Raw genomic sequence first — 54,226 nt, forward strand, 5'->3', positions numbered from 1 at the left:
CGCAAGCACGCAACCACGCCAAAACCAGCCCCAAAACACCCAAAATAAACCACAGCATCAAGCAGCATCAAACCGCCTATGCAAAAGGCTGCGGACGTGAAAATGGGGCACATAGAACCCTAAAACGGCCAACGAGCATTTCTCCCGAAAACCGCAATGCTCACGCAACTCAGTCTGCGGAAATTGCCGCCGTCCTATCAATCGAAGGCGGATGTTATGCAATTACCGTTCCTGTTGGCCTGTGTTGTCCTGACCGGTGGACACTGCCTCTCGGGGTCGCAGCCAGGCTCCGAGCCCAGGGAGCCGCCTGTTCTCTCCATCCAGTACCGATACGATCCCTGTACCGATGGTCGCGTCAGCGATGGCAGACCGCGAACCTGCGCCGAACTCAGGCGAGCCTTGCGGCAGGATCTATGGCGCGAATGGCCGGATGACGATCGCCGGCCGCGGCGGCCTCGTGTAAACCCATGCACCGACGGGCGCTTCAGCGATGGGCGCGCCCGGTCCTGCCCCGAGCTGCTGGACTGGCTGGATCGGCGATGAAGACGATCCTGTCCTTCTCATCCTGGCCGCTGGTGTTCTTTACCGGCCTGCTGGGCGCTCATTTCGCTTTTTCGAGCGAGCGGCCCATGCTTGCCTTCGCTCTCGTCTATGCCGGCGAGGTGCTGCTGCTTTTTCTGCTAGAGCGCTATATCCCCTATGAGCGGCGCTGGCTGCTTGCCGACGGCGAAACGGCAAACGATATTGCCCATACGCTTTTGACCAAGGGGCTGGTGCAGATCGTCGCGCTCTTGGCCGTTGTCTTTCCGATGCTCGCCGCGACCGTGCTGCAACCTCTCGCCGGCGCGCGATTTGATGCCTGGCCGGCTGCGATACCCATGCCCGTGCAGGTGGCCATGGCCGTCGTCATAGCTGAATTCGGCCTCTACTGGTCACACCGGATTGCTCATGAGCGGCTTTTCTTCTGGCGATTCCATGCCCTGCACCACAGCGTGACGCGCCTCTGGGTCATCAATACCGGGCGCTTTCATATTGCCGATTCGCTGTTCAAGGTCGCGCTCAGCCAGATCCCGCTTTATCTGATGGGCGCGCCGCTTGAAGTCTTCTGGTGGCTCGGCGCCGTCACGGCCTTCATGGGCATTCTCACCCATTGCAATGTCGACATGAGGACCGGCTTCTTCGACTATATCTTCAGCACGCCGCGCCTGCATCGCTGGCATCATTCCAAGGATATCCGCGAGGGCAACACGAATTACGGCGAAAACGTCGTGTTCTTCGATCTGCTGTTAGGCACCTACTTCAATCCCGACCGCCCGTCCTCCACCGATATCGGTATTCGCGGCCAGATCGCCAAAGGCTTCCTGCGGCAATTGGCACAGCCTTTCCGAAAGGATGGGATTCGCCAGATTATTGGGCGCGCGACAAAAGACGGCTGATGCGGTCTCACGCAATGCTGCCGTAATCCAGCCGACGTACCCCTGCCGCGGTCTCTCTTCAGTTGCAAAAGGACGTTCCTGATGTCTGCCATTCGCATCAAGCGGTTCCCGCTCGGCATTGCCGCCTTGACGGTCTTGCTGGTCCTCTCGGCCTGCGCCTCGCAAATCATGAAGAGCTATATCGGCGCGCCGATCAGCAGCGTCATGCTCGACTATGGGCCGCCTGACAATGTCTATGATCTGCGTCCCGGCGAGCGGGCCTATCAATGGCGCAAGCAGAAGACGCAGGTGGTGCCGGGCCAATCCACCGGCGAAGTGAAGGAAACACGGCGCGGCAGCCGCTACGAGGTCACGGAGACCCCCGGCTATGTCGAGAGAACGGAATGTTTCTACACCTTCTATACCCGAAGCTCCGGCTCGGACTGGTACGTGACCAGCTTCCGGCAGCCTTCGCTCGAATGCGAATAGGCTCAGGCGTCAATACCTCCAGTCGCAGGATTACAGGACATGAAGCGTAGTTCCATGATCGCAGTTGCCATCGCCAGTCTTTCCATTGCTCTGGCTGGATCCGCACGGGCCGAGGAAACGATAGGCCAGGGCGCAGGCCTCATTCGCGTCGTCGGCGAGGGGCAGATCCTTCGCAGCCCGGATATCGCCGTCGTCCGCCTGACGGTTTTGCGCCAGGCCGGTGAGGCGAGCCAGGCGGTTGCCGCCTCCACGGAGGCGACCCGCAAGCTCATTGCCGCGCTCGTGTCGCTGGGCATCGGGAGAGACGACATGCAGAGCGCGGATTTCCAGATCTCACCGCGCTTCGATTATACGGCGAAGCCCGATGGCACGGCGCCTTCCTCGACCATCTCGGGCTATGATGCCCGCAACACGCTGATGGTGCGCGTTCGCAAGGTTGCCGAGGTCGGCAATGTCCTCGATGTCGCCTTGAAGAACGGCGTCAACGAGGGCGGCTCGGTCGATTTTCTCGTGGAGGATGCTGCCGGTGCTGTCGATGAAGCGCGCAAGCATGCCGTGGCCGCCGCAGCGAAAAGCGCCAGCGCCGTGGCGCAGGCGTCGGGCCTCAAGCTCGGGCCGATCGTCGCCATCGAAGATCAGCCCGCGGCGACCATATTTCCCTATGCGTCTACGGAAGCAAGGCTGCGCGCCGCCAGTTCGGACGCCGGCGTGCCGATCGAAACCGGCAAGAATGTCATCACGGCGCGCGTCGCGGTGTCCTATCTGGTCGCACGGTAAGGGAGAACATCATGAGATATATATGCCTCGCCGCGGCGACCGTGGCCTTTGCCGCACTGCCTGCCATTTCGCAAGCCGAGACCATCTGCTCCGTCGTGGAGGACGTCGAAAGCGGCAAGGTCCTGTTGAAACAGGGGGATTGCGACCGCCGTCTGTCACCGGCATCGACCTTCAAGCTGGCCCTGAGCCTCATGGGCTACGATGCCCATGTTCTGGCTGACGAGTCAAAGCCGGTCTGGCCCTTCGTGAAGGGCTATTCGGATTGGCCGACGACATGGGAAGATAGCGCGACCCCGCGTCTTTGGATGGAAAAATCCATCGTCTGGTATTCGCAGCGTCTCACGGAGGCGCTCGGCCCCATCAAGTTTCAGGCCTATACGAAGCAGTTCAACTACGGCAACGCCGACGTGTCGGGCAATCCCGGCAAGCATGATGGCCTGACGCATGCCTGGCTTGGATCGTCGCTGAAGATCTCCCCCGTCGAGCAGCTCGCCTTTCTGCGAAAGCTGGTGCGGCGGGAGCTGGGAGTGAGCGAGCTGGCCTATGACATGACGACAAGGATAGCCGACTATGGGGTGCAGCAATCCGGCTGGCATGCCTATGGCAAGACTGGCGCCATGCCGTCGTCGCGGATCGGTATCCGTAGCGACCGGTTCAAGATGTATGGCTGGTTCGTCGGCTGGGCAGTCAGAGGCGATCGCAAAATCGTCTTTGCGCGTCTGATCGGCGAGGAACAGAAGATACCGGGCTCGGCCGGCAAACGGGCGCGCGATGCCATTCTTGCCGATCTCTTCAAAAAACCCGATGCGATATGAGTGACGCCGGCATTTCCGGAGCATGGACGTTTAAACGGACTTGCTCCTGAAACGCCCGGACACCTGGCGCATTCACATTCCATTGCCCTTGTCTCCGCCCCATCGCCAGCGCCATGGGGCGTCGCTTTTCCACCAGCTGACCAGGAACAGCAAGGCCGTCGAAATGAAGATCGCGAGCACGTAGCTCGCCGGATGGCCGTCCCGCCATGTTTCTCCCATGGCGAAGACTGCTCCGAGGACCAGGGCGTAGGCTGTCAGCGCCGCCCAGCCTTGCCAGCTGCAGGGCAGGCCTGCTCCATAGCCATAGGCCTTGACGCGAAACCAGGCGCTTTGTCTCCTCATGCGGGCACATCCTCCGCTCTATCCGTCTCCGGATTGACCTTTCTCCTCATTAGCATTGTCCTGCAGCTTTCGATCAGGGACAGAACGACCGGCACGAACACAAGCGTCAGCGCCGTCGACGACAGGAGGCCGCCGATGACGGCATGGGCCATCGAGGCACGCTCCTGCCCGCCTTCGCCAAAGCCGAGCGCCAGCGGCAACATGCCGATGATCATGGCCGACGTGGTCATGACGATCGGCCGGAAACGGATCGTGCCGGCATCGATCAGGCTCTGCCGCATGCTGGCGCCTTCCTGGCGGCGCTTGTTGGCGTGATCCACCAGCAGGATGGCATTTTTCGTCACCAGGCCCATCAGCATGATGAAGCCGATCACCGAGAAGATGTTGATCGTCGACCCGGTTAGCAGAAGGCCGCCCAGTACGCCGCTGATCGAAAGCGGCAGGCTGGTCATGATGGCGATCGGCTGCACGAAGGAACCGAATTGCGAAGCAAGGATGAGGTAGATGAAGATGACTGCGAGCACCAGTGCCTGAGCCGCATAGCCGAAGCTTTCCATCATGTCGTCCGCCTCGCCGCCGATGGTGATGCGGTAGCCTGCCGGCAGCTCCATCGAGCCGATGACGGTGTGGATGTCGCGGACAACCACACCGAGGGGTTGGCCGCTGAGATTGGCGGAGAGGCGAACCTCGCGATCCCCGTCGCGGCGGACGATCGTCTGTGGCGCGAGGGTTTCCGAGACATCGGCGACCTGCGCCAGCGGCACGGTTGTCGCCGGGCCCGTTGCGCCGACCCTTGTGACGGGGATGGGAATTTGCCTGAGATCCTCGATCGTGCGGCGGCCTGCTTCCGGCAAACGAATGGCGACATAGCGGGATTCGTCGCCGCCATGAGCCCAGCTTGTCAGCTTTTCGCCAGCCACCAGCGGCCGAAGATTGCGTTCGATCGTCGCGGTTGAAATTCCGAGATCGGCCGCCTGCTCGGCGCGAAGCCGGATCATCAGCATCGGCCGTTTCTTGTCGGCGGAGGATTCGAGCGCGATGAGCCCTGCGACCTTGCCGAGCTTTGCCTTCATATCTAGCGAGAGGCGCTCCAGCACGTTCAGGTCGCCGCCCAGGATCGATATCTGGATCGTTTTTGCCTCGGCGCCGGAGATCTCTCCGGGCTGCCCCACCTCGACCGTGGCGCCTGCAAGCGGGCTTAGGGCGTCGCGCAGCTTCGGCGCGATCGCGACGGACGTCATCGTTCTCTTGTCCGCCGACACCATGGAAGCGGCAATTCTTGCCTCATTGGTGTTGGCGCCGTCGCCGCTGTTGACGGTCGAATAGAGATCCAGAATATCCGGAAACTGCCGCAGGATGGTTTCGGCCTGCCTGATCTTGGAGGCGGTATATTCGACCGATGATCCCTCCGGCAAGGTGAGGCCGACCGCGACCATGCCCTGATCCGATTTCGGCACGAATTCCGTGCCGATGCGCGGGATGAGGCAAAGAGTTCCGGCAAAGAACCCGAGGACACAAAGGGAGGTCACGGCCCGGTGTGCAAGGCACCAGCCGACGATGCCGCCATAACGCTGTGCGATCCTTTCGAAGCCATGGTCGAAGCGATCGAGCATCGCCTGAAGGCGTCCTCTTTTACCTGACGAGGGACGATCCGCCCAGACGCTGGAAAGCATCGGGTCGAGCGTGAAGGAAACGAAGAGCGAAATCAGCACCGCGACGGAGACGGTGATGCCGAATTGCAGAAAGAACCGGCCGATCACCCCGCCCATGAAGGCGACGGGAAGGAAGACGGCGACGATAGAGAGCGTGGTAGCAAGCACCGCAAGGCCGATTTCCGATGTGCCGTCCAGCGCCGCCCGCTTGCGATCCTTGCCCATGGCAGCGTGGCGCGTGATATTTTCCCTGACGACGATGGCGTCGTCTATCAGAATGCCGATACAGATCGACAGCGCCAGCATGGTCATGAGATTGAGGCTGAAGCCCAGGACGGCCATGGCCGCGAAGGTGCCGATGACGGAGACCGGCAATGTGAGCGCCGTGATGATGGTCGAGCGCCAGGAGTTCAGAAACAGAAGGACGATGGCGATGGTCAGCGCGCCGCCCTCGATGATGGTCCTTTGCACGTCGCCGATCTGCCCGACAATCGTTCGCGAACTGTCCTGCGACACGACGATGCCGATATCCTTGAGCGCGTCGTCCTTCCTCAGTTGAGCCAGTTCCCGCTCGACGCCATTTGCAACGTCGACGGTGTTGGCGCCTTCGAGCTTGTTGATGTCGAGGCCGAGTGCAGGCTTGCCATTGAACCAGGCCCGGCTCTTCGGGTCGGCCCCGGCCTCCATCACATCAGCGACTTCCGAGAGCCGGATCGGGCGTCCGGCGCTGTCCTGGGTGATGACGATATCGGCGAAATCCCGGACGCTGCCCGGCTGCACGCTGACGGTCACGCTGCGCTCGCGTGTCGACGAGACGATGGAGCCTATAGCGCTATCACGCGTGGCCCGCTGTATGGCTTCGATGACCGTGGGCATCGGAATGCCGAAGGAAAGCAGCTTGGCCGGGTCGGGCTGGATTCGCACCTGATCTTCACTGCCGCCGACCAGTGTCACCTGGCCCACGCCGGGCACACGCCGCAGCCGGGGCACGATCGTCGTGTCGGCGATCTTCGTCATCCGGCTGAGGGAAAGATCCGAGGAAAAGGCGGCGAGCGACATGATCGGCGCGTCCTGCGGATTGAAGCGCATGACGAGGGGCCGATCCGCCCCCTCGGGAAGCACATCCTGCAGCCGCGATATGCGGTCGCGCACCTCATCCGCCGCCGCTCTCGATGGCGTTTCAAGCGAGAATTCAGCGATGACGAGGGAATTGCCAGTCGATGATTTCGAGGTGATCTTCTTGATACCGGCAATGGCGCCGATGCTTTCCTCGATGGGCCGGCTGACCTGTTGCTCGACAGCAAGCGCCGATGCGCCGTCGTAATTGGTGGAAATGACGACGGTCGGCAAATCGACGGAGGGCAGAAGGTCCACGGGCAGGCGCGACCAGGCGGTGATCCCCAGGACGACGATGGCGACCATGACCATGGTCGCAAAAACGGGCTGCTGAATGGAGATACGGGCAAGAAACATCGGTGATCCCTAGCGCTCGGCGATCTTCACGGAGGTGCCGTTGGCAGCGTCCCGGAGCGGAACGGTTATGACGTCATCACCTTCGCTCAGTCCGGTTCGAACCTCGAGGAGATCCTCGCCGACCTTCGCCGTGCCGAGCGTGACCGGCTGTCGGTGCACGACGCCGTCGACGATCTTCCGGACAAGGGTTTCACCGCCTTCTGTAGTGATTGCGGCGGCGGGCACGGCGAGAATGTTGTCATGGCTGTCGGTCTGCAACGAACCGTGGCCGAACATGCCGCCCCGAAGGCCGGGAACGACATGCTGGAGCCTCAGATAGACCTGCAGCGAGCGCGAATTGTCGAGGGTTGCGGGACTGATCCTGTCGAGCTGCACCGACAGAGTCTCGTCGGGCAATCCTTCGATCCTGATGGACGCCGTCTGTCCGATCGAAAGTCCGGCGCTCTCCTGCGGAGGAATGAGGGCCACGAGATCCAGCTGCGCGATATCGACGATCTCGAACAGCTCGGTATTGATCGATACGGCCTGGCCAGGATTGATCCTGCGCGAATTGACGATGCCATCGAAAGGTGCGGTGACGACCGCGTCGTTGAGGGCGCGCTGCGCTTCCGCCTGTTCGGCCTGCAGCGCCCGTAGCTCCGCTTTCAGCACCGCCACGTCGGTCTCAACCTCGGTCAGCTTGGCCTGCGCGACGCCTCCGGTGGCGACAAGGCTGCGCGTGCGCTCAAGATCCTTCTGCGCCCGCAGAAGCGTTGCCGCCTTGGCATCCGTCGTCGCGACCAGCCTGTTCAGCGAAAGCGTCAGGGCTTCGGTGTCGAAGCGCGCGATGACGTCGCCGGCGCGCACGGCCGTTCCCACGTCAGCCTCGACGGATGCCAGCGTCCCGGACAATCTTGCAGTCAGCGTCACGCGCCGGGCCGGCTGAATGAAGCCGTTGATGCTGATCTCCTGGCTGTAGGTCCGCCAGTGAACCCGCATCACCTCCATGGAGGTGACCTCGATCGTCTTGGCCGTCGGCGCCTGCGGGATCTGGGCCGCCCCGCTGATGTCACGGCTGGCCGGCGCGATCACGGCGCTTGCAACGCCCAGCGCAACCAGCGCCAGGATGATCGTTATTTTGGTGATGCGGCTTGTCATGGCATCCAACTCAGACTGTCGTCTCAAAAGTGAGAGCGGCGAATGCGGCTGGCTCGGGGTTTGATTAGCCGTCATTCGCCGCTCCCCGCCAGGCACGGCCTGCTTGAAAGCCGTGCCGACGTCTGCGGAACCTGCCGGATCAGAAGCGATAGTTCAGACCGGCCTTGATGACGTGGTCGCGAACATCGGTCTTCGACCTGCCGCTGGAGCTTGTCGTCGATACATCATTGGTCATGACGTAGTTGTATTCGACCTTGGCCGACAATCCGCCGCCGAAGCCCTGCTCGATGCCGCCACCGAAGAGGTAGCCCTGCTTCCAGCCGCTCGGGCCGGAGACGCCCCTTCCGCTTTCAAACTTCGTCATCGTCAGACCCGCCGTCCCATAGACCAGCGTGCGGTCGAAGGTCAGGCCGGCCTTTGCCTTGGCGGCACCGCGGAAGCGTTCTTCCAGCTTGCCGTGCGGCACGTTCACCTCGTTATTTCCGAGGTAGGAGCCTTCCAGTTCCGCACCGAGGATGCCAGGCCCCACCTGGAAATTGTAGCCGGCTTGCACGCCGGCGGTCAGGCCCTTGCCGCTGGCGAAGGGGTTCAGCTTCGGCGAGGCGATGCCGCCATGCGCGCCGAAATAGGCACCACCCCAGCTGAAGGCCGGCGGCTGGTCGTAGCCGGCGTCCGGAGCCTGATAGGTCGTGAGGTCGGCTGCGGATGCGCTGGTTGCAGCCGCAATGGCCAGAGCCGCGAACAGGAAAGATTTTGCGCTGAGAGACATTGATAACTCCATACGAAACCCATGCGCCATCCCTAGGCGCTCGCAAGGTCTCTATTTGCGTTGGAGAACCGGAAACCGGTTCCTGCTGGTCTCCAGCGCCGTCCGTCTTGGGAACGGATCGGTCTCAGGAGATGCGGATCATTTTGCCTGCGAGAATTGCGGGTACATTGCAGGATTCAAAAATATTGAAAAATTATTCAGTATTTTTATAGGGTTGAAGCGAAAAATTTAACTATCTGTTAAGGAAGATTGGGTGCGTCCAGCCGCTAACTCGGGAAAGACAGGCGAAAGCAGGCGCCACCCTGTGGACCGTCCAAGACGATGACATTGCCGCCATGCCGCTGCATGATTTCACTGACCAGATTGAGCCCGAGCCCGGCCCCATGCTCATGCGGATGAAGGCGATGGAAGGGTTCGAAGATCCTCTCGCGCTCTGCAACGGGTACACCCGGACCTTCGTCAGTCACCTCGATGATTGCGCGCCTGTCGATCCTGATCGTGATATTTCCCTTGCCGCCGCCATGCTCGATCGCATTCTGAACGATGTTGAAGACGACGCGGCGCAGCGCTCCGGCATCGCCTTGGACAATCAGGCGGTCGAGCCTTGTCTCGAGCGAAAGGTCATATCCCTGCGCGATGGCCAAGGGCGCCATGTCGGCGGCAACATCGCGGCATATGTCCACCAGATCGACGGGCGAGAAGTTCGCGCCGATGACATCCAGACGCTGCAGATCGAGCAGCTGTTCGGCAAGCGCGGAGATGCGGCCCGCATCGGACAGAAGCCGGTTGCGGATGGGCCCCTCGACGATTGTCTCGACGCGCGTCTGCAGAATGGCGACAGGGGTCCGCAATTCATGCGCCGCATCGAGAATGAAGCGCTGATGGCGCTCGTGCCCCTCATCGAGGCGTTGAAGCGCACCGTTGATCGCATTGACGAGCGGCATGACTTCGCGAGGGATTCCCGTTTTCGGCAGCCTGTAACCGCGCCGGTCGATATCGATGGCTTCGGCTTCCTTGGCGACGGTGGACAAGCGGGAAAATGCCCTGCTGACGATCCAGGGAATGACAATGATCGTGACGATGACCAGCAGCACAAGGATCGGCACCATCAGCAGGTTCGAGAGAAGCAGGATGGCGTATGTCATGCTGAAGACGTCGCCCTTGCCGATCACGGTAAAGTTTCCCGCGGGGCCGGATGTGTTGCGTATGACGGCCAGATAGGAGAAAGGGGGCTTGGTATCCCGGATATCGCCGAAGGTTATGCGATCCAGGTGTTCCGCCATCGCCGCGTAAACCGCAGGCACATTGCCGGTCTGAATGATTTCACCCTTTTCGCTGCGGGCGACGAACCAGAAGTCCGCCGAACTTTGGCGTAGCTTGGCGATCTCGTCCGTCTCGTTGAGAACGAGCTGGCCGTCGGCCTTGCGCTCGATTGCGCGTCCGGCAGCATCAGCAAACTCGGGATCTGAGAGAACGATGCCTTCGCCCGCCTGTATCAGGTAGGCGACGAACGCCACGCTGAACAGAAGGAGGATGCCGACCTGGAAAAGCAGAAGCTGCGCGATCAGCCGGCGCTTCAGCGATTTTGCCTTGGCACGTTTCATGCGATTGGCCTCAACAGATAGCCGACCCCGCGAATGCCATGGATCTCCACACCCGCCTGCGCATCCGCGAGTTTTTTGCGAAGCCGCGACACATGCGAATCGAGCGCATTCGACTGGATCTCGTCGTCAAAGGCATAGACGGCTTCCTCCAGCGCCGCGCGCAGGACTGTTCTGCCTTGCCGGCGGATCAGTGTTTCCAGCACGAGAAGCTCGCGCCTCGGCAAGTCCAGCAGTTTGCCTGATATCCGGGCCTCCCTGTTATCGAGGCTGAATTCAAGCTGGCCGAGCCGGGCGACCATCGGCGCCACATTGGCCGGCCGACGCATCAGGGCGCGGATGCGCGCCAGAAGTTCCTCGAGAGCAAAAGGCTTGCCAAGATAATCGTCCGCGCCAAGATCAAGGCCGTTGACGCGATCGGCGAGCGAGCCGCGGGCTGTCAGTACGATGACCGGCACTGTTGCGCCGATTGAACGCAGATGCCGGATGAGTTCCAGCCCGTCGCCGTCAGGCAGCTGCCGGTCGAGCACGATCATGTCATGGACATGTTCCGAGACGGCGCTTCTCGCAAATTCCAGTGTCGGCGCGTGATCGACGATGATGTCGTATTGATGCAGTGCGGTCGTCAGCGCATCCGCCATCTGTGGCTCATCCTCCACCAGCAAGAGGCGCATTCTTCTCTCCTTGAAACGGAATGGTTTTATAAGACATAGCGATCAACATTGCGGCATCATTGCGCGCAATGGCGTGCTTCTCGCATTGGCGGTGGTTTGTCCGGTCTATTTCCGGCTAGTCATTCTCGATGCATTCCAGCCAGGCGGCGCTGACGGCCGCCGCCAGGGACAAGAGGAATATTGCGAGAATGCAGGTCGTCTTGAAGGATGTGAGGCCGATGGCCACGCCGGTCAGCATATATTCGAGCGGCAGAAACAACAGAACGACGGAATAGGAAAGGCCCATCACATGGGGCCTGATATCGCGCGGCGCCTTCACCTGGAGGATCGCCACGAAAGCCGGCGAGAGCCAGCCGTTTGCCAATCCCGCGACAAGGCCGGCCAATATCATCGTCAGCGGCGAAATCTCGATCCACATCAGTCCCGTCGCAAGTGCCAGTCCCAGGAAAGCCCTCGAAACGGTGGAGGATGGCGTGGGCCTGTCCTGGCGGGATGCCAGGTGCAGGTTCATCATGATCGTGCCCGTGGCCGACGCCGCAATGAAGATGCCGAGCCATGCCACGGACTCGCCCTGCAGCCGCAAGGCCGCCGGCACGAGGAAAATCTGCAGCGTCATGAAAAAGCCGAGTGCCGCACTCGCGCAAAGCGCCAGCGGCAGCGAAATGGGCGCGCCGCGAAACCGTCTTCCCGCAACGATGATGTCAAGCAAGTGCGGCGCTGCCCGCAGCCGAAATTTCGGCAGGCTGAACGACAGAAGCATCATGGCGGCAAAATTGCAGATGGTGATCCACCATGCGGCATCTTTCGAACCTATGGCGGCGATGATGAAGGCGCTGGCTGCCGAGGCCGTGAGCAGCACGAGGCCGTCAATCATATCGTCGATGGAATTGGCATCGGTCTTCGACAGTCCCGAAAGCCGGGCAATTTCCGGAACCTTGACTTCGGTCGCCACCGTCGCCGGCCCATCGAGAATGGAGCTTAGAAGGCCGAGAAACAGGAGAGTGCCGGGGTTGAGAAAATCGGCGGTATAGAGCGCGGCAATCAGCAGCGACGTCAGCGCGCCGATTTTTGCGGAAATGAGCGCTGTATGGCGGATGCCGAGCATCTCCGCCACATAGCCGCCGAACGCCATGCCGATCAGAAGCACGCCGCCGTTGATGAACGCCATCAGCGCCATGCAGACCACGCTGCCGGTGAGATCATACATGATCCAGGGATAGAGCACCGTCGCGAAGGCATGGCTGAAATTCAGGGCCACGTTGCTCAATTGAAGCCCGACAAAAGGCCATCGCGCGTTGCGTTGAAGTCGTTGAAGCACGGTTCTGTTCCGATGATCGTTAGACCATCAGAGTCGGCCCATCGCCTTGCGGCAACATTACGGGAAGCGAAATTTATGCGGCAACCGACAATTGCTTCATCGAGGCTGGGGATAGGTGCTGCCGGCCTGTTTCGCCGGCAATATCCGCCGGCGATCCGATGTCAGATCGATGGTCAGTCGCGCGCCGCCCGTGGGGCTGGTATCGGCCGTGACATTGCCCCCGTGCAATTCCACGATCTGTCTCACCAGGTGAAGGCCGAGGCCTGTCCCGCTGGAGCGCGGTTTCAGCCTGTAGAAGGGCTCGAAGATCCGATCACGCTCGGCGGGCGGCACGCCTGGACCATCATCGCAGACGTCAATCAGTCCGGGCGCGATGCGAATGCTGATCGTTCCCTTGCCGCCGCCGTGATCGATGGCGTTCTGGATAAGGCTGGCCAGCGCACGCTCCAGCGCCGCCTCGTCGCCATGAATGGCGTCGTCCGGCCCTTCATGGATAAGATCCAGTTGGTAGCCGGCTGGAAAGGCAAGTGGCGCCATATCGCTCACCGCCCGCTTGCCGAGCGCCAGCAGCGAGATGGGCCTGAACTCGGCCATATCACGCTGAAGGCGCTCGATGTCGAGCAGCTGCTCGGTCAGCGTCGTCAGCCGCGCCACGTCGGCAATCAACTGTACGCGTTCCGGGGTCGGCGGCAGCGCGGCGATGCGGGTGCCGAGTATGGCGATCGGAGTTCTGAGCTCATGCGCGGCATCTGCCAGGAAGCGCTGATGCCGCTCGTAGCCGTCGTCGAGCCGGCGAAGGGCTTCGTTGACGGCGCTGATCAGCGAGGCAATCTCGGGCGGCGTGCCCGCGGTTTCCAGCCGTACGCCGCGTTGGCCGATATCGATCAGGGCGGCCTGTTTTTCCGCCTTCGCGATGCCGGCCACTGCGCCGCGCACGACGAGAGGTGTGGCGACCAGGATGCCGAAAACGATGACGATCATGATCGGCAGGCCGACCTTGAGAAAGACAAGCAGAAGCCCGAGCGCGACGATGGCTGGCGGCGCCTTGCTTTCGGTTCCCGTCAGGATCTGCATCTCGCCTGCCGGCGTATAGACAGTCCGCATGCGCGCCTCGGGTCGATCCATGGCGGCGGCGTCGACCGTCGATCCGAAGCGGGCCTGGCCGATGCCGGGCAGCGCTTCACTGATGCGGGTAAAGATCGCCGGGATCGGGCCTTCGGAGATCTTCGTTCCTCGTGCATCGCGGATGATGAACCAGAGGCCTGGCTCGGTTCCCCTGAGCGCTGTCAGCTCCGCCGTAGCACGCAGCTGCAATGCACCGGCTGCGTCCCGCTGGATGGCGTGCTGAAGAGCTTCGATGGTTCGATCGGTCGAGCGAAAGGCGAAGAGATCGCCCTTCAGGAACAGGGCTCCGAGAACGAAAAGAAGGATCAGGCTCTGGAGGATCAGCAGCCGCCGGATCAATTGCCATGTCAGCGAACGGCCAGCCGCCTCCTTCATGCCTGCTCCATCAGCATATAGCCGACCCCGCGCACGCCGTTGATGGTGACGCCGGCATCCGCCTCGGCAAGCTTGCGCCGCAGCCTCGAAATATGGCTGTCGAGTGTGTTGGACTGGACCTCGTCGCTCATGCCGAAGACCGATTCCATCAGGATTTCGCGCGGTACCATCCGACCGGCGCGCCGCATCAGTGCTTCCAGGACAAGGAGTTCGCGCCTTGGCAGATCGAAGCGCATGCCCTCCACCCTGGCTTCGCGGTGGTCCAGGTCGAGGACGACACGGCCGAGCCTGACGGCCATCGGGCTGATATGGTCGGGCCGCCGCAGCACGGCGCGCAGCCGCGCCAGAAGCTCCTCGAAGGCGAAAGGCTTTGCCAGATAATCATCGGCGCCACCATCGAGGCCGGCAACACGCTCGGCAAGCCGGCCGCGGGCAGTGAGCACGATCACCGGTATGTTCGACTTGTGCTGTCTGATCTTGGGAATGAGGGAAAGGCCGTCGCCGTCCGGAAGGCCGCGGTCGAGGATGATGGCATCGTAGGAGCCCTCCAGGATCATTTCCATGGCCATGCTCATGTCGTCGGCATGATCGGTAATCATGTCGTACCGCCGCAGCGCAGATTGCAGGGCCAGCGCCATTTCCGGCTCGTCCTCGACCACAAGGAGCCGCATCCTTCGTCCTTTCGCCATTCGTCTTGGAATTTTTGCCGAGGCGACATTGCGACAACATGACGTTTAGAAGCAATGCAGGCGTCAGACGAACCATCGAGATCCCTGGGAAGACAATCAACCAACAAGGGACGAATCGATATCATGAGAGACAGCTTCTTCTTCCTGCGCCATTGGGCGGCAGCTCCTCTTCGCACTGCAGCCATCGCACCGTCGAGCCGGGCGCTGGCGAAAATCATGACACGCGATATTTCGGTGGCGACGGGGCCGGTTATCGAGCTTGGACCGGGCACGGGAGTCTTCACCAAGGCACTGCGCGACTGCGGCGTGGCGGAGCACAACCTGACCCTGGTCGAGCTCAATCCGGATTTTGCAGTCTTGTTGAAGCGCCGCTTTCCGGCCGCACGCGTGTTGCAGATGAGCGCCGCCGATATGGCGGCATCAGCGGCATTGCGCGAGGGCAGTGCCGGAGCCGTGTTGAGCGGCCTCGGCCTGCTCTCCATGCCGACGCGCCAGGTGGTGAAGATCATGCAAGGCGCATTTCGCTGCCTCGGGCCGGCCGGCGCATTCTACCAGTTCACCTATGGCCCACGCTGCCCCGTGTCGGATGACGTTCTGAATTTCCTCGGGCTGCAGACGGAAAGGGTGGGAGGAACCCTCTTCAACCTGCCGCCGGCTTCGGTCTATCGGATCACACGCTCGCCGATCTGGCCGAACGAGAGACTCGATCGGCAGATGGCAGGCGGTGCGCCTCGCCATCTCGACGCCTTTGACGATTGACCGGGCGATCCGGAAGGCTGCGAAACCTATTCGCAGCGAAGGCCGGTGGCGCGGTCGAAAAGATGCAGCGCATTGGCGTCGAAACCGAGCTTCAGCACCTGCCCTTCGGCAATTGCGGTTCGCGGCGGCAGGCAGGCCATCAGCCGCTGCGAACCGGCTTGCGCCGTCACGATCAGCTCCGGACCCGTCAATTCCGCCACTTCGCAAATGGCTTCGAGCTTGCCTTGTTCGTCAAGCCGCAGCGTTTCCGGCCTGATGCCGACCACCAGCTCCTGCCCCTGCTTGATCTCCGCTTTCGTCGGCGGCATGGGCAGGGTGATCGTGGTTCCGTCGATGCAGAGGGAACCTTGATGGGCGGTTGCGTTCAGGAGGTTCATCGGTGGCGCGCCGACGAAGGTGGCGACATAGAGTGTTGCCGGGTGATTGTAGATCTCGTCCGGCGTGCCGAGCTGTTCGATCCTGCCGTCTCGCATCACGGCGATGCGGGTTGCAAGCGTCATTGCCTCGATCTGGTCGTGCGTCACGTAGACGACGGTGGTCTTCAGCATCTGGTGCAGGCGCTTCAGCTCGGTGCGCATCTCCATGCGCAGCTTGGCGTCGAGGTTGGAAAGCGGCTCGTCGAACAGGAAGACCTCAGGCTTGCGCACCAGCGCCCGGCCGATCGCCACGCGCTGACGCTGGCCGCCGGAAAGCTGGCTTGGCTTGCGCTCCAGTAACGCCTCGATCTGCAGGAGCTTCGCCGCCTCGCGCACCGCCTTGTCGCGCTCGGCGGCAGGCACTTTGCGCATTTCCAGGCCGAAGCCGATGTTGCGATGGACCGAGAGGTTCGGATAGAGCGCGTAGGACTGGAACACCATGGCGATGTCGCGGTCCTTCGGATGGACGCCGAGCACGGAGCGATCGCCGATGCGGATATCCCCGCTGGTTGCCTCGGCAAGCCCGGCGATGATGTTCAGAAGCGTGGACTTGCCGCAGCCTGACGAGCCGAGCAGCACCAGGAACTCGCCGCTCTCAAGCGAAATGTCGATGCCTTTCAGCGTCTCCAGCTCGCCATAGCTTTTGCGGATATTCTGGATTTCGAGCGCGCTCATCGAACGGCCTCCTCGGATGCTTTGGCCGGGCCGTAGCTGCGCGGCAGAGTGGAAATGGCGCGGGAGGCAACTTCGGTTCCTGCCGAAAGGCAGGCCGCAAGCGGCTCGCCGCGGGCAAGGGCGGCCAGGAAGCCCGCATTGAAGACGTCGCCGGCGCCGATCGTATCGACGACCGTGACGCGTGGTGCCGCGGCCGAAACCGACGTGCCGTCGGCGTCGATGGCGATCGCCCCGTCCGGGCCGCGCTTGACGACGAAGATGGCGCCCTCAGGCATGTGCGATCGAAGAGCGATTGCGGCCTCGACTGGATCGTCCATGCCGGCAAGCGTCGTCGTTTCGACCTCATTCATCAAGGCAACGCCGCAACGGGAGAGCCAGTGCCGCGTTGCATCGCAATTCTTCTCCGTCCAGCCGTCGAGCGGCCAGCCCGTGTCGAGTGCAACGGTGATCCGGTGCTTGTCTGCCCAGTCGAAAAGGGCATCGTAATCCCGGGTGAGATCTTCGGTGAGGAAGGCGCCGCACAGCAATATATAGCCGCCGCTGAGCCGATGGCCGTCGAGCACCGCATGCACGTCAGCCAGATTGAACCGTGGCAGGTGGCCGCGCGTGGTGAAGAAGGTGCGCTCGCCGTCTGGATGGGTAATGCCGACCGAGAGCGTTGTGCCCTCAGGACGTACCGGCCAATTGCTGCTGCGTGCGCCAAAAGCTTCGCTCAGCCAACGGCCGAACTGGTCGTTGCCGACATTGGCTGATATCTCGTAATCGACTCCGAGGCCTTCCCAGGCAAGTGCGCTATTGCCCGCCTGGCCCCCGACGCGCAGCTCGTCATGATCGACGATGATCTCGGTGCCGGCCTTCGGCCAAGGTGCGGCCGGCCCGAGGATCAGGTCGATATTGACGTTGCCGATGACTGCAAGCGGCTTCATTCACTCGCTCCGGGTGATCTTGGTGGTGCGCACCGGCGTGCCGGCATCCTCCACCCGTTCGTCGGCAAAGGCGATCATCAGCAATTGTGCCACAGGCAGCATCTGGAAGATGGCGGCAAGGCCGGTTTCCGGTTTGAAGTGCAGCGTCACGCAGCCCGACACCGCCTCTTCCTGCGAACCATCGAAGATCACCACAGGTGCGCCGGTTTCGGCAGCGGAAACGGCCATGGCGGTCACCAGGCTGGCTGTCGCATCATTGCCGCGAAACAGCACTACGCCGATCGAAGGGCCGAGCATTTCCATCGGTCCATGCCGCAGCTGGCCGCCTTCGAGCGAGAAGCAGGGACGGCGCGACAGTTCGGTGAGGCCAAGCGCCAGCGCCTCGGCAACGCCCTGCAGGCGGCGGCCCGAGGTGACGACCGTCGCGACATTGGCGAGGGCTGCAAGGGCCGGCTCGATAGCGGGCGTCTCAGGAGCCTGCAATACCACCAAAGCGCGCGCGGGATCCTGCCCGAGTGCGGCGAAAATCGCCAGATGCAGCGCGAAGCTTACGGTGAGGCTGCGTGTTGCGGCAAAGGCAAGCTCGGTGCCGCCGGCGCCGACGAGAGAAGGCGCGGTTCGTGCAAGGAAAGAGCCGCCCTCCAGCGTCAGGCCGAAAGTGTCGGCCGTGCCGCCGGTCTCGTTGAACCAGCGCACGACCTCGGCGCTTTCGCCGGATTGCGATGTCACGAAGATCGTCCGTCCCCCAAGCGGCAGCGGCTGGCCGAGCTGTTCGGAGAGCGGCAGCGCAACCGCATCGATACCGGCGGCGCGATAGAGAGGCTCGACCGCACGGTTGACGGCGTGGGAGCCGCCCATGCCGAGCAAGAGCAGCCGGCCGGTGCGCTTCAGCGAGGCGGCGGCCCTGGCGGCCATATCGGTTGCCGCTTCGAAGGAGGCTAGCGCGTCGGCATGTTGGCGGCCCATTTCGCGATCGATGGCGGCAAGGCCTTCGGGGCGGGTTTTCTCTTTGGTCATGTTCATCCCTTGACGCCGCCATTGGTCAGCCCGGAGATCAGGGCGCGTTGCATGACAAGGCCGATCAGCACCGGGGGCAGGGCGGCCAACACGCCGGCAGTCGCGATCAGTCCGTAATCCGAGACACGGCCGCCGGCGAGATCCGCAATGGCGACGGTGAGGGTCTTGGCGCGCTGGTCGGAGGTGAAGAGCAGCGCATAGAAGAATTCATCCCAGGCAAGTAGGAAGGCGAATAGCGCCGAGGTCGCCACCACGGGCATGGCAAGCGGCAGCGTGATGATCCTCAGAGTCTGGAACAGCCCGGCGCCGTCGATCATCGCGGCCGCCTCGATCTCCTTCGGAATGGAATCGAAGCCGGATTTCATCAGCCAGGTCGTAAACGGCGCCAGGATCGTCAGATAGACGAGCGCCAGGCCGAAGACGTTGTTGAGCAGGCCGAGATAGGCAAGGCCCATATAGAGCGGCACGGCGAGCGCCACGGGCGGCAGCATGTAGGTGGCGATCACCATGGAGAGCGACCAGCCGACAGACGGCGTGCGAGACACGGCCCAGCCGGCCGGGATGGCGAGTGCGATCGCGGCGATGGTGGCCATGCCTGCCACTTCGATGCTGTTGCGCAGCGACGAGGTGAAGGCGGCACCCTCACTGTTTTCCAGCGTCGACAAGAGCACCTTGTAGCGCGAGAAATCCGCCGTCTGCGGCCACCAGCGCAAGGGCTTGGCGGCAAGGTCGGCAGCCGGCGAAATGCTCATGATGAAAAGCCAGGCGATCGGCGCCAGGATAACGACTGCGAGCAGGATGGCGCAGACATAGATGAAGCAGGTAAAGAGCGGGCTCTTGCGTTCCATCAGGTGGCACTCCCTGCGGTTTTGCGGACAAGGGCGGCATAGGCGGCGGCCAGCACCGTGACCAGCAGCGTGACGATCAGGGCAAGCGACGCGCCGGACCCCGCTCGCTGGAAGGAGAATGCCTCCTGATAAACGAGGATCGACAGCGTGCGTGTGCTGTTTGCCGGGCCGCCGCGCGTCATGACCCAGATGATGTCGAAGACCTTGAAGGCCTCGATGGTGCGGAGCACTAGCGCCACCATCAACGGTCCGACAAGATAGGGAAGGATGACGAAACGGAAGCGCTTCAAAGGACCGGCGCCGTCCACAAGCGAGGCGGCAACGATATCGCGCGGCACGGCCTGCAGTGCTGCAAGCGCAATCAGCGCCACCAGCGGGAAGTTCTTCCAGCAGTCCGCAACGATGAGCGCTGTCAGCGCCGTGCCAGGTTCGCCGAGCCAGGAGCGGTAGGCGTCCAGCAGGCCGAGCTGGGTCAGCGCTGCGTTGAGAGCGCCATATTCCGGATTATAGATCAGCCGCCAGAGCGTGGCATTGACGACTGTCGGCAGCGCCCAGGGCAGGATCATCAGCGCGCGCAGCACGCCGCGCCCCTTGAAGTCCTGGTTCAACAGCAGCGCGGCGAGCACGCCGAGCACCATTTCGGCGGCAACGGAGATGATCGCGAACCAGGCAGTGGTGATCAGGGTGCGCTGGAAATTGAAATTCGCCAGCATCTTCGCGTAATTGTCGATGCCGACGAAATTACCGCCGGTTCCGACAAGCTTTGCATCGGTGAAAGAAAGGCCGATGGTATCGATGAGCGGCCAGCCGATGACGGCGATCATCATCACCAGCAGCGGCAACATCAAAAACCAGGCGCGAGTTGTCATGGAGGTGCCGGACATGACGGGCCCCTTCTTTCATTCTTCATGGAGGATGAGAGGCGGGCGGCGCAATGCGCCGCCCGGTTAGACTATCAGAGATCGCTGTTGTCAGCAGCAGACTTCAGCGCGTCTTCCGGAGAAGACTGGCCGAGCAGCGATTCCTGGATCGCCTGCTGAAGTGCCGTGGACAGTTCCTGATATTTGGGCGTGTTCGGACGCGGATACATGGCGGCGAGGCCGACCTTTGCGGCCGCGATCAGTTCTTCCTGGCCCTTGGTCACGGCCGGGTCGCTATAGGACGATGCCCAGATCGGCAGGCTGAGCTTGGCATACTGGTTCTGCGTCGCCTGCGAGGTCATGAACGTGATGTACTTCCAGGCCTCATCCGGATGCTTGCTGGCCGTGGTGATGCCGAGACCCATAGAGCCATTGACGGCCGAAGCCTCGCTCTTGCCGGCAACGCCCGGAGCCGGCACGACGCCGACCTTGCCGGCAACCTTGCTGTCCTTCGGGTCGTTGGCCATGTTGTACATGTAGGTCCAGTTCAGCGCGAAGGCGGCATCGCCGTTTTCGAAGACCTTGCGGACGTCCTCTTCGAGGAATTCCTTGGAGTTCGGATTGGTGAGGCCGGACTTGTAGCTGTTGACCATGTATTTCAGCGCATCGAGGCCGCCGCCATTCTGAAAGTCCGGCTTGCCGTCCTTCAGGAAGTCGCCCTTATAGGCGCTGACGAGCGTGGTGTAGTCGCAGATTGCGGCTTCCGCCTGCGACCAGCTCCAGGCGATCGGCGTTGCCAGCAGGCCCTTGTCCTTGATTGTCTTGGCCTGTTCGTTCAGCTCGTCCCAGGTCTTCGGCGGCGTCTTGATGCCGGCCTTTTCCAGGATTTCCTTGTTGTAGAACAGATACTTGGTGTCGAGGATCCACGGCATGCCATAGTACTTGCCGTCATACTGGACCGTCGTCCAGGCGCCTGGCAGGACGTTCTTCTTCGTGTCGTCGGAGATGCGCGAGGAAACGTCGACCAGAACCTTGTTGGTCGCGTATTCGGCAGGCCAGATCACGTCGAAGAGCACGACGTCGTAGCCGCCGCCGGAGCCCTGCGCCAGCACGGTCTTGTCGTGCAGGCCTTCGTAAGGCACGAATTCGAGATTGACCTTGATGTCCGGATTGGCCTTGGAGAAGGCATCCGTCATGGCGCGCACGTCGGCTTCGCTATAGGCGGCCTGCGCCATGAAGAGGGCATTGATCGTCGTTTCGGCAAAGGCATGCGAGGCGAAAGATACGCCAATCAGCGCTGCGCCGAGCAATGTCTTGTTCAATGATTTCAACATTCCATCCTCCAGTTTTTGACAGTCACGCGATGTTCCCGAGGGCGGCTGAAGCGTCGCCTTCGGTTGTCGGGCAGGCAATTGGCCGGGCATCTGCCGAACATGGATCGGCATGTCTTCGGAGCCCTGGAGCTCCCTGCGTGTTCCCTGATGAAACTCTGTGGTTTCTTTTAAGTCAATTGTCTTGACTAATTTGTTCTTCAATATTCTATTGGTGTCAAGAGGCAAAAACAGATGAACGATATTCGCCCGATCCGGGCTACGAGCGGAACGAACCACGAAGGCACCAGTGCCCATAACCGGCGGGTGATTATCGATGCCCTGCGACTGAACGGTGCGCTGTCGCGCGCCGATCTGGCGCGCGCGACCCGCCTGACGAAGCAGACGGTCTCCAACATCATGGAGGAGCTGGAAAACGACGGGCTGGTGACTTCGCGGGAAACCGTGCGGCGCGGCCGGGGCCAACCCTCGACGCCCTATGGCTTGGTGCCGGAAGGCGCCTTCGCGATCGGCCTGCAGATCGACCGTCACATCACACGGGCCATCGCTGTCGATCTGGTCGGCAATGTGTTGATCCGCAAGGAGGCAAACCTGCCGGCCGGTGGACCGGTCACCGGCACGCCCGTGGTGTTGCAGCTCGTGCAGGAAATCCGCACCGAGCTCAAGCTGCTTGCGGCACAGGCGGAGAAGCGCCTTGTCGGGCTTGGGGTCGCCATGCCGGGGCCGTTCGGCACCGACCAGGATGAGGCCGAAAATCCCTGGATGATGGGTCCCTGGCAGCGTTTCCCGCTTCTCGAAACGCTGTCGGCCGGCACCGGCCTCAACGTCACCCTGCAAAACGACGCCGCTGCCTGCGCCACCGCCGAGCGCATGGTCGGCGCCGCGCATGGGCTCGATCATGCCGTCTGCCTCTATGTCGGCTACGGTATCGGCGCGGGGCTGATCCTCGGCGGCGAGCTCTATAGCGGCGCCCGCGGCAATGCCGGTGAAATCGGCATGGCGCTATTGTCGGTCAGCGGCCGGCGAACCGTGGAGCATAACGCCTCCCTGGCTTCGCTTTACGAGCATCTGGGCGTCGATCCGATGACGCCTGATATCTATTCGCTGATAGACAAGCGTGCCGCCGCGGGTGATCCGGAGATTCTGGCCTGGATCGAAAAGGCGGCCATCGACCTGCGCTGGAGCGTGCATCTCATCGAAACCGTCTTCGATCCGCAGACTGTGATCCTGTGTGGCGGCGCGCCTGCAGCGCTTGCGACGCGGTTGATCGACGCCATGCAGCCGCTGTTGCCGTCCAATGCCGATCGCGCGGACCGGCCTTTGCCGCGCCTGCAGCTCGGCATGACAGATCCCTGGGCCGTTGCGCGCGGCGCAGCGGTCGAGCCGATCGGCCATGCCTTCGATCCGCGTTTCTCGGCGATCCTGAAGTCCTGACGTTTAGGGATGGCGCGGGCTTGCGCCGAGGCGAGCCAGCACCTTGTTCGGAATGCCGTAGCGCTGGATGATCTCGCGGCCATTGCGCAGGCCGCAGATCTCGCGATGAATGAACATGGCCCAGACGGCTTGTGCTGCGGTATCGACCAGCCGTTCGTGCTCGACGCCGTGCTTGCCCTTGGCTTCGGCCTCTTGCAGGGCAGCAAGCGCCGCCTCGACCTTCAGGCCGTTTTGGCCGAGCGTGCTGGCACGCTCCGACATCAGCTCATATTCGAGAATCCCGAGGCCGGTCGCCATCATGTTGGTGGGATTCAAACTGCCGGGCAGGCGAACTGTCATCTCAAGCTCCGCATGCTGATGATCTGTCCTCAGCCGATTCTGCACAATTCCAGCGTCATTTCCAGATCACGGCTGCGGCATTTTGATCGTCAGGACACGCAATGCGGGCCATTGAATTTCCTGTCGTCAGGACGCTTTTCGGGTGGCTCATGCCGGGTATTTGGGGTCCTATGCCAAGACCGCAAAGAGATAGCCTAGCCCTTGTGGTGTGATTCGGTGAAAGGATATCTGCATGACCAAAGCTTCACGAGACGCCGGTAAGCAGTATGTCTGCCGGATCATCGCCTCGCCCGTCGGAGAGCTGAAGCTTGTCGGCAGCGATGACGGGCTTGCCGCGATCCTATGGGACAATGATCGGCCCAACCGTGTGCCTCTGCTAATCGTTGCGGAGGATGAAAACCATCCCGTCCTGCTGGAGACGGAGCGGCAGCTCCGGGAGTATTTCGCCGGCGAACGAACATCTTTCGATCTCCCGCTCGACTTCTCCGGAACGGAGTTTCAGCGGAAAGTCTGGCATGCATTGCTGGCCATTCCCTTCGGCGAGACGCGTACCTACAGCCAGATCGCAGCGGAGATCGGGGCCGCCAAAGCGATCCGGGCGGTGGGCGCTGCCAATGGCCGCAACCCGATCTCGATCATCGCCCCTTGCCATCGGGTCATCGGCTCGGCGGGTGATCTCAGAGGATTTGCCGGCGGTCTCGAGCGCAAGGTCTACCTGCTGCGCCTCGAAGGGACCGAGACGAAAGCCTTCGACTTCGCTGCTTGAGCGAATGCCGCGGGATTGCCGGCAGCTCTAATGCAAACAGCCCATCCGGAAAGCCGGATGGGCTGTTTCGATTTTATCCATTTGGGCGCGGCTGGCGATGGCGCCGCCAGCCGCCGTATCGTCTTAGCCTTCGAGCCACTTCACCTGTTCGGGCGTCAGCTTGATATCGAGCGCCGACAGGCTGTCTTCCAGCTCGGCGATCGTGCGCGGTCCGATCAGCGGTATCACCGGGAACGGCTGGGCGATGACATAGGCAAGCGCGATGTGGATCGGGTTGCGGCCGAGTTTCTGCGCCAGTTCGATCGCCCTGTCGCGGCGGCCGAAATTGCGATCGGAATACCAGACGCGAACCAGTTCCTCGTCGTCTCGCTTGTCGCGGCCGGCACGGTCGGTGAAGAAGCCGCGACCCTGGCTCGACCAGGCGAAGTTCGGGAGCTGCTTGGCATTCAGCCAGGCTTTCCACTCATCGTCGGAAGCTGCGATGCATCCGGCCCAGATCGGATCGAGCATTTCAGCGAGCGAGAAGTTGTTGGAAAGCGCCGCCGGAGCTGCCTTGCCGTTCTTCTCGGCATAGGCAATTGCCCCGTCGAATCGGGCACGCGTCCAGTTCGAGCCGCCGAAGATGCCGCGAATACGGCCAGCCTTGACCTCCGCATCCATGGCATCCACGAACTCGCCGACCGGAATGTCGGTATTGTCGCGATGCATGAAGTAGATATCGACATAGTCGGTCTTCAGCCGGTTGAGCGACTGGTCGAGCTGTTTGCCGATCATGTCCGGGTAGCACAACGGCGAATGCACGCCCTTGCCGATCAGTACGATCTCTTCGCGCGGAACGTTCCGGCTGGTGTGCCAATCGCCGAAGATGCTCTCCGTCTTGCCGCCGCTATAGACATAGGCGGTGTCGAAGGCGTTGCCGCCGGCTTCATAAAAGGCGTCGAGCGTCAGGGATGCCGAGGCGAAGTTCGGGAAGAATTCGAAGCCGAGCATGACGAGCGATGCCGGCTTGGCGACGCCCGGAATGCTGCGCTTGGGAATGCTGTTGCCCTTGACGACGGTCGCACCGGCAATGTTCTTCGTCCTGTGGGTTGCCTTCTCGACCTCGTATTCGAGACCGATGGAGGCGCGCCATTGATCGAGAACCCGGAGATTGCCGATCGAATCCGCCCAGCCGATGCCCGGATAGGCAAATTCCTGTTTGCCTGCACGAATGGCATCGCCAGCGGCATCGACTTCGAAGGAATAGAGCCAGCGCTCCTCCTTGACTTCGATGGTCTGGCTCTCGCCGCCCTTGATGAGCTCGATCTTGCCGACGCCGCCCTTGTGGCCGGAAGCGAACCAGAAATCCGTGACTTCGAGGCGCCCTTCCGAGCCGATGATGCGCAGCGTGTTGTCCTGGTTCGCCATGATCGAGCAGGAGACTTCGGCAATGACGTTGTTCGGGAATTTCAGCACCGCCGATGCCCATTCGTCGACGCCCGTCTGGCCGAGATGGCCGACGCCGGAGACCTTGTCGGGATCGAGGAACGGCTTGCCGTCCCGAGCGCCGGCGATGAGGCGGGCCATCGACACCGGATAGCCGCCGACATCGAGAATGCCGCCGCCGGCCGTTTCGTTGGCAAACAGCCGGTGTTCCGGCTTGACGGTGCCCATGTTGAAACCGAAGGACGAGCGGATGATGCGCAGTTCACCGATCGCTCCGCTCTTCACCAGTTCGATCAGCTTGGCGGTCTGCGGATGCACGCGGTACATGAAGGCCTCGCCGGCAAAGACGCCGGCCTTCCTGGCTTCGTAGTAGATGGCCTCGGCATCGAAAGCCGAGAGCGCGATCGGCTTCTCGACAAGCACATGCTTGCCGGCGCGGATTGCCTTGATCGCCCATTCGGCATGGCCGGTGTGCGGTGTGGCGATGTAGACGGCGTCGATGTCCTTGTCGGCGAGCAGCGCTTCATAGCCATTGACGATGCGCGCGCCGGGGAAGCCGTCGCCGAGACCAGGCTTGTCCGGATTGCGGCTGGCGATGGCGACCAGCTTGCCGCTGCGGGAATGGGCGACACCCTCGGCAAAAGTCTGGGCGATCCTGCCGGGGCCAATAATGCCCCAGCGGATGGGTGTATCTGTACTCATGGAACGATCCTTTCGTAAATCTGCATGCTGTCTTGGGAGGGGTCGGAGCGCGCCACGTCGATCGCTGAAGCGCTCCAAGCCTTTGTTTTGGGCAATTCCGGACGGAAAACTGCTGCGCACTTTTCCTGGAATTGCTTTGAGGGCAGCGCCTACCGCAATCGGTTTCCAGCGCTGTCGAAGAGGAATGTCTTGGCCGCGGAAAGCGCGACGGTGAGCGTGTCCCGATTGCTGGTATTGCGGGACTCTTCGCGTTCGATGACGATCTGCTCGCCGCCGGCGATATTGGCGTAGATGTAGCTGGTATTGCCGAGATGCTCGGCCACATCGACATCGACGGTGAGATCGGCATCGCCTCGTCCGGCGTCGAGAAAATGCTCGGGGCGAATGCCGAGGGTCACATGTGCGCCGGTTTCGACGCCGACTGCCGTGATCGGCAGCGACAGGCGGACATTGCGCTGATCGCGAAGGACCACGCCGACGCGGCCGGGCTGGACGTCGGTGACCTCGGCCCGCATGAAATTCATCTTCGGCGAGCCGACGAATCCGGCTACGAACTGGTTGGCCGGATCATCGTAGAGGTCGAGCGGCGCGCCCACCTGCTCGATATTGCCGCTGCGCAGCACCACGATTTTGTCGGCAAGCGTCATCGCCTCCGTCTGGTCGTGGGTGACGTAGATCATCGTCGTGCCGAGCTTCTTGTGAAGGCGGGAGATTTCGACGCGCATCTGTACGCGCAGCTCGGCATCGAGGTTGGACAGCGGCTCGTCGAACAGGAAGATCTGCGGCTCGCGTACGATGGCGCGGCCGATGGCGACGCGCTGGCGCTGGCCGCCGGAAAGCTGCTTCGGACGGCGCTGCATCAGCTCGGTGATCTGCAGGATCTCGGCCGCCTGCTTGACGCGGCGGTCGGTATCAGCCTTCGGGTTGCCGTTCATGCGCAGGCCGAAATTGAGGTTCTGCTCGACGGTCAGATGCGGATAAAGGGCATAAGACTGGAAGACCATGGCGATGCCGCGATCGGCCGGCTCCATGTCGTTGACGACGCGGCCGCCGATCTTGAGTTCGCCGCCGGAAATATCCTCCAGCCCGGCGATCATGCGCAGCAGCGTGGACTTGCCGCATCCGGACGGTCCGACGAAGACGACGAACTCGCCATCCTTCACATCCAGATTGGCGCCGTGGATGATTTCCAGTGAACCGTAGCGTTTGACGATATTGGTAAGGGACAGTTCAGCCATACGGGTCTCCCGGAATTATTTGATTGCGCCGGCGGCGATGCCGGCGATGAAGTGGCGCTGCAGGAGAACGAAGATGATGAGGATCGGCGCCGTCAACATCACCGCGCCGGCCATGATGCCGCCCCAGGAGACCCTGGTGAGGCCGATAAGCGTTCCGAGCGCCACGGGCGCGGTCATCATTCCCGGCCGGGAATTGATGAGCAGCGGCCAGAGGTAGTTGTTCCAGGAGGCCAGGAACAGGATGATGGCGAGCGCCGCCATCGTCGGCCTTGCGAGTGGCAGGGCGATGCGCAGGAAGATCTGCCATTCCTTGACACCCTCGACGCGCGCCGCGTCAAACAGCTCGCCGGGCATCATCGAGAAGGCTTGGCGCATGAACAGCACGCCGAGCGAATTAAAGAGCGGTGGCACGATCAGCGCCACCCATGTGTTCGCAAGCCCGAAATCGCGCGCCACCATGATGAATTGCGGGATGATGACGACGGAATAGGGGAGCGTGATCGTCCCGAGGATGATGCCCACGACAACGGATTGGCCGAGGAAACGGTAGCGTGCGAGCGCCCATCCCGCCATCGACGTCAGCATCACAGACAGGACCGTATAGACGATGGCAACGACGATGGAGATCGTCATGGCGCCGATGAAGTTGGTGTCGGCCTGCAGGTTGCGGAAGTTGTCCATGAACCCTGTCGACGGCGTCAGGATGATGCCCGGGCTGAAAATGCCGTAATCAGGCATGGTCGAGAAGACGAACATCATCCACAGCGGAAACAGCCAGATGATGGCGAGCGGCGCCAGCAGGCCGTGCAGGGCGAGCGAGCGGATCAGATTGGATTTGGACTTTGATTTCATTTCGCTTCGCGCCCCACCCAGAGATTGAGAAGAGAGATGACCACGGCGAGCGCCGCCATCGTGTAGGCAACCGCCGAGGCGTAGCCGAAGTTGGTTGACTGAAAGGCCTGGCGATAGAGCAACAGGCCGAGCGTTTCCGTCCCGCCGCCGGGGCCACCTCTGTTGGTGATCAGATATGGTTCGGTGAAGAGCTGCATGGTGCCGATAACGGACAGGACGACGCAGAAGAGAATGATCGGCTTCAGGAGCGGCAGGGTGATGTGGATGAACTGCTGGAAGCGGCTGACACGGTCGAGCGTTGCGGCCTCATAGACATCCTCGGGGATCGATTGCAGCCCGGACAGGATGATGATGGCGTTGTATCCGGCCCAGCGCCAGGTGACGGCGATGATGATGAGGACCATGGCCGCATGGGAATCGGCAAACCACGATACCGGCGAAATGCCGACACCGCCGAGCAGCTTGTTGACGATGCCGAAATCGACGTTGAACATCAGGCGGAAGACGGCTGCATAGGCAACTTCGCCGACCACGACGGGTGCGAAGAAAGCGAAGCGGAAAACGCCACGCGCCTTGAGCAGTGGTGAATTCAGCAGCACCGCCATGACCGTGGCGAGCGTGATCATGACGGGGACCTGGACGATCAGGATGATCAGCGTGTTTTGAAGTGCGTTATAGAAGGCCGGGTCGCCGAACAGGCGCCCCCAATTGAGCGACAGATTGTAGACCCACGGATTAACCCGCGTGTTCTGGAACGAAATCAGGAACGAATCGATGATCGGCCAAACCCAGAAAGCGGCGAACACCAGAAGATAGGGTGCAAGGAACGCATAGGCGCTCCGGTTTCGCAACCGCATGAAAGCCTCCTCCTTTAAGCGCAGTGAAATGACGCGTGACATCGCATCCGCGCCGCCCCAGAGCGTGACGCCGAAAAGTGTAGGCGGTTTTCGGACGACATCACGCTCTGTTTCTTTGATTCTAGGGCGGCGGGGATGCCGGGCGCGGCTTGGGATGCGCGCCCGGCAGTGTCACTCATTTCGCGAGCGGCAGGCCTGTCGCCGAGGCGATCTGCTGGGCCGCGTCGTCGAGCGCCGCCTTGCCGTCCGGATAGCCGCCGGCAAGGTATTTCGTCTGGACGGCCTTTATGACCTCATCGGCGTCACTGAAATACTGGGTGCCGGGGCTCGGGTGGATTCTCGGCAGGGTGGCGAGAATATCGGCCCAGACCTTTTGGCCACCCCAGTAGGGCTGCGGTTCGTTGACGAAGGGATCCTTCACCGCCGACAGCAGCGACGGCACGAGGCCGAAGGATTTCAGCATGGTCACCTGGCCCTCATTGGTGCCAAGCGTGTATTCGAGGAATTTCCAGGCGGCTTCCTTGTGCTTCGAGCTGCTGGCGATTGCAAGCGACGAACCACCGAGATTGGCAGCATGCGGGCCGTCGGCCGTCATGCTTGGCATCGGATAGACGCCCCATTTGCCGGCAAGATCCGGCGAGGTCGAGCGCACGGTGCCTTCATACCAGCCGCCATAGAGCTGCGATGCCACCTTGCTTGCAGTGTTCGCCTGAATTTTTTCATTCCAGTTCGCCGCGGTCATCAGGCCCGCGTCCTTGATTTCCTTCACCTTGTCCAGCGCCTTGACGCAGGCGGGCTGGTTGACGGTGATGCTCTGGCTGTCACTCGAAAAATAGCCGCAGCCCTGTTCGTTGGCGAGCATGCGGAACCATTCCGTATCGCCGTTGAGATCGGCCTGCGTCATGACGACACCGGGATTGGCGGCAGAGATCTTCTTGCCGGCGGCGATGAAATCGTCCCATGTCTTGATCGTTGCCGGATCGACGCCGGCCTTTTCATAGATGTCCCGGCGGTAGAACATGGTGACGGGGCCGGAATCCCACGGCATTGCATAGGCGGCGTCGCCCACTTCGAGCTCGGCGCGCTTGAAATCCGGGAACTGCTTCTTGAGTTCGTCATTATAGCCGAGCTTCGTCAGGTCGCTCAGGCAGTCCGGAAAGCGGTTCCAGAAGATCGAAGCTTTGTGGTTTTCGATCGACATGACGTCGGGCAGGCCATCGCCGCCGGCAGCGCAGGCGGCCAGCATCTTGTCGAAGACCTGCGGGTTGCCGATGTCCTGAACATCGACCTTGATATCGGGATATTTCTTATTGAATCCTTCGACCGTGGATTTCAGCGCCGACGCGGCGATGTTCCAGCTCCAGACTGTGATGGTGGTTTGCTCTGCAAAGGCAGAACCGGAAGCGAGCAAGGCGGCAAGCGCCGTCGCCCCAGCAAGTTTTAAACGCATTGAAAATCCTCCCTTTTCAATTGCTGTCCGCAAGCGAACGCGTTTAAACTATCTGTCGGCACGCTTCTGTCTCCTAAAAAGGGAACATCGACTTGGCGAAAAGTAAGGTGGGTCAACGGGCGGTTTATCAGCCGGGTGCAAGCAGCGTCGAAGGGCTGCCAAATGTCCTGCAGATGTTCCATAACCACCCGTTGCCGATGGCAAAACCGCATTGGCACGCGCAGGTGGAGGTGAATTACATCGTGCGCGGAACCGTGCACTACCGCATAGGCGATCACGAGCTTACTTTGAGCGCGGGCGAGATCTGTCTTTTCTGGGGCGGTCAGCCGCATCTGCTGGACGATCTGTCGGAGGATGCGATCTATGCGGGCGCGCATCTGCCGCTGGTGCATTTTTTTCGCCTGCGCCTGCCGCTTGACATCTCGGGCCGCCTCATTCGCGGGCAGACCCTCATCAGCTCGGCGACCGATGCCGCCGACGACGAGAATTTCGCGCGCTGGCATCGTTACGTCATGTCCGAAGACGGCGCCAAGGCGGAACATGCGGTGGCAGAACTTCTCCTGCGCCTGGAGCGCATCGCCTTCGAACCCTACCGCATGGTGCCGGAGAAGCAGCAAAACCCGGCAAACGAGCAAGCCCATCCGCAATCCTCGCGCAGCCTGGCGAGAATGTGCGATTTCATCGCCGAGAATTTCCTGCATGACATCGATACGGTCGATATCGCCAAGGCGGCGCACCTTCATCCCAAATACGCAATGAACCTCTTCAAGAAATCGACCGGCATGACGCTGGCCAAATATGTGAACCTGCTGCGCCTTTCGCGCGCCCAGGCGATGCTGATGCGCGATGGCGCCAATGTGCTGCAGGTCGCCATGGATAGCGGCTTCGGTTCGATCAGCGCCTTCAACAAATCCTTCCGCCACATTGCCGGCATGACGCCTTCCGATTTCCGCCGCGACATGCGCGTTCTCTCCGCGATGAATGTCGAAGCCATCAAGCTTCCGATGCACCGGCCATCGCCGCAGTTCCATCGCTAGTTCCCCTTGCGGTCGCGGGCGATCTCGCGCATTGCTCTTGGCCGGTTGAGGAAGGGGAGAATCTCATGCGGCAGTTTTCGGCTTGTATCGAGTGGTTGTTCGCGCGCGACGGCGATGGCTTCGCCGATCGTATTCGTCTGGCGCATCAGGCGGGCTTGAGCGCAGTCGAGTTCTGGCACTGGACGAACAAGGATCTCGACGCGATCGCCGCCGCGGTCGCCGAGACCGGCATCGCGGTCTCAGGCATGGTGGCCGAGCCGATGATCGCGCTGACGAATCCGGCAAACAAGGAGGCTTGGCTCAAGGGCTTGCGGGAGTCGATTGCTGTCGCGCAGCGCCTCGGCGCCAGGGTTCTCATCGCGCAGGCAGGTGACGATCTACCGGAGTTTTCGCGCGTCGAGCAGCGCGCGGCTCTTGTCGCGGCCCTCAGCGCGGGTGCGGATGTCCTCAAGGGTTCGGGTGTTCGGCTCGGACTGGAGCCTCTGAACACCAGGATCGACCATGTCGGCTATTATCTGTCCTCGACGGAGGAAGGCCTCGATATTGTCGACGCGGTCGGCCGTGCGGAAATCGGCATCGTCTATGACATCTATCATTCGGCCGTCATGGACGAGAAGACCGAAGATGTCATAGGCGGCCGTATCGACCGCGTCGTGCATGTCCATGTCGCCGATCACCCGGGCCGTGGCGATCCCGGCACCGGTCACATCGATCTTCTCAACCGGCTGAACTGGCTGTTTGCCCAGGGCTATGATGGCAGGGTGGGGCTGGAATACAGGCCGCAGACAGGCGATGCCGAAGCCGTTCGCGCGGTGGTAAAATCATTGGGCGGCTGAAGCAGCCGTCTATGCCGGCTCCATCATGCCGAAGACGGCGACAAGCCCGATGACGACGAAACCGATGGTGATTTCGGCGATACTTCCGATGCGAAGCGCCTGCAGGGCGCGGCTCGGGTTGCGGCTCATCCAGGGAACGAAGATATAGCGATTGACGATCGCCAGCAGCGACATGCCCGCGACCAGCGCGATCTTGATGGCAAGCAGCGTCTGGTAGGGCGAGGACCAATCCGTCGGCAGGCGTTTGAGGATCAAAATGGTGTTGACGATGCCGGAGAGGATGACCAGCGCCACCGCCCAGTGTCCGGCAGTCGAGAAGCGGCGCAGCGCCAGTTGCGCCTCTGCCCTGCATTCCGGCCGGCTCAGTAGCCGGAGAATGGGGATCAGCGGCACGAGCGCCCCAAGCCAGCCGCCGCCAGTCAGCACATGGAGGACATCGTTGGCGCGGTGCGCCTGACGCAGCCAGCCATCCAGCATCGACGCATGGCCGGTCAATGAGAGGGTGGCAAGGCCGAGGCCTGACGCCAAGGCCAGTCCAAGCCGGCGCGGGCCTTCCGGTAGCAGGAAGGCGCAGAGCATCAAGACGGCGACGACCGCCTGTGCCTGCCAGGCTTGCCCGACTGTCGTATCGAACAGGACATCATGCAGAGTGCCGAGATCGGCGGCGTCGCTCCAGCCGTTGCCGATGATGGCCGTTGCCGCGGCCAGGGATATCAGCATCGTCAGGGCCGCGACCACCGCGATCAGAAAAAACGGGATTGAGGACATGCGCCAGACTGTGTTTGCGAGCTCCCTCGGCACCAGAAAGGAAAGATAGGCGCAGGCGCCCCAGAGAAGCATCAGCGATGCGTCGTGAAGAAAGCGGCAGAGTTCGAGCGCTGTCGTCGGATCCATCAGGGCTTCACGATAAAGTTACAAGTGCCATGGGAGTGACGTTCCGGGTTGATGCTAGGTTGGCTTTTGCTGGGCAATCTTAGGGACACCACGTCAAGGGCGCTGGAAAGCCAGCCTGCCATGATCCGGATGATGGAAGATTCTTCCGTCATGTTGTCAAGCGCGATAGGATTGCGGATACGCCCTGTCAACTTTCTCCATGCATAAAGGCGCCGTTCGGGACGCTTTGCCGCAAGGCAATCCGGTATCGCAGGCTTCGGTCGGTCACGATATCGCTCAGCAGCGCGGATTCCTGTCTTTCGGCACAGAATCGTCGCTTTTGAGTCCTTTTTGCAGAGTTTGTTAAGGCGTTCCGAGGTGTACGCTCGAAAGGGAGTTTCATGTCGGCAGCTAGAATACGCGAAAAAATGGCTCATGGTTTCGGCCATCGCCGGCGTCGCGAGTGGCTCGATAATCTTGATATGCCCACCTATGTCATCGGCGATGTGCATGGTCGCTACGATCTGCTGAGCGCGCTCGAGCGCAAGATCGTTGCCGATGCTGCGGGCTTGCCCGGCCAAAAGCTGATCATCATGCTGGGGGATTACATCGACCGCGGCCCGGCCTCGGCACAGGTCATCGGCCGGCTGATGGCACCACCGCCGAAAGGTTTCGATCGCATCTGCCTGACCGGCAATCACGAAATGGAAATGCTCGCCTATATCGATGGCGAGATATCGCTCGATGATTGGGTGGGGCTCGGAGGCGATGCCACTCTTGCCTCCTATGGCGCGGATATCCTGGCGCTGCGGGAGCAATATCCGAGTCAAAAGAAGCTCGATACCTTCCTGCGGACCTGGCTTCCGGACGATCACATCAATTTCCTGCGGCGCTTGCCGATCATGTTGGATACGCCGCAGGCCCTGTTCGTCCATGCCGGTATCGACCCCGACAGGTCGCTTGCCGATCAGCAGGATCATGATCTGGTCTTCATCCGCTCGCATTTCTACGACAGCGCACAGCCGCTGCCGAAGCTGATCGTGCATGGTCACACACCGATCAGCAAGGCCGAGGCCAGCGGGCTCCGGCTCAATCTCGACACCGGGGCCTACCGCACCGGCCGGTTGACTGCGGCCCGGCTATGGCAGGGCCGCATCAGCATTACGTCGACTTGATTTGCAGGCTTGGAGCATTTCCAGGAAAACTGCGCAGCGGTTTTCCGTCCCGAATGCGTAAAAACAAAGTGCTCTAGAGATTGCCGATGCAGAGGTACTTCATTTCCAGATAGTCATCGGCGCCGTGCCGAGAACCTTCGCGGCCGAGGCCGGATTGCTTGATGCCGCCGAACGGTGCCGTCTCGGACGACATCAGGCCGGTGTTGATCCCAACCATGCCGTATTCCAGCGCTTCCGCCACGCGCCAGACCTTCTTTAGGTCGCCGGCGAAGAAATAGGCGGCAAGACCGAATTCGGTGTCGTTCGCCTGCTGAACGACGTCTTCGACCGTCTCGAAACGGAAGAGCGGCGCCACCGGGCCGAAGGTCTCTTCGCGGGCGACCTTCATGGTCCTGTCGACACCGGTCAGAATGGTCGGTGCGAAGAATGTGCCGGCGCCTTCGATGCGCTTGCCGCCAGCCACGATGCGGGCACCCTTTGAAACGGCATCCCGAACATGATCCTCGGCCTTGGCGACGCCCTGCTCGTCGATCAGTGGCCCGACTGATACCCCCGGCTTGAAGCCGTCGCCGACCGAGAGTTCGGCGACCTTGGCAGCGAGCTTGGCGGCAAAGGCATCATAGACATTCGACTGCACATAAATGCGGTTGGCGCAAACGCAGGTCTGGCCGGCATTGCGATATTTCGAAGCCATCGCGCCTTCGACGGCGGCATCGAGGTCGGCATCTTCGAAGACGATGAAGGGTGCGTTGCCGCCGAGCTCGAGGCTGACCTTCTTGATCTGGTCCGAGCACTGGCGCATCAGGATGCGGCCGACTTCGGTCGAGCCGGTGAAGCTGATCTTGCGCACCTTCGGATTGCCGCAGAGCTCGCGGCCGATCGCTGGGCCATCGATGCCGACGATGATGTTGAGAACGCCGGCGGGAACGCCCGCCTCTTCGGCAAGAACCGCAAGTGCGATCGCCGTCAACGGCGTCTGCTCGGCGGGTTTGGAGACGACGGTGCAGCCGACGGCAAGAGCCGGCGCGATCTTGCGGGCGATCATGGCTGCCGGGAAATTCCAGGGCGTGATCGTACCGACGACGCCGACCGGCTGCTTGATGACGACCATGCGCTTGTCGTTGGATGGCGCGGGAATGGTCTCGCCATAGATGCGCTTGGCCTCTTCCGCATACCATTCGACATAGGACGCGGCGTAGAGGATCTCACCCTTGGCTTCCGGCAGCGGCTTGCCCATTTCGGCCGTCAGGATTGCTCCCAACTCGTCGGCATTGGCGACCATGAGATCGAACCATTTGCGCAGGATGACGGCGCGTTCCTTGGCCGGGCGGGCGGCCCAGGTGACCTGGGCTATATAGGCAGCATCGATGGCCGCGGTGGTCTCGGCGGCACCCATGTCGGGGAGCGAGGCAAGTACTTCGCCGGTCGCGGGATTGATCACGTCGAATGTCTTCGTTGCTCCACCCGCCGTCCAGACGCCGTTGATATAGCCGGCGGCGCGCAGGAAGCGCGAGGAGAAGGGGACATGCTTGGTCATTGCTGTTGTAAAGGACATTATATGCACTCCGACAGGTTCTCGCCCGGCAGGCCGCACGGGCGATCGTAGAGGAAACGGGGAAGGACAGCCGTTAGTGTGAGGCACTCGCCTCGATCATCGCGGCTTCGAGAATATCGAGCGCCTCGCTGAACACGCCGTCCTGGATGGTGATCGGCGACAGGAAGCGGATGACATTGCCGTGGACGCCGCAGGTCAGCAGGATCAGCCCCTTGTCGAGCGCGATCAGCCGCACCTTGTTGGCGAAATCGGCGCTCGGCAGCTTCGTTGTCACATCGTTGAACTCCACGGCGTTCATGAAGCCGGGGCCGCGAATGTCGACGATCTCAGGCACCTTGTCGCGCAGCGATTCCAGCCGCTGCTTCAGGCGCGATCCGAGCTGATTGGCACGGTCGCAGAGGCCCTCGTCGGTGATGACGTCGAGCACGGCATGGGCGGCTGCAATGCCAAGCGGATTGCCGCCATAGGTGCCGCCCAGGCCGCCCGGTGCCGGCGCGTCCATGATTTCGGCGCGGCCGGTGACGGCGGCCAGCGGGAAGCCGCCGGCAAGGCTCTTTGCCATGGTGACGAGATCGGCTGCCACGTCATGATGATCCATTGCGAACATCTTGCCGGTGCGGGCAAAACCAGTCTGGACCTCGTCGGCAATGAGGAGAATGCCATGCTGGTCGCAAATCTCGCGCAGCGCCTTCATGAAGGCTGCAGGCGCCGGATAGAAGCCGCCTTCGCCTTGCACGGGTTCGAGGATGATGGCGGCGACGCGCTGCGGATCGACATCGGCGGCAAACAGCTTCTTCAGCGTCGCCAGCGACTGTTCGACGGTCACGCCATGCAGCGGCACCGGGAAGGGCGCATGGAAGACATCGCCCGGCATCGGGCCGAAGCCGATCTTGTAGGGCGCGACCTTGCCTGTTAGGGCCATGCCCATGAAGGTGCGGCCGTGGAAGCCGCCGCCAAAGGCGATGATAGCGGAGCGGCCGGTGGCGGCGCGGGCGATCTTGACGGCATTCTCGACCGCTTCGGCGCCCGTCGTCACGAAGATCGTCTTCTTGGCGAAATCGCCGGGAACGATGGCATTCAGCCGCTCAGCCAGATGCACATAGCTCTCATAGGGCACGACCTGATGGCAGGTGTGGGTGAAGCGGTCGAGCTGCTCCTTGACGGCGGCGATGACGCGGGGATGGCGATGGCCCGTATTCACCACGGCGATGCCGGAGGCGAAATCGATGTAGCGGTTGCCTTCCTTGTCCCAGATCTCGGCGTTTTCGGCGCGGTCGGCGTAGATTTGCGTCGTCATGCCGACGCCGCGGGAAATGGCGGCGTTCTTCCGATCAGTCAGGGTCATCGCTGTGGCTCCAGGGAGGGCGGTTTAAATTAGCTTGCAGAACTTCTGCAAGTTCTGTAGAAAATTCCTACATTTTTCCTGCAAGATTTCAAGCGAGATTTTGTGGCGGTGACAAGAATACGCCGAGGGCTCAACTCCAGCGCAGCAGGTCTTTAAAGGCCTGCCAAGGATGCTGTAGCGGGCGCTTCATCCATGCTAAGCAGAGCAAAAGACTTGGTATCAGGGATTATTGGCAAATGAGCAGCATCGAGCCCGTGCGCTACAAAGTGGCGGAAGCGGCGCGTCTTGCCGGCGTGTCGGCCTCCACGCTGCGTCTATGGGAAAGCCAGGGTCTGGTCGTGCCCTTTCGTTCCGAAACCGGGCATCGCCAGTACAGCGCCGAGGATGTGGCGCGGCTGAAGCGCATTTCCTGGTTCCGTGCCGAGCGCGGCCTCAACCCGGCGGCTATCCGCGAGGCACTGGAAACCGAGGATGCCGTGGCACTCGGCGCCGACAATGGCGAGCAGGTGGCGCCCTCCGGCATTGGCCGCAAGCTGCGGGCGCTGCGCCATGCCGCCGGCCGGACGCTGGATCAGGTTGCCGCCGATATGGGCATGACCTCATCGACGCTATCGACACTGGAGCGGACCTCGCAGGGCGTCAGCTTCAAGACCCTCCACGATCTCGCGGATTACTACGGCACAACCGTCTCGCGGCTGTCGGGCGAGGAACGCGAGGATGTTCCGTCGCTGATCCGGTCGGGCGAATGGCGGGCCTGGCCGGCAACGACGCCGGGCGTCACCGTGCAGTTGCTCGCCGAGGGAAGGACGATGATGGACTGCCATCGCTTCGTGCTGGCGCCGGGCGCGACCAGCGAGGGCGCCTATCGCCATGACGGCGAGGAGTTCATCCACGTCCTCGCCGGCCGTCTGGAGCTGGTGCTCGACAGCGACCAGTTCTTCGATCTTCTGCCGGGCGATTCGCTTTATTTCGAGAGCCGCCGCTATCACTCCTGGCGCAATCATCATGACGGCGAAACCATATTGCTCTGGATCAATACGCCGCCGACATTTTGAACGGCAGCGGTATCGTCATCCCCCTGTCTTTTCTATAGAACTGACGAAAATCGAATTCAGACGACAGAGCCCGGAGAATCCCATGGCTGCCACCATCCGTTACCACGAAGGCGATATTTCCGCCGCCGATGCCGCCCGCTATACCGGCGCCATAGCCATCGATACGGAAACGCTTGGCCTCGTTCCGCGGCGTGACCGGCTTTGCCTTGTGCAGCTTTCGCCGGGCGATGGCACGGCCGACGTCATCCGCATCGCCGCCGGCCAGAAACAGGCGCCCAATCTCGTCACCATGCTTGCCGATCCGGCCCGCCAGAAGATCTTTCACTATGGCCGCTTCGACATTGCCGTCCTGTTCCATACCTTCGGCGTCACCACCACACCCGTCTTCTGCACCAAGATCGCCTCGCGCCTCTGCCGCACCTATACCGACCGCCACGGTCTGAAGGACAATCTCAAGGAAATGCTCGACGTCGATATTTCCAAGGCGCAGCAGTCGTCAGACTGGGCGGCGGAAAAGCTGTCGCCGGCGCAGCTCGAATATGCCGCCTCCGACGTGCTCTATCTCCATGCGCTGCGCGAAAAGCTGACACAGCGCCTGCTGCGCGACGGCCGCATGGATTATGCGGATGACTGCTTCGCCTTCCTTCCGACCCGCGCCAAGCTCGACCTTCTCGGCTGGGAAGAAGCGGATATTTTCGCCCATAGCTGAGAGCTTCGCCCTGCGGGTGAAATTCACGGGGCCGGTGCCGCAAAAGTGGCATCGTCCTCCTTAATTTAGTGATCTTTTAAGGAATAGGCTGCTATTTTGCAGCTGATTTCCAGCCCGGCGCATCTGCGCTTGCCATCTCGGTCATCGGGCAATTGAAAATCCACCGGCCGCATGAGCGGACCCTGACTGAACCTGCCCCCGCTTCCATCGTCGTCTTGCCAGACAAAGGAGCATGTCATGTTGCTTCCCGTTGGTGCCGTGTCTGTTGTGGGTGTGCCCGTCGAAAAGCCCGTAGTCGCGACGGCGGAGACCGCCGGGCTCCAGACGGCAGCAACGCCGGTTGCTGTTCTGTCGAGTGCGGTCAATACCAGCGTCGAAGGCAAGTTGAACCTGCTGCTGGCCGCAGCGCGTGAACGCATGTTTGATAGCCTGCTTTCCGCCATCGATGCCGCCAGCGCGGTGCTGAACGTTTCCCGCGAACCGGGTGAAAGCAACGCCGCTTTCGCCCAGCGTGTCGCCGTTGCAATTCGCAGCCTCTCGCCGCAACAGCTCGTCGTCGCGCAGCAAAAGCTGGACGCGCAGCTGAGCACAAGGGTGCCGCTGCCGCTGCTGGCCGAGGTGTTGCAGGAGCCCGAGAGCCCGCAGGCGGTGCAACTGGCTCTCAATCTGGAGCGGTCAGCGGCTGCCGAGCCCGATGCCGTGCTGAAGGCGGTCGTCAATTCCTACGGTCAGAATGCCGGCGAGGCAAAGCCGGTGCCGGCCCAGACGCAGGCGCCCGGGGCCGCACCATTGCAGAAGGTAGCTGCCCTGGTCGCTCAGGCGATCAGCCCGGCGCTCCCGTCGGAGGAGCCGCTGGCGCCTTTGGCCACCCAATCCACGGCACAGCCGTCGCCCGCACCACAGGAAGCGTCTCAGCCGGATACTGTGGCCCAATCGGTGCCCACCGCCGCCCAGACAGTCCCGCTGCAGGCACCCGCGCAAAATGGAGCCGTTCCGCCGCAGCAAGCGACGTCAGCAAGCCCGAACACCGGTACCGCCACGATTTCGCCCTTGCAGCTCGCCTCCCTGGTCGAAGATCTGGCCGCGGGACCGCTGCTGGCGGCGATCGTCGCCGAGGCCACGCTTCCGACCGAAGTCGAACTGATCAGATCGCCGCTTGCGCCGCCACCGCCGCCGCGCGACATCCAGCAGATCCAGGCCGATCTCAAGCAGGGACTGCAGGTCGTCATCAGCCCGTCAGTGATTGCCACCAATCCCGACCTCATGCAGATCATCAGCAATCCCGGAGCTTCGGTCGAAAAAACCATAGCGCAGGCGCTGACCGGCAACGGGGCAGGGCAGGCATCGCAGCCGCAACCTCCCGTCGATGACAATGGCAGGAGCCGGCTTGTTGCGGCGAGTGCGATACCGGTCGCGTTGGCTGAAGAGCCTGAATTGCCCGTTTCCGCTGCGGCACTTGCCGGCAAATCGCAGCCGCCGGCGCCTTCTTCGGCCGGCATGGCCATGTACGATACGGCGGAGCAGGCGGGGATGCCGGTTCAGGTGCCGGTGGTTGGCGTTCCCTTCGTCGTCGCCAACTACCTGCCGGCAACCACTCCTGCCAAAACAAGCGAATCGAAACGGGTCGATCGCGTGGATCCCATTGCGGATGAAGAAGGGGAACGTGCCGACGACGGCGAAACGCCGCAAGATCAGGATGACGCGGATTCAGAGCAGCGGGATACGCAGCCGCAGACGGCTGCAGGGACTCCCGATGATGCGGAATCAGACCTCGATGCTTCCCGCCAGGGCGCCACTGTCACACCGGAATTGCCTGCCTTGCCGCAACCTTCGCTCGCCGATCGCCAGCGCGACCACGCTTTCGATTTCTATCGCCGCATGGTGGCCTGGGAATAGCCGGGATCGTATCGCAGCCAAAGAAAAACCCGCCGGATCGCTCCGGCGGGTCTTTTGTTTCCAGGCTTCTACCGAGGATTATTCGGCGTTGCGGTTCTTCAGAGCCGCACCCAGGATGTCGCCGAGCGAAGCGCCCGAGTCGGACGAACCGAACTGAGCAACAGCTTCCTTCTCTTCTGCGATTTCCAGAGCCTTGATCGACAGCATGATCTTGCGGTCCTTCTTGGAGAAGTTGGTGACGCGAGCGTCGACAACCTGACCAACCGAGAAACGCTCCGGACGCTGTTCGTCACGGTCACGCGACAGATCGGCGCGGCGGATGAACGAGGTGATGTCTTCGTGGCTGACGAGCTTCACTTCGATGCCGCCTTCGTTGACTGCGATGATTTCGCAGGAAACGACTGCATTCTTGCGCAGGTCGCCGGAAGCTGCTGCTTCGCCGACTGCGTCCTTGCCGAGCTGCTTGATGCCGAGCGAGATGCGTTCCTTGTCGACGTCGACGTCGAGAACGACAGCCTTGACGACATCACCCTTGTTGAACTCCTCGATGACCTGTTCGCCCGGACGGTTCCAGTCGAGGTCGGAGAGGTGCACCATGCCGTCCACATCGCCGTCGAGGCCGATGAACAGGCCGAATTCGGTCTTGTTCTTGACTTCGCCTTCGACTTCGGTGCCGGCCGGATGGTTGCGGGCGAACGCAGCCCACGGATTTTCGAGCGTCTGCTTCAGGCCAAGCGAAATACGGCGCTTGGTCGGATCGACTTCGAGAACGACCACTTCGACTTCCTGGCTCGTGGACAGGATCTTGCCGGGGTGAACGTTCTTCTTGGTCCAGGACATTTCCGAGATGTGGATCAGGCCTTCGATGCCCGGCTCCAGCTCGACGAACGCACCGTAGTCGGTGATGTTCGTGACGGTACCGGAAATCTTCTTGCCTTCCGGATACTTGGCCTGGATGCCATCCCACGGATCGCTCTCGAGCTGCTTCATGCCGAGCGAGATACGGTGGGTTTCCTGGTTGATGCGGATGATCTGTACCTTGACCTGCTGGCCAATGGACAGGATTTCCGACGGATGGTTCACACGGCGCCATGCCATGTCGGTGACGTGCAGCAGGCCGTCGATGCCGCCGAGGTCAACGAACGCACCGTAATCGGTGATGTTCTTGACGACGCCGTCAACAACCTGGCCTTCTTCGAGGTTCTGAACGATTTCAGAACGCTGCTCGGCACGGGACTCTTCGAGAACCGTACGACGCGATACGACGATGTTGCCGCGGCGCTTGTCCATCTTGAGGATTTCGAAGGGCTGCGGGTTGTGCATCAGCGGGGTCACGTCGCGGATCGGACGGATGTCGACCTGCGAACGCGGCAGGAAGGCGATAGCGCCGTCGAGATCGACGGTGAAGCCACCCTTGACCTGGTTGAAGATGACGCCTTCGACGCGTTCACCAGCTTCGAACTTGACTTCGAGCTTGATCCAGCTTTCTTCGCGGCGAGCCTTTTCGCGCGAGAGAACGGCTTCGCCAAGCGCGTTTTCGATACGCTCGACGTAGACTTCGACTTCATCGCCGACCTTGAGCGTGCCGTCCTTGGCGCGCGCACCGAATTCCTTCAGCGCGATGCGGCCTTCGACCTTGAGGCCGACGTCCACAACGGCGACATCCTTTTCGATGGCCGTGATGATACCCTTGGCGACATAGCCTTCGGCCAGATCGTTCTTGGCAAAGGATTCTTCGAGAAGGGCCGCGAAATCTTCGCGAGAGGGGGTTGTTACAGACATAAAATCTCCTGGCGTGTCCCGATCATGCAATCTGGACACTGACGCGCCGGTGGTTCGCGTTAAACAGGCCTGACCCCAGTCCGCCTCCCCTTCGGGAAGCTATCCGGCGCATGGACGGAATGTCAGGCTATTGATTGGCGGTTTCGGGCGCTAGGAACGCGCGAAAGCCGCTCATATTGTCATGCATTTCGGCTCAGAGCGGCGTCGATGATCGACTTTGCCGTCTGAAACGCCGCTTCTATACTCATTTCTGAGGTATCAAGCAAGTACGCCTCTTGCGCAGGGCGAAGCGGACTGTCGGTGCGGCCCATATCGCGCTCGTCGCGCCGCTGCACATCTTCGAAAATGGCCGCGTAGTCGGCGCTGCCGCCGGCCTCGACGATCTCTTCGTAGCGCCGTCTCGCCCGCACCTCGGCAGAAGCGGTGACATAGAATTTCACCGGCGCATCCGGGCAGACGACGGTGCCGATATCGCGCCCATCGAGCACAGCGCCCGGTTCCTTCAGCGAAAAGCGGCGCTGCGCCTCGACGAGAGCCCGGCGCACCGCCGGCATGACGGCGATCTTCGATGCCGCCTCGCCGATCTCGTGTTTCGACAGGATAGTCCGGTCGAGCCCGGCGAGGTCGACCTTGCGCGCCATCGCCTCGGCGACGGCTTCGTCATCGAGCGGCAGGCCGGCATCCAGCAGGGCCTTGGCGGTTGCGCGGTAGGTGAGGCCGGTGTCGAGATGGTGAAAGCCATAGGTTTCCGCAATCCGGCGCGCCAAGGTTCCCTTGCCCGCCGCCGCAGGCCCATCGATGGCGATGATCATTCTTCTTCTGTCCCCAGCCTTAATCCAGATATTACTTGCTGTAGCGTCGCACCAGATCCGCCATTTCGGCGGCGTCGGTGCGATCGATCGTGTCGAGGCCACCGGCCACGCCCTGCCGGTCGGCAAGCGGCCGGTTCTGGCTGACTTTCCATTTGCCTTCAATCGTTTCCATGTCGATCTCGATGCCGATGATACCCTTCAGCTGGGCCGTAACGAATTCCGGCGGAGCATCGTCGACTGCCCAGGGCTGCGGGCGGCTGCTTTCGTTCTCGCCTGTCAATGCGCCGATCTGGGCGCGCAGCCAGGTGGGATCGTCGATCGTCCGTGCGCTGCCGCGAACCTGCACGATCGCATAGTTCCAGGTCGGCACGACCTTGCCGGTTTCCTGCTTCGTCGCATACCAGGACGGCGTGATATAGGTGTCGGCGCCCTGGAAGACGACGAGGACCGGTGCGCCGGCTGCGATTTCCTTCCACTGGCCGTTTGCCCGCGCGACATGCGCCTGCAGCGTGCCCTTCGGCGAAGAGCCGGTCTTGAGGTGAAACGGGATGGCATTGGCCATCAGGCCGCCATCACCAGCCGTAACGAGCAATCCGAGCGGGTGCGCCCGGATAAGGTCGTGCTGCGTATCGAGATCGTCTTCGCGATGTTGGGGCGGCTGATACATGGTTCCGGTCCGTTTGCTGTCGCCATCCTGGGGCACGTGATGAAGGTAGGCTGCCATCTGCTTGCCTGATCGCGCTCTAGCAGTCCTCGACCTCGATCGTCGCGCCCAATCTTGTCATCATATCAAAAAAACAGGAAAAGCGGTGGCCTTGCGATAGATGTTTTGGAGGCGCAACTGCTCTTCAATAGACATCGGTTGACCCATTCTGCCGCAATGCGCGAAAACCGTGTGCAGAGCGGTATGAAGTTTAGCTTTGACAGAAACGACCGCAACGATTAAGGGGACCGGCTGATATTTCCCTTAAAACGCCGGCTTCCCCGGCATTGCCGAATTTCCATTCGGCCATTCATGAGGCTTTGACAGTGGCGAAAGCGGACCTTGGAACAAAACGTACCGATCCGGATAACGGCAAGAAGTTCTACGACTTGAACCGGGATCCGGTGATCTCGCCCTATACCGGCAAATCCTGGCCATTGTCCTTCTTCGAGGAAACCTCGGCTGCGAAGGAAGTTCCGGAAGAAGAAGAAGTGGCCGAAGTCGATACCGAGAACACCGAAGTCGAACTGGTGTCGCTCGAGGATGCCGACGAGGCAGCCGCCGGCGGCGACGATATTCCGGATATCGGTGACGACGAAGTCGAAATCGATGACGATGACGACGATACCTTCCTCGAAGCCGATGAAGATGAAGATGATGACGACATGAGCGACATCATCGGCGTTACCGGCGACGACGACGACGTCTGATCTCAAGGGCAATCGGCCCGGGCAGCAAGAAAAGTGTTCCGGGCCGAATTTTTCGGCTTGCTATCTGTAAAAACCACAAGTAATAAGCCGCCACCCCGACGGGCAACGCGCTCGGAAGGGACCCAGGGCCGGTCAAACGGCACCACCTTGATGGGGCTATAGCTCAGCTGGGAGAGCGCTTGCATGGCATGCAAGAGGTCAGCGGTTCGATCCCGCTTAGCTCCACCAAATTTTCCAAGCTTATTCAGATGGTTAAGTTATTTTGTGATCCCCACCCTCGTGGCGCGGCAGTTTGGGGAAGCACTAGGGAAGCGCGCGCCCACGGCTTCGTTGGCTTCACGAAAATTGCCGCTCCCGCATCGTTTGGTATGAAATACTGGCTCACACCATGGGCTGCGAAAAGCGACGCAACAAGCCACCCTCAGTCGTGGGACTCTATTTCCCTCTAGCTGTCCGCAACCTAACGGACAAAATAGCGTTCAATGCGAACCTGTTGAATTTCGCCCGAGCGTTGATATTCTGCGCGCGACTCGCTTCATTCAAGGTTGCAGGGAATTAACTTGATCGTAATCAAAACTACGTATAGGACAGCCGTGCAACTGAATTTCAGTTGCAGTGGAACTTATGCGCGGCTTATTCATTATTTGGCTGACATATGACGCGCATAGATACGCTGAAGGAGGAGTTCAGGGCATGCAAAGGTCCGTTTCCATATAGCAAGCTTGTCAAGCTGCTTATTGGACTAGGGTATGAGGTCAAGAATGGAGACGGAGCAGGCCGCAAATTTATCCACGCTATCACTAAGAAAGTGATCATTGTCCACGAGCCTCACCCTGGCAATGAGATCAAGTCCTACTTGGTCAATCAAATTCGAAATTACCTGCTGGATAGGAAAGAAATATGAAGCCGATCACTTACAAAGGGTATCAAGCTTCTGTCGAATACGAAGGCGGTAGCCTCTTCATCAAGATTCTTCATATCGATGACCTTCTGCTGGCGGAGTGCGAAAACGCCAAGGACGTCGAAGCCGTTGCCCGCGCCCTTATTGACGAGTATATTCAGACTTGCAGAGACGAGGGCCGAGATCCCGAAAAGCCCTTTAAGGGTTCTCTTAACATCCGTATGGACCCGGTTCTTCATCGCCGCGCCGCTATGGCCGCAGCCGATGACGATGTTTCGCTGAACGCTTGGATATGCACGGCAATCACAGAGAAGATTGAATGCGCCAAGATATCGGAGCGATTTGATGGAGTGTTTTCAAGAAAGCGGCAGGAAATGGCCACCCTTGAGACAGTTCAGCGCCTCCAAGTGCAAGCCGATTACGGGGCAAACGTCATCCGCGAACGGCGTGAGTTCTATGCTGCCTATGAGGGTGAGGAAGTTGAGCCGATTAGCCTACTACGTCGAGTAGTTCCGTCACATACCGGTCGAGTGAAGCTGCATGGGTAAAAGTGCCGCTTCCCAAAAGGCTCCCGGCAAAGTTTCTCATCGCCTGGTTGCTCAGTCTTTGGTTGATATCAGCATAGATGTATCTCCAGAACCAGAAGGCGATAAGATCGAGCTGCGCTATAATGTTGCCGTCGATGAGCCTGTTCAAATTGAAGAACATCAGTATTTCTTTACTTGCCATCTGACCGTTGGAAAGCGAGCGCCAGATGACGAAGAAGACTTCGTGAGCGTTAGTGCGACATACGCTTGCATTCTTCGTCATTCTTTGAGCAATTCGGGGGACGTAATTTCCGCGGCAAAGAGATATGCTGCAACATCGATCTGGGGCGCGTTTTCTGGCCTCTTCGCCATTATAAGCCACCAAATGCGAACTTCGTTTCCTCCGCTCCCTCCAACACCAGCAGCAGTTGATGCTACTGGTGATCCGTCTCTCGCTCCATCAGAAGACGACAATATCAAACATGTAGAATCTGATATATAGTTATATATCAATCAACTTCTCGTGGCCTTATTGATAGTGGAAAAGCTGGAATCGGTTTTCCTCGGAGCGTCTCGTGGCGCTCCAGTCAATCGTTGTGGGCCTTCTGTTGCGCTGCGGAGCCGTGACAACATAATTCAGGGCGTCGCGCGCGTTGCCAGAAGTGTATCTGAAGCCCGCACGCTATTGATTACAGCAATTTATGCAGGGAGAAACGGCTATACCGCACTCCGAGACTTTGATTAATTCTGATGAAATCGAGCGCGTCGTATCTGTGCGCAAGCCATCAGCGTTGGTTCTGCAGCGCCCATTTCTAAGCATTTATGGGCAACGCAGGCGAATCCGTGCGACATGCGATGCAAAACGATTTTGTGATTAAAAAAATCCTGAAATGGTTTCAGAGCATTAACCGAGGTCGAACCTTTTCGTTAATTGAAATTTATTCTGGCGTATTTACATTGCCAACACATGGTCGTATTCGATCGCTAGTAAGAGTGCGTCGCACAAATCATTTAACGTGCGATTGAATGGAGAAATGAGATGTCCGCCCTTAAGAAAACCAAAACCGTCAATCTACGGATTGAGCCGGAAACGCACGAACTCATTGCGCGAGCTGCCGAAGTTTGCGGAAAGAGCATTACTGCGTTTATGACTGAGGCATCTGTCTACTCCGCTCAAGAAGAGTTGCTGGATCAACGATTCATAGGGGTATCTGCAGATGTTTTTGAGGCTGTAAGCGATCAACTTGCAGTACCGGGCGTCGCTAGGGATAACCTTGTCAAACTATTCCAGACCAAAGTGGAATGGATGGATTGACTTTTGTCCTACAGAAAGCCTTGCCCAATTAGTAGCCAGCACATCCTCGAGGGTTTTTCGTCAGGAAAGCCCTCGTTGGATGACTGGCTCAAAGATATGGCGCTTTATAACCAAGAACAGGGATATACTCGAACGTTTGTTATTGCAGACGAGGCTTATCACGTCGTTGGCTATCATTCTGTTTGCGCTGGTATGATACATCGAAACGATGTTTCCCGTTCGGTCAAAGGCACCCAAGCCCCTACTGAAATTCCAGTAGCAGTTTTGGCTCGGCTGGCCGTTGCTACCGCACATCAGGGGAGAGGGCTGGGCAAAGCGCTCTTAAAAAACGCTTTAATGAGCATAGTGTCGGCTGCCCAATTAGTAGCTTTCCGTGGCGTTGTCGTAAACGCGCTCGACGACGATGCCATGTCATTTTACAAAAAATTTCATTTTCAAGAAACCAAGAATATGGAACGGCGTCTAATTTTACCCGCCAAGGATATTATTGAATCGCTAAATCAGGCTACTTCCTAAACCGCAGCATATATCCAGCTACGTGCTTTGGGCTCTGTAGCTAAGCATCAAAGCGGTATTCGCTTTTCACAGCCGCGAATTCCCGGTTACTGGACCAGGAGTCCTCGAAGGGGAAAGTTGCAGCTCCATTGTTTGATGGAGCGCTCCTCGACCGCTGAAGAGGATCAAACGGCGACCAGTGTTCGAAAAGTCTTTGGTGGGCGAGCCTGGAGCACCGGCGCTACGGCCAAGGGACGACTTTGTTGCTCCTAAGGGTGCAATGAGGCGTATCGGATTCGCCCATCATCCACGAACAATCCTGTTTCGTGCTCTTTGCCACTCTGCACCCATTTGCGTGCTTGGTCCGCACGGACGATTGAAAAAGCATATTGCCCAGAGCAGCCGGCGGCTTCTAAGTCGCTTTTTCGTGCGAACTCGACGAGGGTTTGCCGATCGGATTCACCGCGGCGTCGAAGGGCGTAGAACATTTTTGAATCTCCCAATTTCGTCGTGTGAGCCGATATCTGATTACCGATAACCTTTAATTATCGGAACCTTGAGCTGAAACGCCCAGATTTCGGCCTGCGCCTCGCGCGCGTATTGGTCCCGAAACTCCTATAAGCGGCTGCGGCAATGTCGGCGCAGCAAGCCGATCTCAGTCCCTCTTGCATCTGATCGCAAACTGCGTTGCGCAGACCTGCTACGCGGTCGATCAGAAATTTTTTTAAAAATCTCGAAATCATCCAGCCACGCGCAGGGCCATCAACATTTCATTGCAAGCTAATTTTCTTCTCACTACCATCGTTGATGGGAGGACATAGATGCGACATATTGATTCGAAATCCGCCGAGCCTGTCGTCGCGACGAAGGTTTGGTGCATCGCAGACTTTTGCGCACTTCATCGACTGGATGGCAAGGAGCTAGCCCAGCTCACCGCGTTATTTGGTGAGTTTGCCACGACGAGCGAACTCGCCCACAACGTCACCCGGACACCGCGGTCCAGGTGACGAGACAATCCGGCCTTCCATTCCGCTGGCGGGCAGCCTTTTGATCGACGCGCGTACATGCACGCAAACCATACCTCGATGTTACCGCGCATGGTCATCCGACATTCGAATCCCTTACGATGAATGACTGCTCTTCTCGACCTCGGTCGGTGCCTTTCGGCGAATTCCCAACCGGTGACGTTCCCCACAGCTTGAAACCAAAATATAACTTGCATTCTTTCTTCGGCTGCTCGGTAATGAGCCATCATCGCAAACAGGAAGAATCCATGGCCAAGGGTCAAGCTAAAAGCAATAAAGAGATCCGCAAACCCAAGAAAGACAAGGCCGCTCCTGCTGCTGCGCCTACTCTTGGGGCCAAGGCAGTCGAATCTAATAAGCAGAAGAAGCCATAATCTTCAGCCTTCCACATATGGAATTCGGGTGACAAGTACATTGGTGTAAGCAAGGCGGATCCGCCATTGCGCGAACGTCTTGCCATTCTTGCCGCGCGTCCCCCGGATAATGTGCCTGAGGGGCACATTTAGAACAGAGCGCATGCCGGTCCCGCGCTTCCGTCGGAGACCAGAAGAGGGTCCTCGCGCGCGCGTATTGCTCTCGAAAGTCCTAGAATAAGCCTCTGTCTTTATGAATTTAGCTCGATTGCTGTTTCGATGAAGCGAATCATCTCCTGTACTGGCTCGAGTTCGACCATGCCGGCTTGGAAAAACAATCCCTCCCTCAGCGCTTCAGCTTTGATGCGGAGTCCAACATGGGTGAATGCAGTAAGGCGGGATATTTTTTGCCGCTCAACATGTATTTGAGATACGGCACTCGCGATGCGTTGCTTTGCCAGGTCGACTTTTGCCTCCCCGCGGAGGCGATTTGTTTCCTCACTATATTCCCGCGCTAAAACAAGCTTGTGTTTGAGTTCCGCGATTATTTTGTCCCGGCGCCCCTGTGCTTCGGCGAGAGATTTAGGTGTGCGACCATTGGGAACGTTCGAAATCCAGAAAGCCATCCTCTCTTCGGCTTCCTCCGGCGTCAGCACCGAAAAGCACATTGTCGCATTCTTTTCCCGATATTTTCGGGACAGGCGCTTTGTCAAAACACTCGTGTCCCTCATGATGTAACGGCCGAGAATATCGCGTTCGGCGTTGGCATCGCGAGAAATATGAGCATTCATGCCCTCAAGGATTTCCTCGGGAGCGAGCGGCCATCGATGCCGCCATTCATCCGCAAGCCATTCCAGATCATCCTTCGCGTTTCTTAACGCTTCGTGGGCTTTGTGAAGGGCTTCATGGCCTTCCAACAACTCATGGTTCTCTTCTGAGCCGCTAGATATTGACTGGCTGGACTCCAAAAGCGCGATAGCCGCCTGAACGTCGCCTGATTTCAATATCTCCCGCAGCCGGCCGAGGTCTGTTGCCGAGGTTGTGACCTGTCTGCTGATCGTATCAGTGCTGTGCATTTCAATCTCCCTCGTTCTGGCTTGATAAAAAATCAACTGTAGTTGAATTAAATCCTACTTATAGCCAATGTCAAGTGCGCTTGATAAAAAAGAAACTTCACTGTATTAAATGCCTATGATTGAACCCGATCAGATAAGAGCCGCCCGCGCCATGCTTGGCCTCACGCAGGCCGATTTGGCGAAGGCCGCCGGCATTTCGACAACAGGCCTCAACAACATCGAACGCGGGACGGCCGATCCGAAGGCATCCACCCTTCGTGCAATTCAAGCTGCGCTGGAGACGGCAGGGATCATTTTCCAGAGCGATGGTGAGATGGTGCCCGGAGGGCGCGGACTGCGCATCAGGCGTTCTGCAAAGTCTTTCGAAACGACCGACCGTGAGATGATCCAATATCCGGAGTTCAAGGAGGGTGACGGCGGTCCCGGTAGTGGTGGTTGAAGCAGATTAGTTTTGCCAACACAGCGGAGACAAAGGAAAATGGCCGAGAGTGGGCCTCGGCCGATTGGCTCGATGTGAGCTACCGAGCCGCGTTTTTTCGAGCGATACGAGCTTGACGCTCCAATTCATGTTTCTCAAGCCAAGTTTCATGCTGAGCGGTTGCTTCCTCGGCAGAAAACCAAGGGTCGCGGAACGTGTCGTCGATGCAGTCGCCGAGTTCATCAGCGGCTTCCTGCTTGAGGAAGCGAAGTACAGAAAAGAGGAGGCGATTCAGCCTACGATAATCCTGCTTGACGTCGAAAGTTTCACTTTCCCTGGGAAACTGATCCCAAATCATGTCGAGAGCTATCAGAGATTCTGCAACTTGAATCGCCGCCCCGGCGCAGCTTTCGGCTCGCTCAAAAGACAGGGATTGGCGGAGAGCCCATTCCCGATCATATTCGTGGTGCATGGCATCATCGAATATGCTGGACGCCACATGGCTCCTGTCTGGCAATTCCAAGCTCTTTTCGTCGAGTTCATTGTGCCGCTGTCTAGCAGCAGCAAGTCGCCGCCCCAATTCAAGTGCCTGGTCATGCCCATGGGTTGGATGCAGTGCCTCTACCATTTTGGCTACATTGGCGACTAATTGTTCGCGGTCACTGGCCACAGTTGAATCCGAAAATTGATGTGTTGCAAAGGGCATCGTCATGATGTCGACTCCGTTGATTGGGTTTGGGATGCGGAGTAACGGCTACCGAGCTATGTATGCCTTGGCGAACGCCTGTTGTTTTCACAGTTGCGCGCCGTCTAATATCCACAGGGTAGTGATCAGTTGTGGCGCAAACAGTGGAAAAGCAAAGGAGAACTGGTGGATTAGAACCATTGACTCCTGCGAGCATGATGGCAATTTCCTCCCTCGAAATGGGAGGCGGAGCATGCAGGAAATAGGTAGACGTGACTACATTGGAGATGACGGCAACCATTATGTGGTAGTCGAATTCAAACCAAGTATCGTAAGGCAATCGATCGCGGGAGGTCCCGTCAAAGTTCTAGGCACGGCCCAGTTCCGCTTATCTACTGGCGAGGATCTATTCGAACAGGGCGAAGACGACGTGTTCGAGATTGAAGACACTGGGATCGTTATTCGTCCGGCCTAAAAGCGACAGGCCGACCCATGGGAAAGACCTCATCCCTTCGCGCAAAGCAGTGAAATTGCGGGAAATACACATGCATTGCGACCGATGGCTGCCCGGCAAGATTGCGATTCCTAGCGAATCATCGCAACTCTTGGAAATCGGCTCGGTTTCCGCGTCGGGTCATGAGGCCTGTATAAGCATCAGTGCAACTTAGTGAACCGATCGAACGAAGGCCCAATAGGAACTGCTAAAGAGCAATATGGGCCTCCAATATCCGCCTAAACCTGGCACAATCGTTATCTGCGACTACTCTACCGGCTTCAAAGAACCTGAAATGGTCAAGGAACGGCTCGCAGTCGTGATTTCTCCGCGCCTTCCTAAAAGAGATAATCTTTGTACGGTCGTCCCGCTTAGTACATCGATTCCGGCCCACCGCACCAATTATCAGGTGCGAATCGAACTTCCTGTCGAAGCCCCAGACCCGTACCCCGGAAAGTTTAAATGGGCGAAATCTGACATGATGGCGACCGTCAGCTATAATCGCCTGAAGCTGCCGTTTACCGACAGAGATCCAAATACCGGGAAGCGAAAATACTTACAAATCATTCTCGTAGAAGAGGAGCTTGCCAAGGTGCGGGAAGCGCTCCTTTTTGCACTCGGCTTAGATCACTTGACTAAGAACCTGTGAAGACTCATATATGATTCGCTTGCGCTTGCGGGCCGTTCGCGGACCGTAATGCGCCTCAAGTCCGTCCCCTGTGGACGGCGGGCTATCATCGCGATTCCAAGCTCAGGTAGCTGACACCCCGCCTTCCGAGGCGGGGTTTCTGTTTCTCGCATAGGCTGACTCAAAAAAGCGCTATCCATCTTACTGGCTCGGCGAAGTTTCTTCGCACGCTCGCGAGGCCTTCAGGCGATGACCCCAGCGGACCAAAAACTCTCAAGCGATTCCACGGCTATCGGTGAAGGTCACATTCTCGGCGTTCCAGTTCTGAGCTCACGATGATCTTGCAATGAGCTATCGCAGGCTCGAAATCGATCCAGACCGGAATACCGGCGGCGTCGAGCAAATGTGGCACCCGAGGAGTGCGGGACCGTAGTTTTTAAAGACGCAATGACATCCAGCCTGCAAGACTAAGTCGAGGGTGGAAACCGCTCCACCTCGCTAAGTTCAACCAACATCTTCGGATCCACAACATGCTCCATCTCACGGAGATGGTCGGCGCTATGATAATTCGGACCCGTGATGATTGCCGAGGGTTCTGCGGTCGCTACGAGCAAGACGCCATCGCATCCGTAGGTCGTACAGAGTCCACGCGCGAACCTCATCGCAACTTCACGGTCAGTCGACCAATTGAGCCCGATCCGTCCCGCTTCGAGTTCGTCGGCGCGCTCCCCACGATACAGAACTAATTTTCCTCCATTGTAAGGCGGAAAAACCTGGCGAAAGGCGCGAATAATCAGATCGTCATCTTGGATCTTAGCTCGAAGGCGAAACCCTCTCTCCGTCCAATCCAGATGTAACGCCTCTCGAAAATCTTCAGACACTCGTTCGCAGCGCATCGCGGCCTCCAAAACATTCCGGAAGGCAACACCAGCATCCTCGTGAACCGTGTCGAACGCTCGCCGGAGATTATTCGTCGTGCCACTATGCATGGCTGCGATGATGCACTCTTCCGCTTCATCCAACGATAACGGCGGAAGAGCACTGAAGGGAGCTGTGGGAAGCGGTATGCGTAGTGTCACGATACGTTGATCCTCAAAGCTATGCTCAAAGTGTGTCGGTGAGGGGATATCGCTATCAGGCATTGGTCAACCTATCCTCTGGTGAGTGGAACTTTGCTTGTTGATTTCCGGTAGGAACTGACCCGTTGGTGGCAGATATTTCCATTGAGAATTGACCCATGTTTGAACCTTGCCCTGCGTGTTTTCAGCGAGGGCTA

At 60.0% G+C, this 54,226-nt stretch carries 54 protein-coding genes and 1 tRNA gene; 25 read left to right on the forward strand and 30 right to left on the reverse strand.

Annotated elements, in window-relative coordinates:
- The first annotated feature begins 539 nt into the window (after positions 1-539).
- The 4 genes from A6U86_RS21185 (at position 540) to blaOXA (ending at position 3,496) form a co-directional block, all read left to right on the forward strand.
- Entirely contained in the window at positions 540-1,436 is an 897-nt protein-coding gene (locus A6U86_RS21185; protein WP_068394950.1) for a sterol desaturase family protein, read from the forward strand.
- A gap of 81 nt (positions 1,437-1,517) precedes the next feature.
- Complete coding sequence (locus A6U86_RS21190; RefSeq protein ID WP_068394951.1) at positions 1,518-1,904, forward strand: hypothetical protein; 387 nt, start codon at positions 1,518-1,520, stop codon at positions 1,902-1,904.
- Positions 1,905-1,943: 39 nt separating this feature from the next.
- The gene (locus tag A6U86_RS21195; protein ID WP_083196930.1) at positions 1,944-2,681 is read left to right on the forward strand and encodes an SIMPL domain-containing protein; all 738 of its coding nucleotides are present in this window, start codon (positions 1,944-1,946) and stop codon (positions 2,679-2,681) included.
- Positions 2,682-2,692: 11 nt separating this feature from the next.
- Complete coding sequence (blaOXA, locus tag A6U86_RS21200; RefSeq protein WP_068394953.1) at positions 2,693-3,496, forward strand: class D beta-lactamase; 804 nt, start codon at positions 2,693-2,695, stop codon at positions 3,494-3,496.
- A gap of 72 nt (positions 3,497-3,568) precedes the next feature.
- Here blaOXA and A6U86_RS21205 read toward each other — a convergent pair whose 3' ends face one another.
- The 9 genes from A6U86_RS21205 to A6U86_RS21245 all read right to left on the reverse strand — a co-directional run bounded on the left by A6U86_RS21205 (position 3,569) and on the right by A6U86_RS21245 (position 14,633).
- Positions 3,569-3,838 (reverse strand): hypothetical protein, encoded by a 270-nt coding sequence (locus A6U86_RS21205; RefSeq protein WP_068394954.1) that lies wholly within the window; start codon positions 3,836-3,838, stop codon positions 3,569-3,571.
- Positions 3,835-6,963 (reverse strand): efflux RND transporter permease subunit, encoded by a 3,129-nt coding sequence (locus A6U86_RS21210; RefSeq protein ID WP_068394955.1) that lies wholly within the window; start codon positions 6,961-6,963, stop codon positions 3,835-3,837. Before A6U86_RS21210 ends, A6U86_RS21205 begins: the two co-directional genes overlap by 4 nt.
- Positions 6,964-6,972: 9 nt before the next feature.
- Positions 6,973-8,175: an efflux RND transporter periplasmic adaptor subunit gene (locus A6U86_RS21215; RefSeq protein ID WP_083196931.1), complete on the reverse strand. Its 1,203-nt coding sequence runs from the start codon at positions 8,173-8,175 to the stop codon at positions 6,973-6,975.
- A gap of 64 nt (positions 8,176-8,239) precedes the next feature.
- The gene (locus A6U86_RS21220) at positions 8,240-8,869 is read right to left on the reverse strand and encodes an outer membrane protein (protein WP_068394957.1); all 630 of its coding nucleotides are present in this window, start codon (positions 8,867-8,869) and stop codon (positions 8,240-8,242) included.
- A 266-nt stretch (positions 8,870-9,135) separates the two neighbouring features.
- On the reverse strand, positions 9,136-10,473 hold the full coding sequence (locus A6U86_RS21225) for a HAMP domain-containing sensor histidine kinase (RefSeq protein WP_068394958.1): 1,338 nt from the start codon (positions 10,471-10,473) through the stop codon (positions 9,136-9,138).
- Positions 10,470-11,144: a response regulator transcription factor gene (locus tag A6U86_RS21230; protein WP_068394959.1), complete on the reverse strand. Its 675-nt coding sequence runs from the start codon at positions 11,142-11,144 to the stop codon at positions 10,470-10,472. The genes A6U86_RS21225 and A6U86_RS21230 overlap by 4 nt, the downstream gene beginning before the upstream one ends.
- A 115-nt stretch (positions 11,145-11,259) precedes the next feature.
- Positions 11,260-12,402 carry an MFS transporter gene (locus A6U86_RS21235; RefSeq protein ID WP_343287076.1) on the reverse strand — a complete coding sequence of 381 codons (1,143 nt, stop codon included), beginning with the start codon at positions 12,400-12,402 and terminating at the stop codon, positions 11,260-11,262.
- A gap of 156 nt (positions 12,403-12,558) precedes the next feature.
- The gene (locus A6U86_RS21240) at positions 12,559-13,962 is read right to left on the reverse strand and encodes a HAMP domain-containing sensor histidine kinase (protein WP_068394961.1); all 1,404 of its coding nucleotides are present in this window, start codon (positions 13,960-13,962) and stop codon (positions 12,559-12,561) included.
- On the reverse strand, positions 13,959-14,633 hold the full coding sequence (locus A6U86_RS21245; RefSeq protein ID WP_068394962.1) for a response regulator transcription factor: 675 nt from the start codon (positions 14,631-14,633) through the stop codon (positions 13,959-13,961). The genes A6U86_RS21240 and A6U86_RS21245 overlap by 4 nt, the downstream gene beginning before the upstream one ends.
- Before the next feature lie 141 nt (positions 14,634-14,774).
- Between A6U86_RS21245 and A6U86_RS21250 the strand changes: the two genes are divergently transcribed.
- On the forward strand, positions 14,775-15,410 hold the full coding sequence (locus tag A6U86_RS21250) for a class I SAM-dependent methyltransferase (RefSeq protein ID WP_068394963.1): 636 nt from the start codon (positions 14,775-14,777) through the stop codon (positions 15,408-15,410).
- A 26-nt stretch (positions 15,411-15,436) separates the two neighbouring features.
- Here A6U86_RS21250 and A6U86_RS21255 read toward each other — a convergent pair whose 3' ends face one another.
- From A6U86_RS21255 to A6U86_RS21280, 6 genes are all read right to left on the reverse strand, one after another.
- The gene (locus A6U86_RS21255; RefSeq protein WP_068394964.1) at positions 15,437-16,501 is read right to left on the reverse strand and encodes an ABC transporter ATP-binding protein; all 1,065 of its coding nucleotides are present in this window, start codon (positions 16,499-16,501) and stop codon (positions 15,437-15,439) included.
- A complete protein-coding gene (locus tag A6U86_RS21260) occupies positions 16,498-17,427 on the reverse strand; it encodes a PfkB family carbohydrate kinase (RefSeq protein WP_068394965.1) in 930 nt (309 codons plus the stop codon). Before A6U86_RS21260 ends, A6U86_RS21255 begins: the two co-directional genes overlap by 4 nt.
- Entirely contained in the window at positions 17,428-18,450 is a 1,023-nt protein-coding gene (locus A6U86_RS21265) for an SIS domain-containing protein (RefSeq protein WP_068394966.1), read from the reverse strand.
- Entirely contained in the window at positions 18,447-19,292 is an 846-nt protein-coding gene (locus A6U86_RS21270) for a carbohydrate ABC transporter permease (RefSeq protein WP_068394967.1), read from the reverse strand. The genes A6U86_RS21265 and A6U86_RS21270 overlap by 4 nt, the downstream gene beginning before the upstream one ends.
- Positions 19,292-20,176 carry a carbohydrate ABC transporter permease gene (locus A6U86_RS21275; RefSeq protein WP_068394968.1) on the reverse strand — a complete coding sequence of 295 codons (885 nt, stop codon included), beginning with the start codon at positions 20,174-20,176 and terminating at the stop codon, positions 19,292-19,294. The genes A6U86_RS21270 and A6U86_RS21275 overlap by 1 nt, the downstream gene beginning before the upstream one ends.
- Before the next feature lie 71 nt (positions 20,177-20,247).
- Positions 20,248-21,486 (reverse strand): extracellular solute-binding protein, encoded by a 1,239-nt coding sequence (locus tag A6U86_RS21280; RefSeq protein WP_068394969.1) that lies wholly within the window; start codon positions 21,484-21,486, stop codon positions 20,248-20,250.
- A gap of 231 nt (positions 21,487-21,717) precedes the next feature.
- Between A6U86_RS21280 and A6U86_RS21285 the strand changes: the two genes are divergently transcribed.
- On the forward strand, positions 21,718-22,917 hold the full coding sequence (locus A6U86_RS21285) for an ROK family transcriptional regulator (RefSeq protein ID WP_068394976.1): 1,200 nt from the start codon (positions 21,718-21,720) through the stop codon (positions 22,915-22,917).
- Positions 22,918-22,920: 3 nt separating this feature from the next.
- Here A6U86_RS21285 and A6U86_RS21290 read toward each other — a convergent pair whose 3' ends face one another.
- Positions 22,921-23,256, reverse strand: a complete 336-nt coding sequence (locus A6U86_RS21290) for a DUF6665 family protein (RefSeq protein WP_068395028.1) — start codon at positions 23,254-23,256, stop codon at positions 22,921-22,923.
- A 232-nt stretch (positions 23,257-23,488) separates the two neighbouring features.
- Here A6U86_RS21290 and A6U86_RS21295 point away from each other — a divergent pair, with 232 nt between their 5' ends.
- Complete coding sequence (locus A6U86_RS21295) at positions 23,489-24,022, forward strand: methylated-DNA--[protein]-cysteine S-methyltransferase (protein ID WP_068394978.1); 534 nt, start codon at positions 23,489-23,491, stop codon at positions 24,020-24,022.
- A gap of 123 nt (positions 24,023-24,145) precedes the next feature.
- Here the strand turns inward: A6U86_RS21295 and A6U86_RS21300 are convergent, their stop codons facing one another.
- From A6U86_RS21300 to A6U86_RS21320, 5 genes are all read right to left on the reverse strand, one after another.
- Positions 24,146-26,149: an aldo/keto reductase gene (locus A6U86_RS21300; protein WP_068394980.1), complete on the reverse strand. Its 2,004-nt coding sequence runs from the start codon at positions 26,147-26,149 to the stop codon at positions 24,146-24,148.
- A 149-nt stretch (positions 26,150-26,298) separates the two neighbouring features.
- Positions 26,299-27,387: an ABC transporter ATP-binding protein gene (locus tag A6U86_RS21305; protein ID WP_068394982.1), complete on the reverse strand. Its 1,089-nt coding sequence runs from the start codon at positions 27,385-27,387 to the stop codon at positions 26,299-26,301.
- Positions 27,388-27,402: 15 nt separating this feature from the next.
- The gene (locus A6U86_RS21310; RefSeq protein ID WP_068394983.1) at positions 27,403-28,239 is read right to left on the reverse strand and encodes a carbohydrate ABC transporter permease; all 837 of its coding nucleotides are present in this window, start codon (positions 28,237-28,239) and stop codon (positions 27,403-27,405) included.
- Positions 28,236-29,096, reverse strand: coding sequence for a carbohydrate ABC transporter permease (locus tag A6U86_RS21315; RefSeq protein WP_068395029.1), 861 nt, complete (start codon positions 29,094-29,096; stop codon positions 28,236-28,238). Before A6U86_RS21315 ends, A6U86_RS21310 begins: the two co-directional genes overlap by 4 nt.
- A gap of 175 nt (positions 29,097-29,271) precedes the next feature.
- Positions 29,272-30,546: a sugar ABC transporter substrate-binding protein gene (locus A6U86_RS21320; RefSeq protein ID WP_068394985.1), complete on the reverse strand. Its 1,275-nt coding sequence runs from the start codon at positions 30,544-30,546 to the stop codon at positions 29,272-29,274.
- An 86-nt stretch (positions 30,547-30,632) separates the two neighbouring features.
- Here A6U86_RS21320 and A6U86_RS21325 point away from each other — a divergent pair, with 86 nt between their 5' ends.
- Positions 30,633-31,583, forward strand: a complete 951-nt coding sequence (locus tag A6U86_RS21325; RefSeq protein ID WP_068394986.1) for a helix-turn-helix domain-containing protein — start codon at positions 30,633-30,635, stop codon at positions 31,581-31,583.
- Between the two features lie 65 nt (positions 31,584-31,648).
- A complete protein-coding gene (locus tag A6U86_RS21330) occupies positions 31,649-32,419 on the forward strand; it encodes a TIM barrel protein (RefSeq protein ID WP_068394988.1) in 771 nt (256 codons plus the stop codon).
- Between the two features lie 9 nt (positions 32,420-32,428).
- Here A6U86_RS21330 and copD read toward each other — a convergent pair whose 3' ends face one another.
- Positions 32,429-33,313 (reverse strand): copper homeostasis membrane protein CopD, encoded by an 885-nt coding sequence (gene copD, locus A6U86_RS21335; RefSeq protein WP_068394989.1) that lies wholly within the window; start codon positions 33,311-33,313, stop codon positions 32,429-32,431.
- Between the two features lie 407 nt (positions 33,314-33,720).
- On the opposite strand from copD, the gene A6U86_RS21340 reads away from it, so the two are divergent.
- Positions 33,721-34,467: a metallophosphoesterase gene (locus tag A6U86_RS21340; protein WP_244510046.1), complete on the forward strand. Its 747-nt coding sequence runs from the start codon at positions 33,721-33,723 to the stop codon at positions 34,465-34,467.
- Between the two features lie 73 nt (positions 34,468-34,540).
- On the opposite strand, the gene A6U86_RS21345 is transcribed toward A6U86_RS21340, so the two are convergent.
- Positions 34,541-36,022, reverse strand: coding sequence for an NAD-dependent succinate-semialdehyde dehydrogenase (locus tag A6U86_RS21345; protein ID WP_068394992.1), 1,482 nt, complete (start codon positions 36,020-36,022; stop codon positions 34,541-34,543).
- 73 nt (positions 36,023-36,095) lie between these two features.
- The gene (locus tag A6U86_RS21350; RefSeq protein ID WP_068394995.1) at positions 36,096-37,367 is read right to left on the reverse strand and encodes a 4-aminobutyrate--2-oxoglutarate transaminase; all 1,272 of its coding nucleotides are present in this window, start codon (positions 37,365-37,367) and stop codon (positions 36,096-36,098) included.
- 236 nt (positions 37,368-37,603) lie between these two features.
- On the opposite strand from A6U86_RS21350, the gene A6U86_RS21355 reads away from it, so the two are divergent.
- The 3 genes from A6U86_RS21355 (at position 37,604) to A6U86_RS21365 (ending at position 41,027) form a co-directional block, all read left to right on the forward strand.
- A complete protein-coding gene (locus tag A6U86_RS21355; RefSeq protein ID WP_068394997.1) occupies positions 37,604-38,422 on the forward strand; it encodes a MerR family transcriptional regulator in 819 nt (272 codons plus the stop codon).
- Positions 38,423-38,504: 82 nt separating this feature from the next.
- Positions 38,505-39,131: a ribonuclease D gene (locus A6U86_RS21360; RefSeq protein ID WP_068394999.1), complete on the forward strand. Its 627-nt coding sequence runs from the start codon at positions 38,505-38,507 to the stop codon at positions 39,129-39,131.
- A 237-nt stretch (positions 39,132-39,368) separates the two neighbouring features.
- Positions 39,369-41,027, forward strand: a complete 1,659-nt coding sequence (locus A6U86_RS21365) for a hypothetical protein (RefSeq protein WP_068395001.1) — start codon at positions 39,369-39,371, stop codon at positions 41,025-41,027.
- A gap of 78 nt (positions 41,028-41,105) precedes the next feature.
- Here the strand turns inward: A6U86_RS21365 and rpsA are convergent, their stop codons facing one another.
- The 3 genes from rpsA to A6U86_RS21380 all read right to left on the reverse strand — a co-directional run bounded on the left by rpsA (position 41,106) and on the right by A6U86_RS21380 (position 44,288).
- Entirely contained in the window at positions 41,106-42,809 is a 1,704-nt protein-coding gene (rpsA, locus tag A6U86_RS21370) for a 30S ribosomal protein S1 (protein WP_068395003.1), read from the reverse strand.
- 179 nt (positions 42,810-42,988) lie between these two features.
- Entirely contained in the window at positions 42,989-43,621 is a 633-nt protein-coding gene (gene cmk, locus A6U86_RS21375) for a (d)CMP kinase (RefSeq protein WP_068395005.1), read from the reverse strand.
- Positions 43,622-43,652: 31 nt separating this feature from the next.
- A complete protein-coding gene (locus tag A6U86_RS21380; protein ID WP_068395031.1) occupies positions 43,653-44,288 on the reverse strand; it encodes an FMN-binding negative transcriptional regulator in 636 nt (211 codons plus the stop codon).
- A 362-nt stretch (positions 44,289-44,650) separates the two neighbouring features.
- Here A6U86_RS21380 and A6U86_RS21385 point away from each other — a divergent pair, with 362 nt between their 5' ends.
- From A6U86_RS21385 to A6U86_RS36050, 9 genes are all read left to right on the forward strand, one after another.
- Complete coding sequence (locus tag A6U86_RS21385) at positions 44,651-45,034, forward strand: TIGR02300 family protein (RefSeq protein WP_068395033.1); 384 nt, start codon at positions 44,651-44,653, stop codon at positions 45,032-45,034.
- A 152-nt stretch (positions 45,035-45,186) separates the two neighbouring features.
- Positions 45,187-45,262: transfer RNA gene (locus A6U86_RS21390), tRNA-Ala, on the forward strand.
- 427 nt (positions 45,263-45,689) lie between these two features.
- Positions 45,690-45,938, forward strand: a complete 249-nt coding sequence (locus A6U86_RS36165) for a type II toxin-antitoxin system HicA family toxin (RefSeq protein WP_068395007.1) — start codon at positions 45,690-45,692, stop codon at positions 45,936-45,938.
- Positions 45,935-46,483, forward strand: a complete 549-nt coding sequence (locus A6U86_RS21400; protein WP_068395009.1) for a type II toxin-antitoxin system HicB family antitoxin — start codon at positions 45,935-45,937, stop codon at positions 46,481-46,483. The genes A6U86_RS36165 and A6U86_RS21400 overlap by 4 nt, the downstream gene beginning before the upstream one ends.
- Entirely contained in the window at positions 46,476-46,964 is a 489-nt protein-coding gene (locus A6U86_RS35255) for a hypothetical protein (RefSeq protein WP_141683776.1), read from the forward strand. The genes A6U86_RS21400 and A6U86_RS35255 overlap by 8 nt, the downstream gene beginning before the upstream one ends.
- A 537-nt stretch (positions 46,965-47,501) precedes the next feature.
- A complete protein-coding gene (locus tag A6U86_RS21405; RefSeq protein ID WP_068395011.1) occupies positions 47,502-47,777 on the forward strand; it encodes a DUF1778 domain-containing protein in 276 nt (91 codons plus the stop codon).
- Positions 47,778-47,852: 75 nt separating this feature from the next.
- A complete protein-coding gene (locus A6U86_RS21410) occupies positions 47,853-48,293 on the forward strand; it encodes a GNAT family N-acetyltransferase (protein WP_244510043.1) in 441 nt (146 codons plus the stop codon).
- Between the two features lie 800 nt (positions 48,294-49,093).
- Entirely contained in the window at positions 49,094-49,279 is a 186-nt protein-coding gene (locus A6U86_RS35905; protein WP_068395015.1) for a hypothetical protein, read from the forward strand.
- A 266-nt stretch (positions 49,280-49,545) separates the two neighbouring features.
- Positions 49,546-49,671: a hypothetical protein gene (locus A6U86_RS36050; RefSeq protein WP_275507287.1), complete on the forward strand. Its 126-nt coding sequence runs from the start codon at positions 49,546-49,548 to the stop codon at positions 49,669-49,671.
- Between the two features lie 230 nt (positions 49,672-49,901).
- Here the strand turns inward: A6U86_RS36050 and A6U86_RS21420 are convergent, their stop codons facing one another.
- Complete coding sequence (locus A6U86_RS21420) at positions 49,902-50,726, reverse strand: hypothetical protein (protein WP_068395016.1); 825 nt, start codon at positions 50,724-50,726, stop codon at positions 49,902-49,904.
- Positions 50,727-50,835: 109 nt separating this feature from the next.
- On the opposite strand from A6U86_RS21420, the gene A6U86_RS21425 reads away from it, so the two are divergent.
- Complete coding sequence (locus A6U86_RS21425) at positions 50,836-51,165, forward strand: helix-turn-helix domain-containing protein (RefSeq protein ID WP_244510045.1); 330 nt, start codon at positions 50,836-50,838, stop codon at positions 51,163-51,165.
- Between the two features lie 79 nt (positions 51,166-51,244).
- Here the strand turns inward: A6U86_RS21425 and A6U86_RS35260 are convergent, their stop codons facing one another.
- Complete coding sequence (locus A6U86_RS35260; RefSeq protein WP_141683777.1) at positions 51,245-51,856, reverse strand: hypothetical protein; 612 nt, start codon at positions 51,854-51,856, stop codon at positions 51,245-51,247.
- A 226-nt stretch (positions 51,857-52,082) separates the two neighbouring features.
- Here A6U86_RS35260 and A6U86_RS21435 point away from each other — a divergent pair, with 226 nt between their 5' ends.
- Together A6U86_RS21435 and A6U86_RS34830 are read left to right on the forward strand one after the other, a co-directional pair.
- On the forward strand, positions 52,083-52,304 hold the full coding sequence (locus A6U86_RS21435; RefSeq protein WP_068395024.1) for a hypothetical protein: 222 nt from the start codon (positions 52,083-52,085) through the stop codon (positions 52,302-52,304).
- Positions 52,305-52,542: 238 nt separating this feature from the next.
- The gene (locus A6U86_RS34830; protein WP_083196932.1) at positions 52,543-52,971 is read left to right on the forward strand and encodes a type II toxin-antitoxin system PemK/MazF family toxin; all 429 of its coding nucleotides are present in this window, start codon (positions 52,543-52,545) and stop codon (positions 52,969-52,971) included.
- A gap of 446 nt (positions 52,972-53,417) precedes the next feature.
- On the opposite strand, the gene A6U86_RS21440 is transcribed toward A6U86_RS34830, so the two are convergent.
- Positions 53,418-54,092 carry a hypothetical protein gene (locus A6U86_RS21440; protein ID WP_141683778.1) on the reverse strand — a complete coding sequence of 225 codons (675 nt, stop codon included), beginning with the start codon at positions 54,090-54,092 and terminating at the stop codon, positions 53,418-53,420.
- Between the last annotated feature and the right edge of the window lie 134 nt (positions 54,093-54,226).

The organism is Rhizobium sp. AC27/96 (assembly GCF_001692325.1).
Taxonomy (GTDB): domain Bacteria; phylum Pseudomonadota; class Alphaproteobacteria; order Rhizobiales; family Rhizobiaceae; genus Rhizobium.

What these genes read in the sequence shown, in the direction of transcription:
- A6U86_RS21275 (WP_068394968.1), bottom strand. Translation starts at nt 20,176, where the DNA reads ATGTCCGGCACCTCCATGACAACTCGCGCCTGGTTTTTGATGTTGCCG.
- blaOXA (WP_068394953.1), top strand. Translation starts at nt 2,693, where the DNA reads ATGAGATATATATGCCTCGCCGCGGCGACCGTGGCCTTTGCCGCACTG.
- A6U86_RS21245 (WP_068394962.1), bottom strand. Translation starts at nt 14,633, where the DNA reads ATGCGGCTCCTTGTGGTCGAGGACGAGCCGGAAATGGCGCTGGCCCTG.
- A6U86_RS21255 (WP_068394964.1), bottom strand. Translation starts at nt 16,501, where the DNA reads ATGAGCGCGCTCGAAATCCAGAATATCCGCAAAAGCTATGGCGAGCTG.
- A6U86_RS21185 (WP_068394950.1), top strand. Translation starts at nt 540, where the DNA reads ATGAAGACGATCCTGTCCTTCTCATCCTGGCCGCTGGTGTTCTTTACC.
- A6U86_RS21215 (WP_083196931.1), bottom strand. Translation starts at nt 8,175, where the DNA reads ATGACGGCTAATCAAACCCCGAGCCAGCCGCATTCGCCGCTCTCACTT.
- A6U86_RS21295 (WP_068394978.1), top strand. Translation starts at nt 23,489, where the DNA reads ATGACCAAAGCTTCACGAGACGCCGGTAAGCAGTATGTCTGCCGGATC.
- A6U86_RS21250 (WP_068394963.1), top strand. Translation starts at nt 14,775, where the DNA reads ATGAGAGACAGCTTCTTCTTCCTGCGCCATTGGGCGGCAGCTCCTCTT.
- A6U86_RS35905 (WP_068395015.1), top strand. Translation starts at nt 49,094, where the DNA reads ATGCGACATATTGATTCGAAATCCGCCGAGCCTGTCGTCGCGACGAAG.
- A6U86_RS21285 (WP_068394976.1), top strand. Translation starts at nt 21,718, where the DNA reads ATGAACGATATTCGCCCGATCCGGGCTACGAGCGGAACGAACCACGAA.
- A6U86_RS21320 (WP_068394985.1), bottom strand. Translation starts at nt 30,546, where the DNA reads ATGCGTTTAAAACTTGCTGGGGCGACGGCGCTTGCCGCCTTGCTCGCT.
- A6U86_RS21350 (WP_068394995.1), bottom strand. Translation starts at nt 37,367, where the DNA reads ATGACCCTGACTGATCGGAAGAACGCCGCCATTTCCCGCGGCGTCGGC.
- A6U86_RS21365 (WP_068395001.1), top strand. Translation starts at nt 39,369, where the DNA reads ATGTTGCTTCCCGTTGGTGCCGTGTCTGTTGTGGGTGTGCCCGTCGAA.
- A6U86_RS21220 (WP_068394957.1), bottom strand. Translation starts at nt 8,869, where the DNA reads ATGTCTCTCAGCGCAAAATCTTTCCTGTTCGCGGCTCTGGCCATTGCG.
- A6U86_RS21260 (WP_068394965.1), bottom strand. Translation starts at nt 17,427, where the DNA reads ATGAAGCCGCTTGCAGTCATCGGCAACGTCAATATCGACCTGATCCTC.
- cmk (WP_068395005.1), bottom strand. Translation starts at nt 43,621, where the DNA reads ATGATCATCGCCATCGATGGGCCTGCGGCGGCGGGCAAGGGAACCTTG.
- A6U86_RS21425 (WP_244510045.1), top strand. Translation starts at nt 50,836, where the DNA reads ATGCCTATGATTGAACCCGATCAGATAAGAGCCGCCCGCGCCATGCTT.
- A6U86_RS21300 (WP_068394980.1), bottom strand. Translation starts at nt 26,149, where the DNA reads ATGAGTACAGATACACCCATCCGCTGGGGCATTATTGGCCCCGGCAGG.
- A6U86_RS35260 (WP_141683777.1), bottom strand. Translation starts at nt 51,856, where the DNA reads ATGACGATGCCCTTTGCAACACATCAATTTTCGGATTCAACTGTGGCC.
- A6U86_RS21380 (WP_068395031.1), bottom strand. Translation starts at nt 44,288, where the DNA reads ATGTATCAGCCGCCCCAACATCGCGAAGACGATCTCGATACGCAGCAC.
- A6U86_RS21230 (WP_068394959.1), bottom strand. Translation starts at nt 11,144, where the DNA reads ATGCGCCTCTTGCTGGTGGAGGATGAGCCACAGATGGCGGATGCGCTG.
- A6U86_RS21440 (WP_141683778.1), bottom strand. Translation starts at nt 54,092, where the DNA reads ATGCCTGATAGCGATATCCCCTCACCGACACACTTTGAGCATAGCTTT.
- A6U86_RS21330 (WP_068394988.1), top strand. Translation starts at nt 31,649, where the DNA reads ATGCGGCAGTTTTCGGCTTGTATCGAGTGGTTGTTCGCGCGCGACGGC.
- A6U86_RS21195 (WP_083196930.1), top strand. Translation starts at nt 1,944, where the DNA reads ATGAAGCGTAGTTCCATGATCGCAGTTGCCATCGCCAGTCTTTCCATT.
- A6U86_RS21280 (WP_068394969.1), bottom strand. Translation starts at nt 21,486, where the DNA reads ATGTTGAAATCATTGAACAAGACATTGCTCGGCGCAGCGCTGATTGGC.
- A6U86_RS36050 (WP_275507287.1), top strand. Translation starts at nt 49,546, where the DNA reads ATGGCCAAGGGTCAAGCTAAAAGCAATAAAGAGATCCGCAAACCCAAG.
- A6U86_RS36165 (WP_068395007.1), top strand. Translation starts at nt 45,690, where the DNA reads ATGACGCGCATAGATACGCTGAAGGAGGAGTTCAGGGCATGCAAAGGT.
- A6U86_RS35255 (WP_141683776.1), top strand. Translation starts at nt 46,476, where the DNA reads ATGGGTAAAAGTGCCGCTTCCCAAAAGGCTCCCGGCAAAGTTTCTCAT.
- A6U86_RS21290 (WP_068395028.1), bottom strand. Translation starts at nt 23,256, where the DNA reads ATGACAGTTCGCCTGCCCGGCAGTTTGAATCCCACCAACATGATGGCG.
- A6U86_RS21355 (WP_068394997.1), top strand. Translation starts at nt 37,604, where the DNA reads ATGAGCAGCATCGAGCCCGTGCGCTACAAAGTGGCGGAAGCGGCGCGT.
- A6U86_RS21265 (WP_068394966.1), bottom strand. Translation starts at nt 18,450, where the DNA reads ATGAACATGACCAAAGAGAAAACCCGCCCCGAAGGCCTTGCCGCCATC.
- copD (WP_068394989.1), bottom strand. Translation starts at nt 33,313, where the DNA reads ATGGATCCGACGACAGCGCTCGAACTCTGCCGCTTTCTTCACGACGCA.
- A6U86_RS21190 (WP_068394951.1), top strand. Translation starts at nt 1,518, where the DNA reads ATGTCTGCCATTCGCATCAAGCGGTTCCCGCTCGGCATTGCCGCCTTG.
- A6U86_RS34830 (WP_083196932.1), top strand. Translation starts at nt 52,543, where the DNA reads ATGGGCCTCCAATATCCGCCTAAACCTGGCACAATCGTTATCTGCGAC.
- A6U86_RS21400 (WP_068395009.1), top strand. Translation starts at nt 45,935, where the DNA reads ATGAAGCCGATCACTTACAAAGGGTATCAAGCTTCTGTCGAATACGAA.
- A6U86_RS21270 (WP_068394967.1), bottom strand. Translation starts at nt 19,292, where the DNA reads ATGGAACGCAAGAGCCCGCTCTTTACCTGCTTCATCTATGTCTGCGCC.
- A6U86_RS21205 (WP_068394954.1), bottom strand. Translation starts at nt 3,838, where the DNA reads ATGAGGAGACAAAGCGCCTGGTTTCGCGTCAAGGCCTATGGCTATGGA.
- A6U86_RS21305 (WP_068394982.1), bottom strand. Translation starts at nt 27,387, where the DNA reads ATGGCTGAACTGTCCCTTACCAATATCGTCAAACGCTACGGTTCACTG.
- A6U86_RS21405 (WP_068395011.1), top strand. Translation starts at nt 47,502, where the DNA reads ATGTCCGCCCTTAAGAAAACCAAAACCGTCAATCTACGGATTGAGCCG.
- A6U86_RS21310 (WP_068394983.1), bottom strand. Translation starts at nt 28,239, where the DNA reads ATGAAATCAAAGTCCAAATCCAATCTGATCCGCTCGCTCGCCCTGCAC.
- A6U86_RS21435 (WP_068395024.1), top strand. Translation starts at nt 52,083, where the DNA reads ATGCAGGAAATAGGTAGACGTGACTACATTGGAGATGACGGCAACCAT.
- A6U86_RS21225 (WP_068394958.1), bottom strand. Translation starts at nt 10,473, where the DNA reads ATGAAACGTGCCAAGGCAAAATCGCTGAAGCGCCGGCTGATCGCGCAG.
- A6U86_RS21240 (WP_068394961.1), bottom strand. Translation starts at nt 13,962, where the DNA reads ATGAAGGAGGCGGCTGGCCGTTCGCTGACATGGCAATTGATCCGGCGG.
- A6U86_RS21345 (WP_068394992.1), bottom strand. Translation starts at nt 36,022, where the DNA reads ATGTCCTTTACAACAGCAATGACCAAGCATGTCCCCTTCTCCTCGCGC.
- A6U86_RS21315 (WP_068395029.1), bottom strand. Translation starts at nt 29,096, where the DNA reads ATGCGGTTGCGAAACCGGAGCGCCTATGCGTTCCTTGCACCCTATCTT.
- A6U86_RS21210 (WP_068394955.1), bottom strand. Translation starts at nt 6,963, where the DNA reads ATGTTTCTTGCCCGTATCTCCATTCAGCAGCCCGTTTTTGCGACCATG.
- A6U86_RS21420 (WP_068395016.1), bottom strand. Translation starts at nt 50,726, where the DNA reads ATGCACAGCACTGATACGATCAGCAGACAGGTCACAACCTCGGCAACA.
- A6U86_RS21360 (WP_068394999.1), top strand. Translation starts at nt 38,505, where the DNA reads ATGGCTGCCACCATCCGTTACCACGAAGGCGATATTTCCGCCGCCGAT.
- rpsA (WP_068395003.1), bottom strand. Translation starts at nt 42,809, where the DNA reads ATGTCTGTAACAACCCCCTCTCGCGAAGATTTCGCGGCCCTTCTCGAA.
- A6U86_RS21340 (WP_244510046.1), top strand. Translation starts at nt 33,721, where the DNA reads ATGGCTCATGGTTTCGGCCATCGCCGGCGTCGCGAGTGGCTCGATAAT.